This is a genomic window from Polaribacter sargassicola (assembly GCF_021991835.1).
Classification (GTDB): Bacteria; Bacteroidota; Bacteroidia; order Flavobacteriales; family Flavobacteriaceae; genus Polaribacter; species Polaribacter sargassicola.
On sequence record NZ_JAHDAU010000003.1, the window covers coordinates 346,030 to 393,193 of the forward strand.

The window sequence follows — 47,164 nt, forward strand, 5'->3', positions numbered from 1 at the left end:
AACGCCAGAATGCCCAACAAACATAGATGTTTTGCCTAGCATCATTTCTTTTATTTTATCTACGTTTTTATTTTCTGTTGCAGAAACCTCTACACACCTATAACCAATGGCTTCGTATATATCTTTTAGGTATAAAATTTCTGCTCTTTGCTCAATTTCATAAGCATCAATTTTATTAAAAACCAACACAGTATCTATTCTGTAAGCTCTTGTGGTTACTAAAAAACGATCTATAAAAGTGGTAAATGTTGGTGGATTATCTATGGTAATTAATAAGAAAACCAAGTCTAAATTGGCTGCTATAATATGTGTTTGTTTAGATAGGTTTACAGATTTACGAACAATATGGTTTTCTCTATCTAAAATTTTTTTGATAACACCAGTTTCTTCATCTCCCTTTTTTTCGATATCAAAAATCACTTTATCACCAACAGCAATAGGGTTGGTACTTTTTATACCTTTTATTCTGAATTTTCCTTTTATTCTACATTGATAAAAAACACCTTCTTCAGATTTTACTTGATACCAACTTCCGGTAGATTTGTATACGATTCCTGTCATTAATACAAAGATGCAGAATTAATTCTAAAAAGAGATACTCTGTAAACCTATTTTACTCCAATTATTATAGTCTACAAAAAAATCTCACATGTTTTTTAAGCATGTGAGATTTAAATAAATTTAAAATCTAATTATACTTAAAGATTTAAACCAATACGCATATGAAGTTCAAAATGTAATCCTTCATCAAAACTAGAAACGTTATTTCTAGTTTGTAAAAACTCAAAATAACCTAGACCTACACCTAGTTCATAATTAAATTTTGAACCTAAATTTCTTCTAATTCCCCATTTAGGTATAATTGCATAACTAACATCTGCTGTTTTACTTCTAAAATTAGATACTTCAAATAAATTAGACCTATAATTAAGTTTTATAGTAAAAAAATTAGCAGCATTATTATTTATATCACGTTTATTTTTAGCTCTTTTTTCTATATTGTAGTAAAAACGAGGTTCTAAAGATATTTCTGGAGCAATATAATAACCAACCTCTTGAAAAATTTCTGAGAATAAACCTATTTCAGTTCTTAATGCTAACGCTTTATCTATTTTAGTTTCATTATTAACCCAGAGTCCTACGGTACCTATCTGAACGGTATTGACTGATTTTTTTAAGTAACTTGTCTCTTGACAAAAACATTTAAGAGAAACAAATACTAATATTACGATAATTGTTTTTTTCATAGTATAAGCATTAATTATCTAAAATCACTTAATACTTATTTCCTTTATAAAACTATTGAAGAAATCTGTAAATTATATTTTTTCAACTCAATTAACTAAATAGAGTTTATAAATACATTAGTATTTTGACTTTAATACAAAGATAAGAATATATTACGAATTTAAATTAAAAATCCTTCAAGTATTAAAACTTGAAGGATTTGTATTTTAATGAACTTACTTTTGAGGTTAGCTCTACGCGTTAAGGATTGAGTGGTTTGTTTGAGCTCTTTTTGTTTTTTTACAAAAAAGCGAGTAACGAAAGCCTGACCCTTGTGGTAACGCCCAAAAATTATGCGTTGATAATTTTTTCTTGATGATTGATAGATTCTTGGTGAATTGCTTTAAACATTTTTAAAACAAACTCTTCACTTAAACCTCTATTACTACCTTCTAAAACCATGTTTCCTAAAATCTCGTTCCAACGGCGTGATTGTAAAACAGCAACATTTTGATCTTTTTTTAATTGACCAATTTGGTCTGCTACTTTCATACGTTTTCCTAACAAATCTATTAATTGATCATCTACAACGTTAATTTGAGCTCTTAAACTTTCTAAAGGTTCTCTGTAACTTACTGCTGTTTCTGTTTCTTTTTTAATTTTTAAATCTTCCATAATCTGCTTTAAAGTAGTTGGTGTTACTTGTTGTGCAGCATCTGACCAAGCGTTTTCTGGATCAAAATGAGTTTCAATCATTAATCCATCAAAATTTAAATCTAAAGCAGTTTGAGAAACTTCTTGAATCATTTCTCTATTACCTGTAATATGAGAAGGATCGCAAATTAATGGTAAATCTGGAAATTTATTTTGAAACTCAATAGCTAATTGCCATTCTGGAATGTTTCTATATTTAGATTTTTCGTATGTTGAAAACCCTCTATGTATTGCTCCTAAGTTTTTGATTCCTGCAGTATATAATCTTTCTATACCTCCTAACCATAAAGCTAAATCTGGATTTACTGGGTTTTTAACCAATACAATTTTATCTGTACCTTGCAAAGCATCTGCAATTTCTTGCATAATAAATGGTGATACTGTAGAACGTGCACCAATCCACAATAAATCTACATCGTACTCTAAAGCTAATTTTACGTGAGCTGCATTAGCAACTTCTGTACAGGTTTTCATGCCTGTTTCTTCTTTTACTTTTTGTAACCATTTTAAACCTAAAGCTCCTACTCCTTCAAAATTACCTGGTCTTGTTCTTGGTTTCCAGATACCTGCTCTAAAATAATTTACATCAGAATCTTTTAATTCGTGTGCAATTTTTAAAACCTGCTCTTCGGTTTCTGCACTACAAGGCCCTGCTATTACTAGTGGATGTGGCAAATTCATATCATCCAACCATGTTCTTAATTCTTTTGTATTCTTCATTTTTCTACTTATTGTGGCTTTTTATTTTATGCCGTTTAAAATTTTCTTTATATAATTTGTATTCTCCATTTCGTTAAAAATATCAGAGAAATCATCTTTTTGCATCAACTCTTTAAAATGTTGTAAATTGTTAATGTATTCTTCTAAAGATTCTATTACGTTTTCTTTATTTTGTTTAAAAATTGGTGTCCACATTGCTGGCGAACTTTTTGCCAAACGCACTGTAGATGCAAAACCAGAACCTGCCATATCAAAAATATCGCGTTCATTTTTTTCTTTATCTATTACTGTTTTACCCAACATAAATGAACTTATGTGAGATAAGTGCGAAACATACGCAATATGCTTGTCATGCGAAACCGGATCCATATAACGAATACGCATTCCAATAGCTCTAAAAAGGTCTAAAGCTTTCTCTTGAAGCTTAAAAGTTGTTTTTTCTACTTCGCAAATAATATTCGTTTTTCCAACGTATAAGCCGGATATTGCTGCTTTGGGTCCAGAATTTTCTGTACCTGCTATTGGATGAGCTGCTAAAAAGTTTCGTCTATTTTTATGATGTTCAACTGCTTTACAAATTGCACTTTTTGTAGAACCAGTGTCAACTACAAGTGTATTTTCAGAAATTTTATCTAACACAGTAGGTAGTAATTTTTCTGTAGCATCAACAGGTATAGATATAACAACCATGTCTGCATTTTGCACATCATCTAAAACAGCCTTTTCTTCAATTACTCCTAATTTTAACGCTTCGTCTAAATTAGTTTCGTTAGCATCAATTCCGTGAATTATAACCTCTGGATATTTATTTTTTATATCTATAGCAAAACTACCGCCTATTAAACCAACACCAATAAAAAATATATTTTTCATAATTTATAGTCTTGATATTGCTTCTTTAATTACATCTGTTGTTACACATAATGAAAACCTGATGTAGCCTTCTCCTTGAGAACCAAAAATTGTACCTGGTGTTATAAAAATATCGTTATCATACAATACAGCATCTGTAACTTCTTCAGATTTTTTTCCTGCTGGTATTTTGGCCCAAACAAATAATCCTGTGGCATTTTTACTATAAGTTGCATTTAACTTATCTGCTAATTGCCAGATTAATTTTCTACGTTCTTCGTAAATTTTATTTTGATCAGAAAACCAATCATCAGATAATTGTAATGCTTCTATAGCTCCTTTTTGAATTCCGTAAAACATACCAGAATCCATATTAGATTTTACTTTTAAAACTTCGTTTATATAAGTTGCATTACCTAACAGCATACCAACTCGCCAACCTGCCATATTAAAAGTTTTACTCAAAGAGTTTAACTCTAAAGCAATGTCTTTTGCGCCTTCTACTTGTAAAATACTTATAGGATTGTCATTTAAAATAAAACTATAAGGATTATCATTTATAATTAAAATATTGTGCTTTTTTCCAAATTCTACCAACTTTTTAAAAGTTGCTAAAGTTGCATCTGTACCTGTTGGCATGTGCGGATAATTAATCCACATAATTTTTACATTAGATAAATCTTGATTTTCTAATTCTGTAAAATTTGGTTGCCAATTTGTTGCGTCGCTTAAATTATAAAATAACGGTTCTGCACCCACTAATTTTGTAACTGATGTATAAGTTGGATAACCTGGATTTGGAATTAAAACTTTATCGCCTTCGTTTAAAAAAGCCATAGAAATATGCATAATTCCTTCTTTACTTCCCATTAAAGGTAAAATTTCATTTTCTGGATTTGATACAACAGAAAATTTGCTCTTATAAAAAGTAGAAATTGCATTTCTTAATTCTGGTAACCCTTGATATGATTGATATTTATGTGCACTTGCATCTCCCAAACTATTTTGGATTGCTTTTAAAACTTCTGTTGGTGGTTGCAAATCTGGAGAGCCAATTCCCATATTAATAATTGGTTTTCCTGCAGCCGCTAAACCTCTAACTTCTCTTAACTTTTTAGAGAAGTAGTATTCTTGCACTGTGTCTAATCTTTTGGCTGGTTGTATCATATCTTTGTTTAATAAATTCCTAAAATACCTTTAGGATAACTGTTTTATTTTCTACCGTTTTTATAAGTTCCTAAAATTTTAAATTCTTCCGCCATTATTTCCATAATTGCTTTTACTTTCTCATAATCTTTATAAGCCTCAAAAGTAACATCAACAAAAAATGAATATTTCCATGGAGTTTCTATTACTGGTAACGATTGTATTTTGGTTAAATTCATTTTACAATCACTTAATACATTTAAAATAGCAGCTAAACTTCCTCTTTTATGATCTAACTGAAATTTTAAAGAAGCTTTATTTACTTCTTCGTTAATTTTAGGTTTTTCTGTTTGTATAATTACAAATCTGGTAGCATTATCTTTTATGGTTTGCAGCTCATCTTCAATAACTTCTAAATCAAAAATTTCTGCGGCTATTTTTGGTGCAATTGCTGCAATACCTTGTAAATTTTCTTTTGATATTCTTTTAGCTACTTCTGCAGTATCTACATCTTCTACTAATTTAATATGCGGATGTTTTTTAAAAAACTCTTTACATTGTAGCAGTGCCATAGGGTGAGACCAAACTTCTTTTATATCTTCTATTGCTTGCCCTTTTAAAGCCATTAAATGATGATGAATATTTAAATACTCTTCATCTGTAATATGCAAATTATACTTATCAATCAACGCATAATTAGGTATTATAGAACCTGCAATTGTATTCTCTAAAGCCATTACACCTAAATTTGCAGATTTATTTAATAGGCTATCTACTAGCTCATCAAAAGACATGCATTCTTTTAATTGAATTGAGTTTCCATAAAAATTGCGTGCAACTTTATGATGATTTGAGCCTTCTGCTCCTTGTATGGCTATAATTTTTTTCATTTTATATCAAAAAAAAAGCCTCGAAAAAAATTCGAGACTTTATATTTTAGAAATGTTTATTAACAACATGATACAAAGTCTCTCCTCTTACTAAAAAAGTAAAAGTAAAAATAGAAACGAGTAAAATTGTTATTTAACATCTTAATTCTCTTTGTTTGAGTGACAAATCTAAAAATTAAATTAGTATAAAAAAATTATATCTGTTTTTTTCTAAAAAAATTGACAGATTATTAAAAAAATTACAATTTAATCAACCTGAGTTATGAATTCTTCTCACTAAATATAAGATTCAGTATAAAATTCTAAATTTTAAACCACTCTTTAACCAATTCTTTTTCAATTGGATCTACTGTTTTGTGTGTATAATCATTTTTAATTGCCTCATATTTATAATCTTTAGACCATTCTTCTATATTTAAAGAAAGTTCTTTTAAAGAATTACAAATAAAATTCAACTCTTCTGTTGTTACAGTTGGATGTACAGACAATCGTACCCAACCTGGTTTTTGAGTATTACAACCATGTAAAATTTCGTCTTTAATTTTATTTGATGTTTCTTGATCTACATTTAATAAAAAATGCCCGTAAGTTCCGGCACAAGAACAACCTCCTCTTGTTTGTATCCCAAATCTATCATTTAGTAGTTTTACTACTAAATTAAAGTGGTATTTTTCAAAATAGAAAGAAAAAATGCTTAGTCTTTCTTTATGGTTTGGCGCTAAAATTTTTACATCTTGTAATCCTTCTAGAGTTTCAAAAAGCACTTTGTTTATTTCTTCTTCTCTTTCTTTAATATTTTCTGTACTCATTTGCTCTTTCAATTGTATTGAAAGTGCAATTTTAATTGTTTGTAAGAAACCTGGCGTTCCGCCATCTTCTCTTGTTTCTACATCATCAAAATAATCATGTTGTCCCCAAGGATTTGTGTAACTTACAGTTCCTCCTCCTGGATTATCTGGAATAGTATTTTTGTATAATTTTTTATTAAAAATTAAAACTCCAGATGTACCTGGACCTCCTAAAAATTTATGAGGAGAAAAGAAAATTGCATCTAAATATTCTTCTTCAATTTCTGGATGCATATTTATATCTATGTAAGGCGCACTGCAGGCAAAATCTACAAAACACAAGCCATTATAACTATGTATTAATTTTGCAACTTCGTGATAAGGAGTTTTAATACCTGTTACATTAGAGCATGATGTTATAGAAGCTATTTTAATTTTTCTATCTTGATGTTTTTGAATACTTTTTTCGAATTCTTTTAAACATAACAATCCTTCATCATCACAAGGTACAACCTCTACATCTGCAATAGTTTCTAACCAAGAAGTTTGGTTAGAATGATGCTCCATATGTGTTACAAAAACAATTGGTTTTAATTCTTCTGGAACTGTTGTATGGTTTTTTAAATTTTCGGAAATCTTTAAACCTAAAATTCTTTGAAACTTATTTACAGCTCCTGTCATACCAGTACCTGCAGTTATTAATACATCATTATCATTTGCATTAACATGCTTTTTTATAATTTTTCTAGCTTCATGATACGCCAATGTCATTGCTGCACCAGAAGTAGATGTTTCTGTATGTGTATTTGCTACAAAAGGCCCGAACTGATTTAATATCTTATTTTCTATTGGAGCGTATAATCTTCCGCTTGCGGTCCAATCTGTATAGATTAATTTTTGTTCTCCGTAAGGAGATTGAAATGATTGATCTATACCTATAATATTTTCTCTAAATTGATTAAAATATTTTTCTAAATCTGACTTTACTGTACTTTCTTTTAATGAATTCATACCTTTTTAAAGTTTCAAAAATTTACTTTTTATTCTCTTTCTTAAAAACTTCTAAACCACATTCTAAAAAATTGGCATATTCGTTTACATCAGGCGTGTAACCAACTGCTTGGTTTAAAACTTTTGTTGCGTCTGAGTTTAACAACACATAATAGGGTTGCGAGTTTGTTTTAAAAAACTGTGTTTGATAATTTGCCCATTTATGTCCGTAATTCTTCAATTTTCTAGTTCCTCCGTTAATACGATTTACTAAAATCTGCTCTTCTTCTGGCAATGCTTTTTTATCATCTACATAAAGAGATATTAAAACATAATCGTTTCTTAAATAATTATCTATCTTCGGATTTGGCCAAACATGTTCTTCCATTTTTCTACAATTTACACAAGCATAACCTGTAAAATCTAGAATGATTGGTTTGTTAACTTTTTTGGCATATTCTATACCCGATTTTAAATCTTTAAAGCAATCTAAATTATTAGGACAATCGTTTGGATATATAAAACTGTAACCAACTGGTGGCGCTAAACCGCTAAGGATAGTTAATGGTGTAAATGTTTTTGTTTCTTTATTTACCATAAAACCAGACGCTAAATAAATAACAAAAGAAATGACTAAAATACCTCCTGCAATTCTTGCAAATGATAATTTTTTTATTGGTGAATCATGCGGGAATTTAATTTTACCTAATAAATACAACGCTAAACCTGCAAAAATTAAAATCCATAATGATAAGAAAGGTTCTATTTTTAAGATATTCCAATGTGCTACTAAATCTGCATTTGATAAAAACTTAAAAGCCAAAGCTAATTCTAAAAAACCTAAAATTACTTTTGTTGTATTTAACCAACCACCAGATTTTGGCAGAGCATTCATCATATTAGGAAACATTGCAAATAATGCAAAAGGTAATCCTAAAGAAACACCAAAACCTGCCATACCTGCTGTTAATTGCCAAGCACCGCCATCTGCTGTTAATGATCCTGCTAAAAGAGAACCTAAAATTGGTCCGGTACAAGAAAAAGATACAATTGCCAAGGTTAATGCCATAAAAAAGATACCTACAAAACCACCAGAAGTTTCCCCTTGTGTTGTTTTGTTTGTCCAACTAGCCGGTAGCGTTAATTCATAATATCCGAAGAAAGAAAAAGCAAAAAATACAAATACAATAAAAAAGATAATATTTAACCAAATATTGGTTGATATCTCATTTAAAATATCTGGATTTACAGAATCTAATAAGTGAAATGGAAGACTTAAAATAATATAAACAGCAAAAATAAAGAACCCATATAGTAAAGCTTTAGACACTCCTTCACCTTTATTTTGCCCATTTTTTTTGGTAAAAAAACTAACTGTTAAAGGTATCATTGGAAAAACACATGGAGTTAATAGCGCCAATAATCCTCCTAAAAAACCTAATCCAAAAATACTCCATAAAGATTTTTGGCCGTCTTGTATATCGGCTGCGTTACTTACAACTTCATTTTCGCATTTTATATCAGAAAAAGTTAAAGCATCTGTATCCATACCATAAAGAAGGTTATTAACAGACGAATTATCTACACTAGAATTTACTGGTAAATTATTTGTTTGAGCACCTTTATCTACTATAAAAGTAAAAGTTTCATCAATTTGAATACATGCCTCTTTACAAACTTGGCCTGTTAAATTTAAAGTTATTGCTGATAATTTATCAGATAATATTACCTTTTGTTTTAACCTTGCTTTTTTCTCAAAAAAGGTTTCCTCTACATCAAAAATATCACTAAATTTTTTAACTGTGTTACTTTCTTCTGCCTTACCTTCTAGTTGATAATTATCGTTCTCATTAGCTTTTTTAATAACAATTGGTAACGATCCTCCTTCTGCTGTATATTGAGAATATAAATGCCAATCTTGTTCTAATTCTGCATCTATTATTAAATAATATTCGTTATCAGAGATTTTTTCTACCGATGTACTCCAAGTAACAGGACTCAACATCTCATTCTGATTCTTAAAAACAGCATTTGCTTTTTTAGGAAGATTAAAAACTAGATCTATTTCTGTTGGTGGTAAACATTTAGAATCATCACAAACCATAAACTCTACAACACCATTAATAGTATTAACATTTGTAGTTGTTGTAATTTTTTGTTTAAAAATTGCTGAATCTTCAAAAAACTTAATTTCCATCCCAAAAACAGGATCATCTACAGTATGACCTTTTTCTTCTAACGTTTTATCTACTAACGAAAAGTTATTAGAATCATCATAAGTAAAAGTTGTTGGTATCGGCCCATCTTCTGGAACATTTTGAGAATATAAATGCCAACCTCTTTCTATAGTTGCTTTAGAAACTAATAAATATTCTGTTTCAGAAATTTTTTCTACGGATGTAGACCATTCAACCGGGTCTTCAATTTGAGAATAAAATGAGATTGTAAATACTAAAAAAAATAAACAAAAAAAGTGTTTCATCTTAAAAACTTTGAATAATGAGGGGTAGAAATTAGTATCCTTATGACACGTTACGAAAATATTAATTTAAAGTGATTTTAAAGCTTATTTTTTTCATAAATAACAACAAATAGTTTATTTATTAACAAAAAACACATTTTTGTTATAAAAAACGTATTTTTCGTCAAAGCTTTTTTAATATAAAATCTAATTTCTTATTTCTTTAAAAATTTAATCAACGGATTTATAAATGCATTAAATTTTTCTATATGTGGTAAATGGCCAACATTTTCTATTTCTACCAATTCTGCATTAGGTATTTTCTTTTGAGTTTCTTTACCTAATTTACCATACAATCCCATTGTTTTTCTAACTTCATCTGACACTAATGGTTTACCAAGTGCTGTTCTGTCTCTTGTACCAATAATTAATAATGTTGGGGCAGTTATATTTTTAAACTCATATACAACAGGTTGTGTAAAAATCATATCGTAAGTTAAAGCTGCATTCCATGCTATTTTTTTGTAATCAGAATTTAATGTCCAACCTGCTAATAAATTTACCCATTGGTCGTACTCTGGTTTCCATTTATTATCATAATAACTTACTAATTGGTATTTTTTAATACCGTCGTAACTCTTTTTTAGTTCGTTTTTATACCACCAATCTACAGATTGATATGGTACTTTTAATTTCCAATCTTCTAAACCTATCGGATTTTCTAAAATTAATTTTTTAGTCATTTCAGGGTACATTAGTGCAAAACGGGTAGCAATCATACCTCCCATTGAGTGTCCTAAAACAGCTGTTTCTGAAATTTCTAATTTGTCTAAAATTAGTTTTGTGTTTTTTGCTAATTGTTGAAAAGTATAATGAAAGTAATCTGGTTTTGTAGATTTACCAAAACCAATTTGATCTGGCACAATTACCCTAAAACCTTCTTTTGTTAAAGCATCTATTGTTGTTTTCCAGTAAGCACCATTAAAGTTTTTACCATGAATTAAAACAATATTTTCTCCATTATAATTAGCAGGCTTAATATCCATATAAGCCATTTTTAAATCTTGATTTTGTACTTTAAGATCTAGAACATGAACCGGAAATGGATATTGATAATTAGACAAATTAATATCTAACCATTGTAATTGATCATTTTGAGCATTGTTATACTGAAAAGCAAATATTGTTAAAAGCAGTATAATTATATTTTTTTTCATCTTTTATTTTGTTATCAAATTTCTAAAGCATAAAGGTAAGTTTTATATTTTTTTATCACTTTAATTTAAACGGTTTTAATATTCTTTTAACTCATTTTTTGCAATTAAAAGAGAATATAGATTAAAGAAAATACAGATATAAAAACCCATAAGCTTATTGCCAACAATATTGGTTTTATTCCTGTTGATTTTAAATCTTTTAATGAGATTGTAGCACCTACAAGAAATAAAGTTACCACTAATATTTTTTTAGCATAGTGTACAATTTCTAATGTTATTTCTGCTGCAATTATATGACAACTGTTTACTACTACTGCCAATATAAAAAGTAAAATAAAATATGGAACTTTAATTTTTTCTCCTTTTGTCTTAAAAATAAACATAGAAAAAAGAGACAAAGGAATTATCCAAAGTGTTCTAGACAGCTTTACAGTTGTTGCTATTTTTAAAGCTTCATCTCCATAAGTTAAGGCTGCACCAACCACAGAACTTGTATCGTGTATTGCAATTGCACACCACAACCCAAATTGGTTTTGAGACAAGTTTAATAAATGCCCTATTGAAGGAAAAACAAACAAAGCAATTGAGTTTAAAAGAAAAACTATACCTAAAGCAACACTTATCGGTTTTGTTTTTGCTTTTATAACCGGAGAAATTGCTGCAATAGCACTTCCGCCACAAATAGAGGTTCCGGATGTTATTAAATGTCCTAATTTTTTATCAACCTTAAATAATTTAGTTAATAAAAATCCCAAACTAATGGTTAAAAAAATAGAGAAAAAAGTAATACTAAAAGCATTCTTACTAGTTGTTAAGGTTTCTTTTAATTGCATACCAAAACCCAAACCTATTACAGCTATTTTTAAAAAATGATGTATGGCTTTATAACTGTAATTTTTATATGGATTTTTAAAAATTAAAGCAAATATAAAACCAAGAACTAAAGCTACAGAACTACTTACATAACCAAATAAAATAATGATTATAACTGAAAAAAAAGTAATTTTTGCGACTGCATTTTTCATATCGTTATTATTTAACGATACAAAACTAATTAGATAAAATAACTTTTAAGCAAACTAATAAATTGTTTGATATAACTAAAAGTTATAATTATTTAAAGTATATTTTTCAAAAAAACGCATTAAGTTAGATTGATATCCTGTTCTAGATACAAAATAAAACCATCTTTCTATAACTAAATCTTTAACATCTATTATTTTAAGCTTGTTGTTAATTAAATCTTCTGATATAGCATTTATAGAGATAAAAGCATAATTATCAGAATTTAAAAGATAATTCTTAATAGCTTCTGTACTATTTAAAGTTACAACCGTATTTAGTTTATAAATATTTTTATCTTTTAAATGTTGTAAAACAATTTCTTTAGTACCAGAACCAATTTCCCTCATAATTAAAGGTATTTCTTGTAAGATATCTAAAGTTATTAGTCCGTTTTTAAAACTGCTGTTTTTAGCATTTGTTACTAAAACAATTTCATCTTTAATAAACTTACTAAATTGCAATTTTCGGTTGGTGTTTTTACCTTCTATAATTCCGAAATTTAATTTCTGATTTAAAATAAGCTCCTCTATATCATCAGAATTACCTGCTATTATCTCAAACTTTGTTTTAGGAAATTGCATTCTAAATTTTGCAATAATTTTTGGCATTATATAGTTTGCCAAAGTTGTACTAACTCCAAAATTTATTATCTCTGGAAAAGTTTCTTTTTTATGCAAAAATTGATTTTCCATTTCTTGATAAATTTCTAAAATTTTATCAACATAAATCAAAAATGCTTTTCCCTCGCTTGTTAATTCTATCGAATTTCTTTTTCTTAAAAAAAATGTGGTTTTATATTTTTCTTCTAAATTTCTTATTGTTTTAGATATTGCTGGTTGCGAGACAAACAATTGTTCTGCTGCTTTTGTAAAACTTAGGTAGTTGGCAACTGTTTTAAATATAAGTAGCTTTGTATTCATCTGTTTATCTTTTTATAGCTAAATCAATCTAAAATTATTAATCCATAAAAAAATAAGATTGATTATTATCTAATCAATCTTATTTTAAACTTAAATGTTATTCTGATTTACTATTATCTACATCATTATTAAAATCGGAAACTACTTTTGTAATTACAGCATCAATTCTTTCTTGCTCTGTATTATACTTTGGCTCTAACCCTGTCTTTTCTGGAAATTGCTCTATAGTAACCGTTGTAGATGGAAATGCGAAATCTACACCTAATTCTTTTGCTAATTTTACAATTGCTATATGTAATCTATGTTTAGAAGATTGCTCTACACCCCAAGCTAAACTTTTAAAATAAACGTTAACCATTATTAAAAGTGCAGAATCACCAAAACCTGTAAACTCTACATTATAAGAATCTGATCTGGTTTCTGGATGCGCAATAATAATTTCTCTAACTCCTTTTACAAAAGCTTCTATTAACTCTGGCGGAGTATCGTAACGCAATCCTAAGTTGGTATTATAACGTCTAAATAAACGTAAACCTTTGTTATTTATAACCAACTCAGATAATCTACTATTTGGTATTTGATAAACAGAAGTATCTGCTGCTCTAACTTGTGTAGATCTAAATCCTACTTTTTCTACTGTACCAACAACTTCTCCTGCTTCAATCCAATCTTCTATATGAAAAGGTTTATCAAGAAAAATCATAATGGTACCAATCAAGTTTTTAACCGTGTCTTGAGATGCTAATGCAAAAGCCAAACCACCAATAGTTGCACCCGCAAGCATAGTTGTTGTATCTACACCAAAAAGCACCAATAATCTAAAAAAACCAACAATTAGTACTAAACCTGTAAAAAAACTATTTAAAATAGGTACTAATTGGTCATCTAATCTACCATGCGTTTTTTCTGTAAACTCAGCATAAATATGCATTATAACTTTTATGAATTTTAAAAAGACGTAAATCCAAAAAATTGTTTCTGCAATATTTAAAGCTAAAAATACCCACGTATTAATTTCTAAACCAAAATGTAAAGACGGAAATATTTTATCTACAAAAGATACTGCCACCAATAAACTGATTGGATGCGCTAATTTTTTTAAAACTGTATTAACTGCTAAATTGGTGTTTTTTGTAATTTGCTGTTGTATTTTACGTAAAAAATAAAAGGCAATTCTTTTAATTATTAAGAAAATAATATAAGCTAAAATTAGTATTATTAATAACCCAACAAATTGCCATAATTGCACACCTAAAACCTCTTTATGACCATACTGAGGAATAAATTTTTGTATTTTTTGAACATACCAAGGAAAAACCTCTTTATACAAATCGTCTATTTTAGCAACTGTTTCTGCAGAATAATACCAGTTATTACCTACCTTTTCTACATAAATTTGTGGCATTCTTTGCGGAAATAGCACATATTTATAAAAGCTAGAATAACCTATAGAATCTTTATAAGAAGGGTTTGTAGGTATTTTATTAACATCTACATACAAGCCTTTACCATCTAATACTTGTTTTATTTTAATTGCTTTATCTATTGCTTTATTTTCTGATAAACCTAAAATTGTTTTTGCTGCTTTTTTAGCATCATAAGAATCTGATTGTAAAAAATATAAATGAGTATATATTGTTCCATGCGGATTACTTAAATCTACTTTAACACTATCTATCTCTTGTGCTACAGCAAAAAATTGAACAAAAAATAATAACCATATAATTTTTTTCATTTCTAATAATTTAAAAATTCATGTACAAATTTAAACCTTTTAAAAACTTTAATGTCTTAGTACAGTAATTAAATAATTTTAAAAATGAAGAAAACAATATCAATTTTAGTTTTAGTATTTGCTTTTACTTTAACTACTCAGGCTCAAAAAAGAGAAGGAAAGAGAGATGGTGATAACATTGAGAACATGTTAAAAAAATGGACAAAAGATTTAAGCTTAACAGAAGAACAACAAAATAAAATTAAGCCTCTTTTAGTAGAACAAATTGAAGAAAGAAAAAACATGCAGAATCTTAGAAAAGAACAACAAGATTCTGGTGAAAGACCTACTAGAGAAGATCGCGAAAAAATGAGAGCAGATAGAGAAGCTAAAGCAGCTGCTTTTACAGATAAATTAGCAGAATTTTTAGATAAAGAGCAATTAGAAAAGTATACAGAAATTGCAGAAAAACAAAAAAACAACCAAAGAGGTGGCAGACAAAGAAGAGATAATTAATCTTAATTATTAATTTTTTAAAAAGCTTAATTTCTTAATTGAAATTAAGCTTTTTTTAATTACATCTATTGTTAAATGCCTGTTAAACAAAAAAAACAGATTAAACCTTTTTAAATTATAATTGTCAAAGTAGTATAAACAATAACATAAAAATATAAAACATGAAAAAAATAGTAAGCATTTTAGTTTTAGTAATGGCAGTTACTTTTACTACACAAGCACAGAGAAAAGGAGGACAAAAAGGTCCTAAATTTACACCTGAACAACAAGCTACATTAGCGGTTAAAAAAATGGCTTTAGCTTTAGATTTAACAGATAAACAGCAAAACCAAATTAAGCCTATTTTAACGGCTCAAATAGAGGAAAGAAAAGCTGAAATGGAAAAAAGAAAGGCTAATAAAGATGAGCCTAGACAAAAACCAACAGCAGATGAGTTGTTTGCAATGCAAAACAAAAGATTAGACAATCAAATTATGATGAAAAACAAGATGAAAAACATCTTAAATGAAGAGCAATTTGAAAAGTTTGAAAAAATGCAAAAGGGAAGAAAGATGATGGCGATGAAAGGTAAAAAAGGCGATAAAGATAACTTTAGAAGAGGTAATAGAACACAAAGAGGCAAATAATTAGTTTTGGTTGATTAATTAATTTGAAAAACCCAATTTCTTAATTGAAATTGGGTTTTAACTTTTTAAATAAAAAGGAATATTTAAGAATAGTTGTCTCTTAAAATTACACTCTTTTAGTTTTTTACAAAAATTAAAGCAGTTTCATAATCTGCTTTATCACCACTAGAAAACACCATTCTATCTTCTGTTAGCTCTATTAATTTTAATGAAAAAGATGTACTACTAACAATATCATCTGATATTTCTCCTCGTATCATGGTCAACCAAATTGTACCTTCTTCTTCATAAAAAGTATATTTTGCTTCAGCAATTTCAGAATCTCCATAATAACAATTTACACCTCCACTAATTACCTCTACTTCATTATCAATTTTAAAAATATAACTGTCATCAACTAAACAATCATTTTGTTCACTAATCCAATTATCATAATTTACATAGTATCCTTCTAATTGCCATTCTTTAAAGCTACCGTTGTGTAATAAACTTAAATCATCAACAGAATATATTTCGCTTAAATCATCATCATCACTACTACATCCTGTAAAAACTAATAGTAGAAAAATAAGCGCTAAGGGTAATTTTAATTTATTCATAAAATTTTTTTTTGATTTTACTTTCTAAATCAATTACAATGCCAACTTTCTAGGTTTTAAACAATTATTATTCTTCTGTATACCAGCTAGAATATTTTACGTAGTTATTAGCTATTCTATCTATTTCTCCAGAAATTAATTCTGCTGAAACATCTTTAACTTTTTTAGCAGGAACTCCTGCATAAATACTTCCGCTTTTAACATGCGTGTTTTTAGTTACAACAGCACCTGCAGCAATAATTGAATTAGATTCTATAATACAATCATCCATAATAATACTTCCCATACCAACCAAAACATTATCATGAATTGTACAACCATGCACCAATGCATTATGACCAATAGAAACATTATTACCAATATTTGTTGGCGATTTTTGATACGTAGCATGTATTACTGCTCCGTCTTGTATATTTACTTTATTACCTATTTTTATATAATGTACATCACCACGTATTACAGCATTAAACCAAATACTACATTCTTTACCTAAAGAAACGTCACCAATAACAGTTGCATTTTCTGCCATATAACAATCTTCTGGTATTTGTGGATGTTTCCCTTTTATCGATTTAATTATTTTCATATTATTTTATTATTAAACGCTGATTGATAGAAATTGTATTGTTAGTTAATTGGTTTACTTCTTTAATTCTTTTTACAGTAGTCTCTAACTTTTTTGCTATAGAATACAAAGTATCTCCTTTTTTAACTATGTAATAATTATTGGTGTATGTTGGTTCTTTATCTTTATTTTTTTTAGAAGTTGGTTTATCAAACTCATAAAGTTTGTACATTTCTATAATTCTAATTAATTTATTAGGGTATTGTTTATCTGTAGCATAACCAGCTTTTTTTAAACCTTTTGCCCATCTTTTATAATCTTGTGTACTATAATTAAACAAGAAAGCATATCTTTTTCTTTTTGATAAAAATTCTGAATGATCTTTGTAAGAAGTAGCTACATATTGATACTTTCTAAAACATTCTCCTTTTTCATCATCATCATGATAAACACGTTCTCCTAACCAACCTGTATGGCATTTAATACCAAAATGATTATTAGATTTAGATGCCAACTCTCCCATACCATTACCAGATTCTAAAATACCTTGTGCTAAAGTTATACTTGCTGGTATTTTATAATCATACATTTCTTTTACTGCTATAGGAGCATATTTTTTAATATAAGCAATTGTTTTACTATTTAAATTAGGATTACTTTTTGTTAAATCTCTTGTAATTTCATTTTCATTTACAGAAGGTAAATTTGTTGGTTTTGGTTCATTTAAAACAACACCAGAACTTCTTTTTTTAGAAGATACTTTTTTTCTAGATCCGCAACTTGCTAAAAACAACAAACAAACACAATACAATACAACTCTTAACTTCATAAACCTTTAATAATTTGTTGATTTTTCTTTTTCAATTTTTGATTAAAACCTGTTATTCCTTGAATACCGCCTGTGTGTATTGCTACAATTTTAGCTCCTTTTTTAAAAGTATTTTTTTTGATTAAATCTAAGATACCAAATACCATTTTACCAGTGTAAATAGGAGCTAATAAAACACCTGTATCTTCTTTAAAGTTATTTATAAAACCAATTAAATCTTCATTATATTTTGCGTAACCACCAAAATGATAATTAGTTTCTAAACACCAATTTTTATTTTTTTTTACAAATTGTTTAATTTCTTTTTGTAAAAAATCTCCTTTTAAAGCAGGAAAACCAATTACTTTTTGATTTTCTTTTGATGCATTTATCAAACCAGAAATTGTTCCTCCAGTTCCAACAGCACAACAAATATAATCGAAATTAAAATCTTCTTCATTTAAAATTTCTTCACAGCCTTTTACTGCAAAATCATTAGTTCCTCCTTCTGGCACTAAATAAAAATCATCAAACTTTTCTTTAAGTTGATTGATAAATATTTCTGATGTTTTATTTCTATATGTTTCTCTAGAAACAAACTCGAAAATCATTCCGTTTTTTTGTGCTTCTCTTAAAGTGGCATTATTTGCTAAAGTTTTACTTAAATCTACACCTAATTCATCGCCTCTAATAACACCTACAGATTTAAAACCATTTAAATTTGCTGCGACAGCAGTAGCTACAATATGATTAGAAAAAGCACCGCCAAAAGTTAGCAGTGTTTTTTTATGTTGCTTTTTAGCTTCTGTGATGTTGTACTTAAGTTTTCTAAACTTATTACCAGAAACAAAAGGATGAATTAAATCTTCTCTTTTTATATACAACTCAACTTCTTTTTCTTTAAGTATAGGAAGATGAATTTGTTGATTTTTTGATATGATTTTAGTACTAAAATCCATTCTTTTTTTAAGTTTAAAAACTTTTTTAATTAAAAAATAAGATTACAAATTTAACACTAGTTTATCTATCAATAAAAATTTATATGCACTTATAAAATAATAAAACTAACAATTAATTTTACTTCTATTTAATTTATTAAATTAAACTTTTACCTTAGCTAAACACAACTTTAATAATCTAACAGACAAATTATATAATGAAAAAATTCTTTTTATTATCCTTTACGCTTTTAATCTTTTCATCCTCAATTTTTGCTCAAACTTATATTAAAAATGTAACTATTGTAGATGTAGAAAAGCAAAAACTAGTTAAAAATCAAACTATAGAAATTACAGGTAATTTAATTTCTAACATCAAAAAAAACAGTAAAATTTCAATTAAAGAAAACTCAACTATTATTGATGGAACTGATAAATTTATTGCGCCTGGTTTGGTAGATGCACATATTCATTTTTTTCAAAATGGAGGATTGTACACAAGACCCGATGCTATAGATTTAAGAAAATATGTTAGCTACCAAGGAGAAATTGCTTTGGCAAAAGCTGATATGGAAAACAAATTAAAAAGGTATTTAAAAAACGGAATAACAACTTTAATTGATGTTGGTGCAACTTATAATTTTCTTGAGCAACGCAACACTTTTACTGATAAAGATTTTGCTCCAGAAATTTTTATTACAGGTCCGCTTTTAACAACTTACGAACCTGAAGTTTATAAAAACTTAAAAGATGATGAACCTTTTATTTTAACTGAAAATATTAATGATGGTATTAATGGAGTAAAAGAACAATTAAAATACAAACCAGACTTTATTAAAATTTGGTATATAGCTGGTAGAGATGGTTTAAGTATTGAAGAAAGTGCTCGTAAAAATTTACCTATTGTAAAAGCTGTTATAAATGAAGCTCATAAAAACAATTTAAAAGTTGCAGTACATGCTACACAAGAAATTACTGCAAAATTAGCTGTACAAAATGGTGCTGATTTTTTAGTACACAGTGTAAAGGATAAAATTTTATCGAAAGAATTTATACAATTATTAAAGAAAAACAACACCGTTCTTTCTCCTACTTTACAAGTAAGCGGAGGTTATGGCAAAACATTTGGACAAAGATTGCAATTTAGTAACCAAGAGTTATTAACAGCAGATCCTTATCAACTAGGTTCTTTATTAGATTTAAAACACATTTCTGATACTTTGTTGGTTAACTCTTACAAAACACGTTTAAACAAACCTAATAGAATTGCCAACTTAAAAAAAGCAGATTCTATTTGTATGGTAAATCTTAAAACACTTTCTAATGCAGGTGTATTAATTGCAACAGGTACAGATGCTGGTAATATTGGTACTTTACATGTTTCTTCTTACATAAAAGAATTAGAGTTAATGCAAAAAAGCGGTATGAGTAATTGGCAAATTATAGAAGCTTCTACTATAAACGGTGCTAAAATTTTTGATAAAGAAAAAGAGTTGGGAAGTGTTGCTATTGGTAAAAAAGCAAACCTAATTCTTTTAAATAAAAATCCTATAGAAAATATAAACAACCTAACAGATATACATACTGTTATTAATAAAGGTATTGCTTTTAACCCTAATGATATATTAAAAGATACACCCAGAGATTTAGCTCAGCGTCAATTAAACGCTTATAATCTTAGAAATATAGAAGCTTTTTTAGAACCTTATGCAGATGATGTAGAAGTTTATACTTTTCCGAATACTTTAAATTACAAAGGAAAAGAAAAAATGAGAAAAATATATGGAAACATGTTTAAAAACATAACCAACCTACATTGCGAATTGAAAAATAGAATTGTACACGGAAATATTGTTATAGACAAAGAACGTGTTCAATTTAAAAATGTAATTAGAGAAGCTACAGCAATTTACCATATTGAAAACAATAAAATTCAAAAAGTTTACTTTGTAAGAAATTAATTCTATCAATAAAAAAAGCTCCTTTATATTATAAATAATAAAGGAGTTTTTTTTTATTGTGATTTTAAAATTATGAAAAATTAGAAACCTCTGCTTCTACTTTTTCCCAATCTTCCATTAAAGTATCTAATTTTGCTTTTTTAGCTTTATATTTTTCAAAAAAGTTAGGTCTTGCAGAAACTTCATCATAATTTTCTGCCAATTCTAAATCACTTTTTTCAATTTCAGATTCTAATTTTGAAATTTCTGTTTCTATATTAGACAACTTATTTTTTAGCTTTTTTAATTGTTTTTCTTGCTCTTTAGATAATTGATAAGCTTCTTTTTTATCTGATGTTTTTTCTTCTTTTACAACCGTTCTTTTTTCTGCATCACGCAAACTCTCCATTTTATGTTGTTCTAAGAAATAATCAATATCACCTAAATATTCTTTTATTTCTTTGTCTTTAAAACCATAAACAGTTGTTGTTAACCCTTGTAAAAAATCTCTATCGTGAGAAACCACAATCAACGTTCCGTTAAAATTATTTAATGCTTCTTTTAAAACAGTTTTAGAAGCAATATCTAAGTGATTGGTTGGCTCATCCATTATTAAAACATTAAATGGTTGTAATAATAATTTACAAAGTGCTAACCTATTTCTTTCTCCTCCAGAAAGTACTTTTGCCTTTTTATCCACAGCATCGCCACCAAATAAGAAAGACCCCAACATATCTCTAACACGCATTCTGTTAGTGTCTGTTGCAGCATCTTCCATGATTTCTAAAACCGTTTTTTCTGGCGGTAATTCTTCTGATTGATTTTGTGCAAAATATCCTAGTTGTACATTATGGCCTAATTTTAAGCTTCCTTCAAACGGAATTTCACCAACCATCATTTTTGCCAACGTAGATTTTCCTTGTCCGTTTTGCCCAACAAAAGCAATTTTACTATTTCTTTCAATCAATAAATCTATACCTTCTAAAACATGTTTATCACCATAGCTTTTGCACAAGTTTTCTGCTTCAACAATAATTTTACCTGGTTCTTTAGAAATAGCAAAACGCACATTCATGGCAGCATTATCATCTTGATCTACTTCAATTCTTTCAACTTTATCTAGTTGTTTCATTAAAGATTGTGCCATAGATGCTTTACTAGCTTTAGCCTTAAATTTATCTATTAATTGCTGTTTTTGTTTTATTTCTTTTTCTTGATTTTTCTGAGCCTGTAACTGTTTTTCTTTAATTTCTCCTCTTAAAAGTAAAAATTGAGAATATGGTTTTTTATAATCATAAATCTGACCTAAAGAAATTTCGATAGTTCTATTTGTTACATTATCTAAAAACATTTTATCATGCGATACCAATACAATTGCACCTGCATAACCTTTTAAAAAGTTTTCTAACCAAATAATCGATTCTATATCTAAGTGGTTTGTTGGCTCATCTAATAAAAGAATATCATTATTTTGTAGTAATAATTTAGCCAACTCAATACGCATTCTCCATCCACCAGAAAAAGTATCTGTTAGTTTATCAAAATCTTCTCTTTGAAAACCTAAACCTTGTAATATTTTTTCTGTATCACCTTGGTAATTATAACCTCCAAGAAGCTCGTAACGTTCTGTATTGTCTGTTAAATCATGAATTAATTGTGTGTATGCTTCACTTTCATAATCTGTTCTTGTGGCAAGTTGCTCATTAATTTCATCGAGTTTTAATTCAATTTCTTTAATTTCTTCAAATGCTTGGTATGCTTCTTCTAAAATGGTTCTTCCTTCAACAAAATCTATATCTTGTCTTAAAAACCCCATTTTAACATCTTTATCAAAAGCCATTGTACCTCCACTACTTTCTATATCTTTAGAAAGCACTTTTAAAAGTGTAGATTTTCCTGCTCCGTTTTTACCAATAAGACCAATTCTATCTCCTTTGTTTAATTTAAAAGTAATTCCTGAAAATAAATCAGTTCCCATAAAAGAAACTGTTAAGTTATGTACGTTTAACATGTAATGTAATAATTGTTACTTAAAAAAAAGTTTAAAACTCTATCTTTGCAAAAGTATATAAATTTATAGGTTATTATGTTTAAAAAAGGGACCAAGTTATATAGTATTTTTAACAATAAATGCCCAAAATGTCACGAAGGTGAATTCTTTGAGCATAAATTAACCTACAACCCAGGTAAAGTTACCAAACTACACGAAAATTGCCCTAAGTGTAATTTAAAATACATGATGGAACCTTCTTTTTTCTATGGTGCTATGTATGTAAATTATGGTATTACTGTAGCCGTTTCTGTTGCTACTTTTGTAATTGCTGCTATATTTTTTAGCTTAACACTTTTACAGAGCTTTGCTGCAATTGTAATTGTATTACTTATTTTGGCACCAATTAATATGCGTTTAGCTAGAATTATTTGGATAAATATGTTTGTTTCTTATAAAACAGAAGTTACTAGTAACAAAAAATAAACTTAACTAGAAAGAACATAGGTAAATAAATTTCAACAAACCTTTATTTAGGGTATTAACCCCCATTCTTTTAACGTTTTTTTTGCGATTTTTGTGTTTAGTCAAAAATCCCTCTATGAAACAAATAAAAAAATTTTTTTTATTATTTTTTTTATCCTCTTATATATTCTCTATTAACAAAAGTAACCTCATAATAGAAACTAACTACACAAAAAACTCAGAAGAAACCAGAAAATTACAGCTTAAACAACTAGATAGTTTAATTAATAAAACAAAAGATATAGAATATTTTTCTAATCTTACAGAAAGATATTTAGCAATTGTTTTAGAATTAAAAAAATATAACACAGCTGCTTCTAAAGTGCTAACCTGGTGTTCTTTTATTGAAATAGAGTTTAATGAGCCAGACCTGGCATTACTTTTATTAAATAAAATAGAAAAACATAAAAATAAGATTACAGAAGCTTATCTATTAGCTAATCTTTTTCAAAAAAAAGCAAGAGCATATTACAATAAAGACGATTATGTAAAAGCTTTAAAAAATTGTAATACTTCTATAAATACTTATAGTAACAAAAAAAAAGATTCACTTTTTAAAGCTGATGCAATATTTTTAAAAGGTCAAATTTTTGTTAAAACAAATAATTTTATAGAAGCTATTAAAAATTATGAATTAGCGGCTAGATTCTACGAAAAATTAAACGACATTGAATATACTTTTTTTATTAAAACAGCTATTATTTCTATCTATAGTAAAATTGGGCTAAATAGAATTGCAATTGATAAACTAATAAAAATTATTAATGAAAAAGAATCTACTAATTACAATACAGGTTTAACCTCTAATTATTACAATTTAGCAATTAATTATAAAGAAGTAGGTAATATTAAAAAGTATAAATATTATTTATTTAAAGCTTTAAAAAATAAAAGAGAAAGTAAAGATAATGATGGTTTTATTCCTTATTATCAAACAGCAATTGCTAAATACTATATTGAAAACGAAACTTTAGACAAAGCAAAAAAATATCTAAACAAAGCTTCTTTTGAAATTAATAAGAAGAAAAATCATTTGAGTATAGATTTTTTTAACAAAATAAAAAGTTTTTTTCTGTTTAAAAACAATCAACATTCTGAAGCTCTTAGTCTAGCAAAAAAAACATTATTAGAGATTAAAAATCATGGAGATTTAGAATCAAAAAAGGAGTTAAATAAATTAATTTATAGCATATACATTAAAAATAATGATTTTAAAAATGCTTTACATTACTATCAATCATATTCTAAAATTAGAGACTCTATAACCAATTTAAATAAAATAAGTTTAATAAATTATTATCAAACTTTAGCAAAAAAAGAAAAAGAAGAACAACAAAAAAATGAAAGAATAAGGCTTTTAGAAAAAACAAATAAGTCAAAAAAACAGTTTATCATTTTTATTATTATTTTTTTTATCCTTTTATTTATCATCATATACCTGTATTGGAATCGACTTATTTTTATAAAAAAGAGAAAAATGCAAATTGATTTTTCTCAAAAATTATTACTTGCACAAGAAGAACAAAGAAAAAGAATATCAAAAGATTTACATGATGGTGTTGGCCATAGTCTATTATTAATAAAAAATAAAATTGCTCCTTTTAATGATGATTCTGCAGAAGAGTTAATTAATGATGCTTTAGAAGAAATGCGAAATATAGCAAGAGCATTATATCCTTTTCAATTAAAAGGTATTGGTATAACTAGTGCTTTAGAAAACCTTATGTGTAAACTTGATGCTAACAGTCAGATATTTATTTTTGGTAATTTAGATAATATAGACAATACTCTAAACATAGACCAAGAAGTAAATATTTTTAGAATTGTACAAGAATGCCTTTCTAATGTTATTAAACACTCTAAAGCAGATTCTGCAAAGGTAAGCTTACACATAATAAAAAAGAATATTAAAATTATCATCCAAGACAACGGAATTGGTTTTAATTATGTTGAAAAAAGCAATGATAAAAAAAGTCTTGGTTTAAAAACAATTATAGAACGTGTAAAATTTTTAAAAGGACAATTAAAAATAATCTCTGATAAAAATTCCGGAACAACAATTAACATCTTATTTCCTATAAAATGACCCCCACAATATTTATAGCCGATGACCACCCTATTTTAATAAAAGGGTTAAAAGATATCTTAGTAGAAAAAAAAATGAATGTAATTGGCACCGCAAATGATGGACAATCTGCATTAAATTTTATTATTAAAGAAAAACCTAATATAGCAATTTTAGACGTTGAAATGCCTAATTTAACAGGAATTGAAATTGCAGATGAATGCAAAAAAAATAATATTTCAACCAAAATCATTCTTATTACTCTTCATAAAGAAATAGATTTATATCTAAAATCTAAAAAATTAAATATTTATGGTTACCTTTTAAAAGAATTTGCCTTACAAGAAATTGAAATTTGTATAGACTCTGTAAAAAATGGATCTCCATACTTTAGCAAACAAGTAAAAAATCACATTGGTTTTACAGAAGAAAATGATAATATTTTAAAAGAGTTAACTTTAACAGAAAGACGCATACTTAAGCTCATAGCTAAGCATAAAACAAAGAAATAGGTCATATACTATTTACTTCTCCTAGAACAATAGAAAAACACCGTAGTAGAGTTATTACTAAACTTAATTTAGATCAAAGAACAGGATCTTTAACTACTTGGGTACAAAAAAACAAACATCTTTTTTATTAATTGTTTCTTTTTGGGTATTGATACCCAGTACTTTTTTAAATAAAAATTGTTTCTTTGAAGTACTTAAAAAAGCAATATTTTAAGTAGACTCACTTATTAAAGTGACTTGCATTTCCCCCAAAAAAGCAGTCTTTTTCTTACGAAATCGACTGTTTTTTATTTTTAAACCTATTTATATCTATTTCTCTATCTAAAGCCTCTTCTTTTTCTAAGTGATTAAAAAGGTTTTTAGCAACCGTTGGCCCAATCATAACTCCTCTTGTACCTAAACCGTTTAAAACAACTAATTGAGTATTATTTGGATGCACACCTACTAAAGGTCTTCTATCTATAACAGTAGGTCTTATACCTGCCGTTTGATTTACAATTGTATAAGGAACATCAATAACTTTCTTTAATTTTTCTATCAATTCTTCTTTTCCTTCTTCAGAAGGATTTGGTGTTTTATCTTTCCAATTAAAGGTTGCACCAATTTTGTATAAATTATCACCTAAAGGAAGTATAAAAAGTGTTGATTTTAATAAAAAATCGATATTTAATTTAGGTGCATGAATAGTAAGTAACTCTCCTTTTGCTTCGTTTAATGGTAGATAATTGAAATATGGATTTTGTTTGATTCCATAACCCTCACAAAAAACAATTTTAGAAGCTGTAATATCTTTATAGCTTACAGATTTTTCCTTTAAAACTATTTCTTTGTATTCAAATTTTTCAAAATGAATTAAATTTTCTGATTCTAAATATAATCTGTATGCTTTTATTAATTTATTGGTGTTAATTCTACCAGTACCTTTTACGTTACCAAAATTAAAATCAGCTAAAACACCACTGTAAGAATTAGTATCTAATTTTTGATCTAAATAAGGCATCAACCTTGGTTTATCTAATGCTGCAAACCAATTATTTTGATCTTCTATAGATTTAAAAGCTTTTTTGATAACAAATTTTTCATCTACAGTTATATTAAGTTTTTTTTCTATTTTTTCATAAAAAGGTAACGCAATTTCCAATTGTTTTTCAGCATTCCAAACAGGTGTAAATCTCTTTAATATAACAGGATTATAAACTCCACCAGCCACTAAAGAAGACGTTTGAGAATCATCTTCAAAAACAATAAAAGTTTTATTTGCATTAAATAATTCTTCTGCAAAAGCCAAACCAGCTAAACCTAAACCTACTATAATATAATCTACATTCACAAAGTAAAAATACGTATTAAAAAAGAAAAAGCGTTCTAAAATTTAGAACGCTTTATAATAATATTTTATTAGAAAAGAATCATCTAGTAATTCCACATATCAATTTCTCTATTTCTAATACCTTCTTTAATTTTATCTGCTTCTAATAATTGAAAAAGAGAATTACCTCTCACATAATCTGTAATAGCTCTATTACCATAAATATTTTCTTCTCTTACAATTGTACTGCTAAACCTTCTAGCATTTAACAAATGATCAAAAGAAATTGGTTGAGATGCATTCTGTGGATTAAAAACTTTAGCATCGTGTAAAACGCCTCTTGCCTCTGGAAAGAAAATCCAAAATAATTCATATAAATTATCATCTTCTATATCCTGTACACCAATAGTTTGCACATCTTTACCCATTGGCGCTAAAGCTAAAAGTCTATATTTTAATTCACCTTGTCGTTTATCAAAATACCACATTCCTTTAATCATATAACCAGCAACATCTTGTGTTTGAAGTCTAATTGTATCTCTATATCCACCTTCTTCTCTAACACTTATTAACCTAGAGTCTATTTCATCTTTAGTTATTTTAGAAGTAAAATAAGAATCTGTATAAGCTTCTTTTATTTTTCCTTGTTTAATTCCTCTCATTAAAGTATCAAACAATGATCTTCTATCAGAAGAAATATTTGTAGTATCTATAGGGAAATAATATGGTAAATTTATTTTTTGATTTAAATCTACAAATTCCCAAACTACTTTAGACCACAAAACATCTCTATCATCTACATAACCATAAGGGATAGGCCCTTCTTTATCTGCAGCTGCTTGTTCTTCATTTTTCATTCCTATTTCACTAACACTTTTAGCATTCAAAATGCCTTGTTGGGCATTTACTGAACCACCAATAATTAAAGCGAAAAATAATATTAAACAATTTTTAAACATATTCTATTTTTTAACTTCTAGTTTGTTAATTCTATATTAACAGGTAATACTTTTTTTAAGTTATACCCATTAGCTGTTGCTTTAATATCAAAGATATTAATTATATCTCCTCTTTTAGCTTTTGCTAGTTTTTGCTTTGCTGCTGCACTTAATTTAGACCCGTTAACAATAATAGCTAATTGACCCGGAACTTTAATTTTAAATCCAGTAACATTAATCTTTAAATCGAATTCAAAATCTGGTAATCCTGCTGCAATTGGTGCATTTGATAAACCTGATTTTGGCATTCTAACAGTACCATATTGTTCTCTTACAGAACCCATTGCTGCAGGTATATCTTTAATTCTAAAAGTTGCTTTAGAATTAACAGTTTTTCCACTACTTAAGGTTGCACTAACATTAATAACTGCTGTATTACCACTACTTGGTTTTAATATATATTTACCTTTACTACCTGTTAAAGTACCACCTGTTGCAGAAACTCTTAAATTATTATCACTAACACCTGGTAACGAAACCGAAATAGGGTTGTTTAAACCTCTATATACTACATTCATTTTATCTGCAGAAACAACCGCTGTGCTTGGTTCTGGAATAACAGAGTATGAATTTTCGAAAGGCACTTCTACTACTTCTCCATTTTGTGTAAAAGATATAGTTCCTTTAATATCATGGTTACCAACATTACCAGCTGGCATATCTATAATTACTTGACCAGACTGAATGTTATCATAATCTTTACCATTTAATGTTACATTATCTGGCACCATTGTAGCATCATAACGTCCTAAAACAATTTTACCCGTAACTTTTTCTCCAGCAAAATATGCATTCTTTTCTAAAGCAACAATACCTTTGTAGTTATTTAAAGATAAAGCTTCTTCCATTTTACCACCTAATAAATCTGACACAATATCACTTTCTGTGTTTTTGATGTCTGCCTGTATTTGTGTTAAATTAGTTAACGATGCAACTAAAGGAAAACCTTTATATCTATAATCTAACCATTTTATGGTTTGCCCATCATTGTTGGTTACGTCTTTTGTAGAAAATCTTTTAGTTAAAATTGGTTGGAATTTGCTATTTTCTCCTAAAACGTTAATTACATTAGTTCTATAAGAATTTATTTTATCTAAAAACTCTTTACCTTCTTCTGTATATTTATCACCTTTAAAAAAATATTCATCTAAAAAAGTTGTTTTATCCATCGTTTCATAATCACTTTTATCTTCGATATCAGCGGTCATTTTAGATTTTAACTCTTCTAAGTAAGAATAAAAATCTGCAGAATATTGCTTAATTTTTATTGCATCAGCATTTAATTCTCCAAATTTTTCTGTCTGCTCACTTGCTTTGGTTGCTAAGTTTGCATAAGCTGCATTATTTTTAGTTGTTGTTGACGCATTATTTTCGGTCAACTTTTCATTCATAAAACCAAAAGCAGATAAAACTTCTTTACTCATGTTTAATGCTAACATTGCAATAAACACTAAGTACATTAAGTTTATCATTTTCTGTCTTGCGGACATTTTTCCTCCTGCCATTCTAATTAGTTTTTAAGTTATAATATTATCGATTAACTAATTATTATTATTTAGACATTGCAGAAAGCATTCCTCCATAAACGCTGTTTAGAGAAGATAAATTCTTTTCTAAAGCAGCCATTTGCTTTTGTAATTTTTCTGTATTTTCTACAACTGCTGTATTTAATGCTGTATGTTTTCCTGTATTTTCTACTTGTATTTTATACAAGTTATTTAAAGATTCTAACTGAGCAGCAGCTAAAGTAACTTGCTCATTATATTTGTTTGTAGATGCTACAGATGTAGAAGTAGAAGATAATCCTTCTGCTGCATTCTGAAAATTTTTCATGCTACTTCCTAATTTCTTCATTAAATCTGCATCTATTTTAGCATCATTTAATAAATCATCTATTTTTTGAGAAAGCAAGCCTTGCGCACCTAACTTTTCTTCTGGTTTAGAAGATGCTAAACTTTCTCCGCCTTCTAGCTCTGGATATACTTTTGTCCAATCAAAGTCTTCTTCTGGTGTATCAAAAGCTGAAACAGCAAAAACAAAAGCTTCTACTAAAAGACCAACTGTTAACATCATACCTCCTGATATTCCAAGGAATTCAATATGTTGAATTTTAAATAATGCTCCGATAATAACAACTGCAGCTCCCATTCCGTAAACGAAATTCATTATTTTTTTGTATGATCTTGATTGTGCCATAATTTTTTTATTTATTTTTTTATTAATTTGTTGTGCCTATATAATTTTGTACTGTTCTAAACCCGATATAGCTTCTAGCTGTATCTGCATATTCATAATCTCTAGAACTTACTTCTAAGAAATATGCTACATCTTTCCAAGAACCTCCTCTTATTATTTTTCTTTTATTACTTCTATCTTCTACATTAGGATTCATTGTTGAAGCCATATAATAAGAAGACAAATTATATGCTGTACTTGTCCACTCAGAAACATTACCAGCCATATTGTAAAGTCCGTAATCGTTAGCATTATATGACCTTGCTTCAACTGTATACAAAGCTCCATCTGCAGCATAATTACCTCTTACTGGTTTAAAGTTTGCTAAAAAACAACCTCTATCTGTTGTTGTACTTCCTGTTCCCCATGGATAAGTTGCAAATTCTAAACCACCTCTAGCAGCGTACTCCCACTCTGCTTCTGTAGGTAATCTAAAGTTTGGTACAGAAGTTGAATTCTTTTTATTTTTAAGGAAATCATTTTTCTTTTTTGTTCTCCAATTACAAAAAGCATTTGCTTGATCCCAATTTACACCAACAACAGGATAATCTCCATAAGATTGATGATGAAAATAATCTTGATGCATAGGATCATTATAAGAATAATTAAAATCTTTTACCCATACAGTTGTATCAGGATAAATATTTAATACTTCTGTTTTTATAAAATCTTTTCTACTACCTCCTTTTCTTGCTGCATTATCTCTATCAAACCAAGAATATCTATAATTTAAATATTTTGTATCAAAAATTCTAACTCCATCAACAGCTTCTCCTCTCTTAATAAATAAGCTATCCATTACTTCTACATAATCTGCATCTGGGTAGTTTTCTGTTTCCCAAATAATGTCTGGATCCCAATTTAATGGCTTTATAGAGTCAACACCAACACCTAAACTATAGTAGTTATCATACATATATTTTTGGTATGGAGTTGAGTTTGCAACAGTATCTTTAAATCTAAAATCTTGTATCCCTCCTTTAGGAGCGTTATTAGTAGATATTGTCATATAACTTGCAAACTCTGCTTGGTTTGCTAACTTTGTTCTTACAATAGAATCTCTTACCCAAAAAACAAACTCTTTGTATTCATTATTTGTTACTTCGGTTTCATCCATATAATATGGTCTAACTGTAACTGTTTTTGTTGGCGTACTTAAAGTACCTATAAGATCTTGATCCTGTTTACCCATTGTAAATGACCCTCCAGGAATTAAAGCCATACCAAAAGGTTTTTCAGAAAACCATTTCTTTTTAGATTTTACCCCTACTAATTCTCCTCTGTCATTAGAGCCACAACTAAAGAAAATAGTTATTAAAAGTGCAAACACTGCTGCTTTTTTCATATTATATTTTTGTATTTACTAAAAGTTCGTAAACCTATTATTTTTTTTGCTAAAATACAATCTTGAAACTGTTTTTTAACGTATTGTTTTTGATTATATTCTTAATTTATAGCATTTTTTTCATTGCCTTGTACCATCTTTCTGGAATATTTTGGTTTGTTGCATCTATATAATCTTTGTATGTACATGGTATTAACGCATGTCTTTTGTATTTATTATCCGAAAGAATTTTTATCTCCATCCACCATCTACCAGATTTATTACTTTTATAAAAAACTAAAGAATCATCATTTTCCATTAAAACTGTAAACTTTTGATAATTTTCTTTTCCGGAAAAAGGATAATCTTTTACTCTAAAATTAACTCCTTCTATAAAATACCAAATCATTTGAGAAATTAAACTTGCTGTTTGGTAATTTTTATCATACTTAGAATTATACTCATAAATACCAAAAGAAGAAACTTTATCACTAATACCTGCATACCTAGTAATTGCACAAATCTCCTCTCCATAAAAACCATTTGCAGATGCATTGTTATTTGCAGGAGCTTCACTCTGTCTAATAGCACCAATATCTATAGAAACAATATCTGCATTTCTAAAAGCAGGTTCTATACTTTCTAATTCTTTTGCATTTCCTAGTCTGTAAGCATCGAAAAACAAATTTTCCAGTAGTTGAATTTCTTCTTGAGAGTTAAAATAAGTTTGATACCCAACATTACTGTAGTTAAATAAATTATTAGGTTCTTGCATAATAATTTTACTTAAGTAAGATTGAGATGTTAATGCATCTTCTATATCTCCTATATCAAAACGACTATCTACAGCTGTAATGTTTACAGTTTGCTCTAATTTATCATAAGATCTATAATTTACATAAGTAATATCTTGACCGCCACCAATAATGATTGGTATGATATTATTTTTTAATAAATATGTAATAATTTCTGATACCGCAAAATATGTATCTGATACTGCATTTCCTTTTAATACATTTCCTAAATCTGCAATTTCTGTTTGCCAATTACCAGGGAATAATTCGTATAATTTTTTTCTGATAAAATGTAATCCTTCTCCACAACCAAAATTATTTGCAGAATTTCTATCTTCTTGAACACCAAGAATTGCTAATTGCACATTTTCTAAATCAGGAAAATTATCTTCATCAGAATAAATTCTTATTTTGTTACCTAAACAATGGTTTGGTTGTTGCTCTAAATGTTCTAAAACTGTTTCTTTTACAGGAGATAAAAAATATTGAATCATCAATTTTATTTAACAAATAATTAAAATAAGTTTCTACTTCTTTTTAGCAACTCTTTTAGTTGTTGTTTTTTTAGCAGTAGTCTTCTTTTTTGCTGGCGTTTTCCTTTTTGTTGCTTTTTTCTTGGGTGCTTTGGCTTCTATCATTTTTTCTGCTTCGGCCTTGGTAAGCTTCTCTATTTCTGTTGTTTTAGGTAATTCTATTTTAATTTTACCTTTTAAAACATTAAAACGCCCCCATCTAGCTTTTTCTACACGAATACCAACATCTTCCCAATTATGGATAACTTTATCTATTTCTTTCTGTTTTTTAACTTCTATTAACTCTATAATATCATCATCAGAAAGATTATCAAAATCATATTTTTTATTTACGTTGATAAACATATTGTTCCATTTTATAAATGGCCCAAAACGTCCAACTCCTTTTTGTACAGGTAAATCTTCGTAATGATAAATTGGCGCATCTGCTTTTTGTTTTGCAACAATTAATTCTTCTGCTCTAGGCAAATCAACCTCCATTGGGTTTTCTCCTTTTGCTAAAGAAACAAATATTTTACCAAAGCGAATGTAAGGTCCAAAACGACCATTAGAAACAATTACTTCTTCTCCCTGAAAAGTACCTAAGGTTTTTGGAAGCAAGAATAATTCTAATGCTTCTTCTAAAGTAATTGTACCTAAATGCTGATCTTTATTTAAGCTTGCAAATTGTTTTTCTTCGTCTTCTGGCGCTCCTATCTGTGCAATTGGTCCGAATTTACCTAAACGAACTAAAACTGTTTTACCAGATTCTGGATGCTTACCTAAAATACGCTCACCACTTTCTCTTTCTGCATTTTCTTTAACATCTTCTACATTGTCATGAAACTTATTATAGAAACCTTTTATCATTTCTATCCAATCTTCATCTCCTTCAGAAATATCATCAAAAGAAGATTCTACTCTTGCTGTAAAACCAAAATCTAAAATATTAGAAAAGTTTGCAACTAAAAAGTCATTTACAATATTACCAATATCAGTAGGTATTAATTTATTTTTATCCGATCCTGTTTTTTCCGTTAAAGTGTTACTTTTTAAAACACCTTCAGATAAAACCATTTGTTCATAATCTCTTTCTACACCCTCGTTTTGCCCTTTTTCTATATAACCTCTTCTTTGAACTGTAGAAATTGTTGGTGCATAAGTAGACGGACGACCAATACCTAATTCTTCTAATTGCTTTACCAAAGATGCTTCTGTAAAACGATAAGGCGGACTTGTAAATCTTTGTGTTGCATTAATAAACACATAATTTAAAGCTTCTCCCTTCTTTAAATTTGGCAACATCCCTGTTTGCTCTTCATCTTCATTATCATTACCCTCTAAATACACTTTTAAGAAACCATCAAACTTAATCATTTCACCATTTGCTGTAAAAATTTTAGCGTTTTTAGAGTTGGCTATTTTAAAATTAGTTCTTTCTAATTGAGCATCGCTCATTTGAGATGCTAATGTTCTTTTCCAAATTAGATCGTATAATCTATTTTGATCATATTCTGTATCTATAGAATGAGCTTTCATGTTTGTTGGTCTAATAGCTTCGTGGGCCTCTTGAGCTCCTTTTGCTTTAGATTTAAAAACACGTTGTTTACTATATTCTTTTCCGTAATAGTTTGTAATTTCTTCTTCGGCAGCATTTCTTGCATCTACAGATAAGTTTACACTATCTGTTCTCATGTAAGTAATTAAACCGGCTTCATACAAACGTTGTGCAACTTGCATTGTTTTTGCAACCGGAAACCCTAGTTTTCTTGAGGCTTCTTGTTGTAATGTTGATGTTGTAAATGGTGCTGCTGGCGATTTTTTTGCTGGTTTTTTTGTTAAATCTGCAATAGAAAAATCGGCATCTGTACAAGATTTTAAAAATGTTTCGGCAGATTTTTTAGAATCGAAATTTTTAGGAATTGTTGCTTTAAATGTTTTTCCATCTACATTAGAAAACTCTGCAGTTACTTTATAGTGTGTTTCTGCTTTAAATTCTTGAATACTTCTTTCTCTTTCTACAATTAAACGCACAGCTACAGATTGTACTCTACCTGCAGATAAACCCCCTTTTACTTTACGCCATAAAACAGGTGATAATTCGTACCCAACAAGCCTATCTAAAACTCTACGTGCTTGTTGTGCATTAACCATATTATAGTCTATATCTCTAGGATTTTCAACTGCTTTTAAAATTGCATTTTTAGTAATTTCATGAAAAACAATACGTTTTGTGTTTTCATCAGCTAAACTTAATTGTTCTTTTAAGTGCCATGCAATAGCTTCTCCCTCTCGATCCTCATCACTTGCTAACCAAACAGTTTCTGCTTTTTTAGCTAAAGTTTTTAATTTTTTTACAACGGGTTTTTTATCGTCTGAAACTATATATTTCGGACTAAAATCCCCGTCTACATCAATCCCTAATTCTTTGGATGGTAAGTCTGCTATGTGACCATAACTAGATTCTACCTGAAACTCTTTTCCAAGAAATTTCTCGATGGTTTTTGCTTTTGCTGGTGACTCTACTATTACTAAATTTTTTGCCATTTATCTTTCTTTTATAGCTAAAACGCCTTAAAAACGTACATTTTTAGATTGCAAAAGTAGTCAGTTTTTTGTTAAAAAAAATTTTTTCGTCAATTTTCAGTCAATAATTTATTGAAATACCATATTATTTTTCTGCCAATTTGTCACAAAAAATCAAATTTGGTTGTATCTTTGCACACCTTCAAATGATAAATTGAGAGATGGAACAAGTAGAAAAAATCATAAACGAAAAAATACAAGGTAAAGCTCTTGTAACCGAAAATAAAAAAGAAAATTCTAAAAAATTATTCATAGAAAGCTATGGTTGTCAAATGAATATGAATGACAGCGAAATTGTTGCTGCTATTTTAGATAAACAAGGTTATAATACAACTCAAGTTTTAGAAGAAGCAGATTTAGTTCTTGTAAATACTTGTTCTATTAGAGAAAAAGCCGAAACAACTGTTCGTAAAAGATTACAAAAATACAATAGAGTAAAACAGCAATCTAATAAGAAGATGAAAGTTGGTGTTTTAGGTTGTATGGCAGAACGTTTAAAAGAAAAATTTTTAGAGGAAGAAAAAATTGTTGATTTAGTTGTTGGTCCAGATGCCTATAAAGATCTACCAAATTTACTAGAAGAAGTAAATGATGGTAGAGACGCTGTTAATGTAATTTTATCTAAAGAAGAAACTTATGGAGATATTGCTCCAGTTCGTTTAAACTCTAATGGTGTATCTGCTTTTGTTTCTATAACAAGAGGATGTGATAATATGTGTACCTTTTGTGTGGTACCTTTTACACGTGGACGCGAAAGAAGTAGAGATCCTAAAAGTATTTTAGAAGAAATACAATCTATGGTAGATAAAAACTATAAAGAAATTACTTTATTAGGTCAAAATGTAGATAGCTTTCTTTGGTATGGTGGCGGATTAAAAAAAGACTTTAATAAGGCTTCTGAAATGGCACAAGCTACTGCTGTTAATTTTGCACAATTATTAGATATGTGCGCTACTAAATTTCCAAAAACTAGGTTCCGTTTTTCTACATCTAATCCGCAAGACATGAGCTTAGATGTAATTTACACTATGGCAAAACACAAAAACATTTGTAAATACATTCACTTACCAGTACAAAGTGGAAGTAATGCCATGTTAAAAGCTATGAATAGACAACATACAAGAGAAGAATATATGGAATTGGTAGATAATATCTATAAAATTATTCCAGAAATGGCTTTATCTCAAGATATGATTGTTGGTTTTTGTAACGAAACAGAACAAGATCATCAAGATACTTTAGAGTTAATGAAATATGTAAAATACGATTTTGGTTTTATGTTTGCTTACTCAGAAAGACCAGGAACTTTGGCTGGTAAAAAAATGGATGACAACATACCAAATGAAGTTAAGAAACGTAGATTACAAGAAGTTATCAATTTACAACAAGAACACTCTTTATACAGAACACAACAACATTTAGGAAAAATAGAAGAATTTTTAATTGAAGGTACTTCTAAGAAAAATCCTAATGAATGGAAAGGAAGAAACTCACAAAACACAGTTGCCGTTTTTGCTAAAGGTGAATATAAATTAGGTGATTTTGTAATGGTAAAAATAGATGATTGTACATCTGCTACATTAAAAGGTACTGTTATTGGGTATTCTGATAATAATTAAAAACATGCCATTCTTAATTTTATAAAAGAGGATAAAATTATTGTGGGTAAAAAAATTCAAAATTAAAAAGAGACAAGATGTGTTGTTTCGTTTAATTTAAAAAGTAAAAGAAATGAGTATTTCCCCTTCGGGGGAATTAAATGGGCTATATGGAAAACTTACAAGCAATAAAACAACGTTTCGGAATTATTGGTAACGATATTCAACTAAACAGAGCTTTAGAAAAAGCTGTGAGAGTTGCACCTACAGATATTTCCGTTTTAGTTACCGGAGAAAGTGGTGTTGGTAAAGAAAGTATTCCTAAAATTATACATTCTTTATCTCATAGAAAACATGCAAAATACATAGCAGTAAACTGTGGTGCAATACCAGAAGGTACAATAGATAGTGAACTTTTTGGGCATGAAAAAGGGTCTTTTACAGGTGCAACACAAGACAGAAAAGGTTATTTTGAAGTTGCAGATGGAGGAACTATTTTTTTAGATGAAGTAGGAGAACTTCCTTTAACTACACAAGTACGTTTGTTACGTGTTTTAGAAAACGGAGAATTTATTAAAGTTGGTTCTTCTAAAGTATTAAAAACAAATGTTAGAATTGTAGCTGCAACTAACGTAAACATGCAAGCTGCTATCCAAAAAGATAAATTTAGAGAAGATTTATATTACAGGTTAAGTACTATAGAAATTAATTTACCTGCATTAAGAGATCGTAACGAAGATATTCATTTATTATTTAGAAAATTTGCTTCAGATTTTGCTCAAAAATATAGAATGCCATCTATCCGTTTAGATGAAAATGCTGTAAATCTATTATTAAACTATCATTTTCCAGGTAATATTCGTCAACTTAAAAATTTAGCAGAACAAATTTCTGTTATAGAAGAAGATAGAATTATTTCTGCAATTAAACTACAACAGTATTTACCTAATAACAAAGGTAATTTACCAGCTGTTGTTGGCGCTAAAAAAGAAAATGATTTTTCTACAGAGCGAGATATCATGTATAAGATTTTATTTGATATGCGTAACGATATTAACGATTTAAAGAAGTTAACTTTAGATTTAATGAAGAATGGAAATGTAGAAGAAGTTCAGCAAGAAAATCATCACTTGTTAGAAAAAATTTACAGCGACAAAGAATTAAGGGAAAGTGATATAGAAGTTTTAAACATTCCTAAAAACCATTCTACAGAAAAAGATTATGATTTTATTGAGACTATTGAAGAAGACGAATCTCTATCTTTACAAGACAAAGAGATAGAAATGATAAAAAAATCTCTAGAAAAAAATAGTAATAAACGTAAATTAGCTGCCAAAGAACTCGGTATTTCAGAAAGAACTCTATATCGAAAAATTAAGCAATACGATTTATAAAAAACCTTATAATTATAAAGTAAGTTTGTTTTTTATAAACTTATCTAAAAAAGTAATTTTTTATGAAAAAAATATTTTACATCGCATCCTTTTTTATAAGTCTTTTGTTTTTTATAGCTTGCGGTGCCTACTCTTTTACTGGAGGAAGTACAGGAGACGCTAAAACATTACAAATAGATTTTTTTCCTAATCAAGCTGCATTAGTAGAGCCAAGTTTAAGTCAAACTTTCACACAAGAATTAATAGACTTATTTACTCGTCAAACAAACTTAACAACTGTAAAATCTAATGGAGATTTATACTTTAGCGGAGAAATAACAAACTATAGAGTAACACCAATGAGTGCTACATCAGACCAAACAGCCGCACAAAACAGATTAACAATAACTGTTAATGTTAGGTTTGAAAATAAATTAGTAGAAAAAGATAATTTTGAAAAACAATTTTCTTTTTACTCAGATTTTGCAGCAGATGCACAACTTACTGGTAGTGTTTTAGACGCTGCTTTAGAAGAAATTATAGAAAGACTAACACAAGATATTTTTAATGCTTCGGTTGCTAAATGGTAGTATCAAAATTTATAGAAATCTTAGAAAACAATCAAAACATTCATCAATTAGAAACTGCTGAATTAAAATCTATTATTAATAAATTCCCTTATTTTCAAGCGGCTAGAGCTCTTTATTTAAAAGGATTAAAAAATCAAGATAGCTTTAAATATAATAATGAACTAAAAACTACAGCTTCTTACACTGCAGACAGAACTGTTTTGTTTAATTATATTACTGCCAGTAATTTTAATAACGAAGAAAAAAATATTCATCAACTTGTTTCAGATAAAATAACAAAAGTAACAGTTACAGAAAAACAAACTGAAACGACTAAAGTTACTGAACCTTCTTCTGAAAAAACGACAAATGAAATTACAAAAGTTGATGAAATAAAAGAAGAGTTAGAAATAGGAAAACCAATTTCTTTTTCATCATCAGAAAATTACTCGTTTAGTGAATGGTTACAACTTTCTACCAAAAAACCTATTGTTAGAGAAACTAAAGAAAAAATAGAAAAACCAACTATAAAAGAAATACTTATAGATAAATTTATAGAAAATAACCCAAAAATAAAACCTTTAGCAAAAGACAAAACCATAGTTGCTACAGTAGAAAAAAACAAACCAGATTCTTTGTTAATGACAGAAACATTGGCTAAAGTGTACTTAGAGCAAAAGAAGTATGATAATGCAATACAAGCTAATAGAATTTTAAGTTTGAAATATCCGGAAAAAAGTGGTTACTTTGCAGACCAAATAAAAAGAATACAAATTTTACAAAAAAATAAATCATGAGTTATACAGCTTTTCTAATACTAATTCTAATTGTAGCTTTAGCTTTAATATTAATGGTAATGGTACAAAACCCTAAAGGAGGAGGTTTATCTTCTTCATTTGGCGGTGGTGGAGCACAATCTTTAGGAGGTGTACAAAACACTAATAACTTTTTAGACAAATCTACTTGGACTTTAGCTATTGCTATGTTTGCCTTAATTTTATTAGCAAATTTTGCAATTCCTAGAAGTGGAGACGGAATTCAATTAGACAACACTTTAGAAGGTATAGAAACTACAACACCTGTAGAGCAACCTGTAACAAATACAAACGATAGCTTATAATAACTATCCGTTTTTATCTATTATAAAAAATGCCAACGAAAATGACACGTTGGCATTTTTTTATGTCCAAAAATTAACAATAAAATCAATCAAAGAAAAATTGTCAGTTATAATTTAATGGCACAATTTCTGACAAATTATAAAACGTAAAAAATAATTTAATTAATCAAAATTTATAAAAAATGGGATTAAACATTAAACCTTTAGCAGACAGAGTTCTTGTAGAACCTGCTCCAGCAGAAACAAAAACAGCGTCTGGATTAATTATACCAGATAATGCAAAAGAAAAACCACAAAAAGGAACCGTTGTTGCCGTTGGAAACGGAAAGAAAGACGAACCTTTAACTGTTAAAGTTGGTGACACCGTTTTATATGGTAAATACGGTGGTACAGATCTAAAATTAGATGGCGTAGATTATTTAATGATGCGTGAATCTGATATTTTAGCAATCGTTTAAAAACTATTTACTGTTGGTTTTTTAATCACCTGTAAAAATTAAAAATAAGTTTAGAATAATATTTTTTAACTAAAATCATATTAATTTCTAATTAAAAACATATTAATTTCTAATTAAAAACAAAATTAAAAAATGGCAAAAGATATAAAATTTGATATTGAAGCAAGAGACGGGTTAAAACGTGGAGTTGATGCTTTAGCAAATGCAGTAAAAGTAACATTAGGGCCAAAGGGTAGAAACGTAATTATTTCTAAATCTTTTGGTGCACCAACTGTAACTAAAGATGGTGTTTCTGTTGCAAAAGAAGTAGAATTAGAAAACGAGCTAGAAAACATGGGAGCTCAAATGGTAAAAGAGGTTGCTTCTAAAACCAACGATTTAGCTGGTGACGGAACAACAACTGCAACCGTTTTAGCACAAGCAATAGTTAAAGAAGGTTTAAAAAATGTTGCTGCTGGTGCTAACCCAATGGATTTAAAAAGAGGGATAGACAAAGCTGTTACGGCAATTGTTTCTGATTTAGAAAAACAAACTGAAAAAGTTGGTAATTCATCAGAAAAAATACAACAAGTAGCCTCTATTTCTGCTAATAATGATGCTATTATTGGAGACTTAATTGCTACTGCTTTTAGTAAAGTGGGTAAAGAAGGGGTTATTACTGTAGAAGAAGCTAAAGGTACAGATACTTATGTAGATGTTGTAGAAGGTATGCAGTTTGATAGAGGATATTTATCTCCTTATTTTGTTACCGATGCAGATAAAATGATTGCAGATTTAGAAAATCCGTATGTTTTATTATTCGACAAAAAGATTTCTAATTTACAAGAAATTTTACCAATATTAGAACCAGTTTCTCAATCTGGTAGACCTTTATTAATTATTGCTGAAGATGTAGATGGACAAGCATTAGCTACTTTAGTTGTAAATAAATTAAGAGGTGGTTTAAAAATTGCTGCTGTTAAAGCTCCTGGTTTTGGAGACAGAAGAAAAGCTATGTTAGAAGACATCGCTATTTTAACAGGCGGAACAGTAATCTCTGAAGAAAGAGGTTTTTCTTTAGAAAACGCAACTTTAGATTTATTAGGTACTGCAGAAAGCATTACAATAGATAAAGATAACACAACAATTGTTAATGGTTCTGGTGATGCAGATACTATTAAAGCAAGAGTTAGTCAAATTAAATCTCAAATAGAATCTACAACATCAGATTACGATAAAGAAAAGCTACAAGAGCGTTTAGCTAAATTAGCTGGTGGTGTTGCTGTTTTATATGTTGGTGCTGCTTCTGAAGTAGAAATGAAAGAGAAAAAAGATAGAGTTGATGATGCTTTACACGCTACAAGAGCTGCTGTAGAAGAAGGTATTGTTGCCGGTGGAGGTGTTGCTTTAGTGCGTGCTAAAAAAGTTTTAGAAAAATTAACTACAGAAAATTTAGATGAAACTACTGGTATACAAATTGTAAACAAAGCTATTGAGGCTCCTTTAAGAACTATTGTAGAAAATGCTGGTGGAGAAGGTTCTGTTGTAATAAACAAAGTTTTAGAAGGTAAAAAAGACTTTGGTTACGATGCTAAATCAGATCAATATGTAAACATGTTAGATGCGGGAATTATAGATCCTAAAAAAGTAACTCGTGTTGCTTTAGAAAATGCTGCTTCTGTAGCTGGTATGATTCTTACTACAGAATGTGCTTTAATTGATATTAAAGAAGATAATCCTGCTGCAGGAATGCCTCCAATGGGTGGTGGAATGCCAGGAATGATGTAATATCTTGTATTACATTATTATTTTTTAAATCTCAGGCTAAATATTTAGTCTGAGATTTTTTTATTTTATTACTTCTGTCATGATTCTAAATATTGCTTTAAAAGTTAATATCGATTTTAAAGTATAATGACGCAGTTTAAAAAACATTTTTAGAAAGTCTTATTACAAATAAATCATCATCAAAAACACTTATAATCATTTATTTTAAAAAAGTAAAAAGAACTTATATGTAATGTTATATTTCTAAAAAAGAATCCCTCTAAACCGTTTTAAATATTTAATATAAAAAGAAAGGCCATCAAATATTTGATGACCTTTTTATAACCTTTAAACTTATAAATATTACTAATCTACTAAAACTTTCTTATTATAAGATCCTTTACTACTACTAACTTTTACGATATACACTCCTGTTGGTAAATATTCTTTAACATCAAATTCATGATAATTTTTTTGCTCATCATCTATTTCCCAAATACCTACCTGTTTTCCTAAAACATTATACAATTGAACAGTGTTTACAATTAAATTATCTTGTTTAGTTAAAACTAATTTATTGTTGGTGTTATCTGCATAAATATTTAAAGTAGTGTTACTTATAAGATCATCATCTAAACCTAATACAGAATCTTCTTTAAACCCTAGTACAAATCTATCTGAATAAACACCAGTATCTAATGTTAATGTAATTATATTATTTACTACTTGATAAGATACTCCTGTTAACTTATCTTTAATGTATACATTTTCTGGCACATTTTGCATTTCATCAATTGTCAGAGTTATATCCCCTGAATAATCCATTACTATTTCTAATGGAATCTCTAGGTCTTCTGATATTTCTTGTACTCCTAAAATGGCATATTTCATTTCATCATTAGGTAATTTCCAGTAAATATCTGTTTTCCCTGTATCAAATACTTCTGCATCGAATCCTTTATTAAACTCAAATGAGTTACCTTCTTTAAAAGAAATTCCTAACTGACGGTGTAACATTAACTCTTCTTCATTTTTATAACTAAATCCTAATTTAATAATTGGCAATAACGTAGATTCATCTTTTGCTGCTGTTTTACCTATTGTCTCTTCTGTTTTAAAGAATACTGATTCTGTTCCCTCTGTAATATATTCTCTTTGACTATTGTTAAATTCTACATCTCCACCATTACTATCCCCAACAACCATAAAGCCTTGTGCTACAGCAACGTAAGGGCCTGGAGTTGTATATGTACCACCACCAATACCAGAAGTGCCATTATTGTCATTACTTGTATTGTCTGGGCTATTAGCTGCTAATCCCATAGCTCTATTTCTAACTCCATAACCTCCAATATAGCCTGCAAAAATATGTCCATCAATTCCTTCTCCTTCTCCAATAGCACTTTGATGATGCTCCCAGAAATATAGAGAACCTGTTATTGAATTAATATTATCTTCTATAAATTTATTTACATTTAAAGCAGATACATATGGATTTCCTATTAAATATTCTTGATCTCCTGTAAGAGCTAATGGAGTATTGAATTCACCATCATTTGGAGACCCCATAAGCGTATAGTTTTGTGGTCTACCAGGTCCTTTAAATATAAAACCTTCTCCACTTCCTATAACTCCAGATTTTCTAGCCTGAAACCAATTAGAATACCCCGCAGTACTAGGTGCAAATGTATAAATCCAATAATCTGCCAAACTAATAGGAGTTGTTGTATCTCCATCATAACCTCCAACCCAAGTAATATCTCTTGCAACACCTGTTTCTGTGTTGTTAATTTCTCCACCATATGTTAATCGGTTTGTACCATCTTTAAAAATAGCTTCTACAGTATATTCTGGAGAGGAAGCGTCTGGTACAACAGGAGAACTCATATAGTTGTATCTATATAAACTTGGTACTTCTGAATTTTGATCTATCAATAACTTTCCTGAACCTGTAACTTGGTTTAAAGAGCTATGTGTTTGTACTAATTGTGCTTTATTAGTGTCATCTGTACTTACTAATCTTATTTCTCCATCTAACACAATATTGTTTGTTACAACTAATAAACTATCTGTAATTGCTAATTTTTTATCTGTATTTACAGTTAATTTTCTTGCACTAAACCTACTTCCTATATGATTATAATCATTATCAATCACCACAAAACGAGATCTATCTGGAAATCCATTAGACCAAACATCACCACTTTCTCTTGTTGTTATGTCTATTCTATGTAACCCTAATTGTGAATTTGCTTCTGAATTAGAACTTACTATTTCTGAAATTAATGGATCGTGTGGATGTCTTTCTGGACTTCCATTCTCTAAAGTTCTATAAGGATCTAAAGCATCATCTATAAAAACTACCCACTCACTAGGTGTATAATTTTCATTTGGTGCTAATGTTTCGTCTATTCTTACATAAGAAGTTTTGTTTGAAAAAGATTCTATAACATCATACCTATTTTCATAAGAAGTCGCATCTGTTGTTCTAGATAACGTAATTATATCATCCGCTCCTTCTATATTGGTTAAATTTACATTAGTTACAACAACAGCATTATTATTAATATTGGTTATACTATTTGTACCGTTTCCTATTATTACTGACTGACCTACTGCTAATTCTGATGAAACTGTGTATGTTACATCTGGTAAAATACCTGTTTGATCTCCTGTTTTAGAATTGTACAGTTGAATATTAATTAAATTGGCAGCAATACTATTTGTTGTACTAATATTTGTTACCTCTATCCATCGCTCATTTTCAAATTGGTATACCTGTGTAATCATAGCAACTCCATCTACTGTAGTATCTCTATAATCTAAATTCCCCATTGTTGTTACATCATTATCTAAATCTCCAAATGAATTTACTAAAGAATTGATATCTGTAATAATACTAGGATCTAAACCGTCATTAACTGTATGTCCATTTGCTGTAGAATCATCATTATCATCAAAAACATCTAATAAACCATCACCATCTGAATCACCTGCAGAAGCTACGTTTGTATCTCCGTTTTCTCTAATATCTGGAATACTATCTCCATCTGAATCTGAATCTAAATAATCTGGAATTTCATCTGAATCTGTGTCCTCAACATCTAAACCAATAATAGTTCCGTTTTCATAATTATCATCAACTCCATTATTATTAGCATCTGTAATATTTATACCAGAACCAGAAGGCGCAATATAACCAACTGTTGGTTGCCCCTCTATATTATCTGGTATACCATCATTATCAGCATCGATATCTAAGAAATTTAAATAACCATCTAAATCTGAATCTCCATTTGGATATGAATTAGGGGCTCCATTATTATCAGTATCTGCTCCTGTTGTAATCAATACATTATTTGTATTTTCTGAGGTTCCGTCATTTCCTACATCACCATCAACTAGATCATTAAATCCGTCATTATCGCTATCCGCATAATTGTCGGCCACCCCATCTCTATCATCATCAGTTCCTCCAGCTTCTACAACATCTAATATTCCATCATTGTCTGAATCTAAATCTAATTGATTTAAGATACCGTCTCCATCAAAATCTCCATTTGGATATGTATCTGGGGTTCCATCTCCATTACCATCTGCGCCTGTTAAAATTAATGCATCAGCTGTATTTGCTCCTGCTGTATCAACACCTGTATCTAATACATTTCCTACATCTCCATCTACTACATCATTAAATCCATCGCCATCGGTATCTGCATAATTGTCGGCTCTACCATCTCCATTTGCATCAGTTCCGCCTGCTTCTACAACATCTGCAATTCCATCATTATCCGCATCTAAATCTAAATGATCTAAAACACCATCGCCATCGGTATCGCCGTTTGGATATGCATCTGGGATTCCATCTCCATTACCATCTGCGCCTGTTAAAATTAATGCATCAGTTGTATTTGCTCCTGCTGTATCAACACCTGTATCTAATACATTTGTTGGATCTCCATCTACTACATCATTAAATCCATCGCCATCGGTATCTGCATAATTGTCTGCTCTACCATCTCCATTTGAATCAGTTCCGCCTGCTTCTACAACATCTGCAATTCCATCATTATCCGCATCTAAATCTAAATGATCTAAAACACCATCGCCATCAGTATCGCCGTTTGAATATGCATCTGGGGTTCCATCTCCATTGTCATCTGTTCCTGTTAAAATTAATGCATCAGCTGTATTTGCTCCTGCTGTATCTACACCTGCATCTAATGTATTTGTTGGATCTCCATCTACTACATCATTAAATCCATCGCCATCGGTATCTGCATAATTGTCGGCTCTACCATCTCCATTTGCATCAGTTCCGCCTGCTTCTACAACATCTGCAATTCCATCATTATCCGCATCTAAATCTAAATGATCTAAAACACCATCGCCATCAGTATCGCCGTTTGAATATGCTTCTGGGGTTCCATCTCCATTGTCATCTGCGCCTGTTAAAATTAAAGCATTGTTAGTATTAAATCCAGAACCGTCATAACCAGTATCTAATACATTTGTTGGATCTCCATCTACTACATCATTAAATCCATCGCCATCGGTATCTGCATAATTGTCGGCTCTACCATCTCCATTTGCATCAGTTCCGCCTACTTCTACAACATCTGCAATTCCATCATTATCGGCATCTAAATCTAAATAATCTAAAACACCATCACCATCGGTATCGCCGTTTAGATATGCATCTGGGGTTCCATCTCCATTACCATCTGTTCCTGTTAAAATTAATGCATCAGCTG

At 28.9% G+C, this 47,164-nt stretch carries 39 protein-coding genes (1 of these 39 cut by a window edge); 14 read left to right on the plus strand and 25 right to left on the minus strand.

Annotated elements, in window-relative coordinates; translation table 11 throughout:
- The 12 genes from rsgA to KI686_RS07450 all read right to left on the minus strand — a co-directional run.
- Positions 1-561, minus strand: the 5' portion of a protein-coding gene (rsgA, locus tag KI686_RS07395) for a ribosome small subunit-dependent GTPase A (protein WP_237588634.1). It extends 405 nt beyond the left edge of the window; 561 of the gene's 966 nt are visible here — the first part of the coding sequence; its start codon is at positions 559-561; the stop codon falls past the left edge of the window.
- Positions 562-698: 137 nt separating this feature from the next.
- A complete protein-coding gene (locus tag KI686_RS07400; RefSeq protein ID WP_237588635.1) occupies positions 699-1,247 on the minus strand; it encodes a hypothetical protein in 549 nt (182 codons plus the stop codon).
- Positions 1,248-1,578: 331 nt separating this feature from the next.
- Entirely contained in the window at positions 1,579-2,661 is a 1,083-nt protein-coding gene (locus tag KI686_RS07405; protein ID WP_237588636.1) for a bifunctional 3-deoxy-7-phosphoheptulonate synthase/chorismate mutase type II, read from the minus strand.
- A 21-nt stretch (positions 2,662-2,682) separates the two neighbouring features.
- Positions 2,683-3,534 carry a prephenate dehydrogenase gene (locus KI686_RS07410; RefSeq protein WP_237588637.1) on the minus strand — a complete coding sequence of 284 codons (852 nt, stop codon included), beginning with the start codon at positions 3,532-3,534 and terminating at the stop codon, positions 2,683-2,685.
- Between the two features lie 3 nt (positions 3,535-3,537).
- Positions 3,538-4,680, minus strand: coding sequence for a pyridoxal phosphate-dependent aminotransferase (locus KI686_RS07415; RefSeq protein ID WP_237588638.1), 1,143 nt, complete (start codon positions 4,678-4,680; stop codon positions 3,538-3,540).
- Between the two features lie 44 nt (positions 4,681-4,724).
- A complete protein-coding gene (locus KI686_RS07420; protein ID WP_237588639.1) occupies positions 4,725-5,549 on the minus strand; it encodes a prephenate dehydratase in 825 nt (274 codons plus the stop codon).
- Between the two features lie 302 nt (positions 5,550-5,851).
- Positions 5,852-7,348, minus strand: a complete 1,497-nt coding sequence (locus KI686_RS07425) for an aminotransferase class V-fold PLP-dependent enzyme (protein WP_237588640.1) — start codon at positions 7,346-7,348, stop codon at positions 5,852-5,854.
- A 22-nt stretch (positions 7,349-7,370) separates the two neighbouring features.
- On the minus strand, positions 7,371-9,809 hold the full coding sequence (locus KI686_RS07430) for a protein-disulfide reductase DsbD family protein (protein ID WP_237588641.1): 2,439 nt from the start codon (positions 9,807-9,809) through the stop codon (positions 7,371-7,373).
- 194 nt (positions 9,810-10,003) lie between these two features.
- Positions 10,004-11,005 carry an alpha/beta fold hydrolase gene (locus KI686_RS07435; RefSeq protein WP_237588642.1) on the minus strand — a complete coding sequence of 334 codons (1,002 nt, stop codon included), beginning with the start codon at positions 11,003-11,005 and terminating at the stop codon, positions 10,004-10,006.
- A gap of 104 nt (positions 11,006-11,109) precedes the next feature.
- Positions 11,110-12,030, minus strand: coding sequence for a YeiH family protein (locus tag KI686_RS07440; protein ID WP_237588643.1), 921 nt, complete (start codon positions 12,028-12,030; stop codon positions 11,110-11,112).
- 75 nt (positions 12,031-12,105) lie between these two features.
- Positions 12,106-12,990: a LysR substrate-binding domain-containing protein gene (locus tag KI686_RS07445; protein WP_237588644.1), complete on the minus strand. Its 885-nt coding sequence runs from the start codon at positions 12,988-12,990 to the stop codon at positions 12,106-12,108.
- A gap of 97 nt (positions 12,991-13,087) precedes the next feature.
- Entirely contained in the window at positions 13,088-14,725 is a 1,638-nt protein-coding gene (locus KI686_RS07450) for a mechanosensitive ion channel family protein (RefSeq protein ID WP_237588645.1), read from the minus strand.
- Positions 14,726-14,809: 84 nt separating this feature from the next.
- Between KI686_RS07450 and KI686_RS07455 the strand changes: the two genes are divergently transcribed.
- Positions 14,810-15,220 carry a DUF4890 domain-containing protein gene (locus KI686_RS07455; RefSeq protein WP_237588646.1) on the plus strand — a complete coding sequence of 137 codons (411 nt, stop codon included), beginning with the start codon at positions 14,810-14,812 and terminating at the stop codon, positions 15,218-15,220.
- Between the two features lie 161 nt (positions 15,221-15,381).
- Positions 15,382-15,846, plus strand: coding sequence for a DUF4890 domain-containing protein (locus tag KI686_RS07460; RefSeq protein ID WP_237588647.1), 465 nt, complete (start codon positions 15,382-15,384; stop codon positions 15,844-15,846).
- A gap of 116 nt (positions 15,847-15,962) precedes the next feature.
- Here the strand turns inward: KI686_RS07460 and KI686_RS07465 are convergent, their stop codons facing one another.
- From KI686_RS07465 to KI686_RS07480, 4 genes are all read right to left on the minus strand, one after another.
- Positions 15,963-16,445, minus strand: coding sequence for a hypothetical protein (locus tag KI686_RS07465; RefSeq protein ID WP_237588648.1), 483 nt, complete (start codon positions 16,443-16,445; stop codon positions 15,963-15,965).
- A gap of 67 nt (positions 16,446-16,512) precedes the next feature.
- The gene (locus KI686_RS07470; protein WP_237588649.1) at positions 16,513-17,031 is read right to left on the minus strand and encodes a gamma carbonic anhydrase family protein; all 519 of its coding nucleotides are present in this window, start codon (positions 17,029-17,031) and stop codon (positions 16,513-16,515) included.
- Between the two features lies 1 nt (position 17,032).
- Complete coding sequence (locus KI686_RS07475) at positions 17,033-17,839, minus strand: glucosaminidase domain-containing protein (protein WP_237588650.1); 807 nt, start codon at positions 17,837-17,839, stop codon at positions 17,033-17,035.
- The gene (locus KI686_RS07480) at positions 17,836-18,777 is read right to left on the minus strand and encodes a 1-aminocyclopropane-1-carboxylate deaminase/D-cysteine desulfhydrase (RefSeq protein WP_237588651.1); all 942 of its coding nucleotides are present in this window, start codon (positions 18,775-18,777) and stop codon (positions 17,836-17,838) included. Before KI686_RS07480 ends, KI686_RS07475 begins: the two co-directional genes overlap by 4 nt.
- 197 nt (positions 18,778-18,974) lie before the next feature.
- Between KI686_RS07480 and KI686_RS07485 the strand changes: the two genes are divergently transcribed.
- Positions 18,975-20,717, plus strand: coding sequence for an amidohydrolase family protein (locus KI686_RS07485; protein ID WP_237588652.1), 1,743 nt, complete (start codon positions 18,975-18,977; stop codon positions 20,715-20,717).
- Positions 20,718-20,787: 70 nt separating this feature from the next.
- Here KI686_RS07485 and KI686_RS07490 read toward each other — a convergent pair whose 3' ends face one another.
- Positions 20,788-22,707, minus strand: a complete 1,920-nt coding sequence (locus KI686_RS07490; protein ID WP_237588653.1) for an ABC-F family ATP-binding cassette domain-containing protein — start codon at positions 22,705-22,707, stop codon at positions 20,788-20,790.
- A 75-nt stretch (positions 22,708-22,782) separates the two neighbouring features.
- Between KI686_RS07490 and KI686_RS07495 the strand changes: the two genes are divergently transcribed.
- From KI686_RS07495 to KI686_RS07510, 4 genes are all read left to right on the plus strand, one after another.
- Positions 22,783-23,172, plus strand: coding sequence for a DUF983 domain-containing protein (locus KI686_RS07495; protein WP_237588654.1), 390 nt, complete (start codon positions 22,783-22,785; stop codon positions 23,170-23,172).
- 115 nt (positions 23,173-23,287) lie between these two features.
- On the plus strand, positions 23,288-25,297 hold the full coding sequence (locus tag KI686_RS07500) for a tetratricopeptide repeat-containing sensor histidine kinase (protein WP_237588655.1): 2,010 nt from the start codon (positions 23,288-23,290) through the stop codon (positions 25,295-25,297).
- Positions 25,294-25,788, plus strand: coding sequence for a response regulator (locus tag KI686_RS07505; protein ID WP_237588656.1), 495 nt, complete (start codon positions 25,294-25,296; stop codon positions 25,786-25,788). The genes KI686_RS07500 and KI686_RS07505 overlap by 4 nt, the downstream gene beginning before the upstream one ends.
- Positions 25,789-25,817: 29 nt before the next feature.
- On the plus strand, positions 25,818-25,919 hold the full coding sequence (locus KI686_RS07510) for a hypothetical protein (protein ID WP_237588679.1): 102 nt from the start codon (positions 25,818-25,820) through the stop codon (positions 25,917-25,919).
- A 137-nt stretch (positions 25,920-26,056) separates the two neighbouring features.
- Here the strand turns inward: KI686_RS07510 and KI686_RS07515 are convergent, their stop codons facing one another.
- From KI686_RS07515 to topA, 7 genes are all read right to left on the minus strand, one after another.
- Positions 26,057-27,118, minus strand: a complete 1,062-nt coding sequence (locus KI686_RS07515) for an NAD(P)/FAD-dependent oxidoreductase (RefSeq protein ID WP_237588657.1) — start codon at positions 27,116-27,118, stop codon at positions 26,057-26,059.
- Between the two features lie 83 nt (positions 27,119-27,201).
- Positions 27,202-28,056 carry a type IX secretion system ring subunit PorN/GldN gene (gene porN / locus KI686_RS07520; protein ID WP_237588658.1) on the minus strand — a complete coding sequence of 285 codons (855 nt, stop codon included), beginning with the start codon at positions 28,054-28,056 and terminating at the stop codon, positions 27,202-27,204.
- Positions 28,057-28,073: 17 nt separating this feature from the next.
- Entirely contained in the window at positions 28,074-29,600 is a 1,527-nt protein-coding gene (gene porM, locus KI686_RS07525) for a type IX secretion system motor protein PorM/GldM (RefSeq protein WP_237588659.1), read from the minus strand.
- 46 nt (positions 29,601-29,646) lie between these two features.
- Complete coding sequence (gene porL / locus KI686_RS07530) at positions 29,647-30,291, minus strand: type IX secretion system motor protein PorL/GldL (protein WP_237588660.1); 645 nt, start codon at positions 30,289-30,291, stop codon at positions 29,647-29,649.
- 22 nt (positions 30,292-30,313) lie between these two features.
- A complete protein-coding gene (gene porK / locus KI686_RS07535) occupies positions 30,314-31,675 on the minus strand; it encodes a T9SS ring complex lipoprotein PorK/GldK (protein WP_237588661.1) in 1,362 nt (453 codons plus the stop codon).
- Between the two features lie 106 nt (positions 31,676-31,781).
- The gene (locus tag KI686_RS07540; RefSeq protein WP_237588662.1) at positions 31,782-32,942 is read right to left on the minus strand and encodes a formimidoylglutamase; all 1,161 of its coding nucleotides are present in this window, start codon (positions 32,940-32,942) and stop codon (positions 31,782-31,784) included.
- Positions 32,943-32,975: 33 nt separating this feature from the next.
- Entirely contained in the window at positions 32,976-35,507 is a 2,532-nt protein-coding gene (gene topA / locus KI686_RS07545) for a type I DNA topoisomerase (RefSeq protein ID WP_237588663.1), read from the minus strand.
- A 200-nt stretch (positions 35,508-35,707) separates the two neighbouring features.
- Between topA and miaB the strand changes: the two genes are divergently transcribed.
- The 7 genes from miaB to groL all read left to right on the plus strand — a co-directional run bounded on the left by miaB (position 35,708) and on the right by groL (position 42,431).
- Positions 35,708-37,165 (plus strand): tRNA (N6-isopentenyl adenosine(37)-C2)-methylthiotransferase MiaB, encoded by a 1,458-nt coding sequence (gene miaB, locus KI686_RS07550; protein ID WP_237588664.1) that lies wholly within the window; start codon positions 35,708-35,710, stop codon positions 37,163-37,165.
- Positions 37,166-37,314: 149 nt separating this feature from the next.
- Positions 37,315-38,538: a sigma 54-interacting transcriptional regulator gene (locus KI686_RS07555; protein ID WP_237588665.1), complete on the plus strand. Its 1,224-nt coding sequence runs from the start codon at positions 37,315-37,317 to the stop codon at positions 38,536-38,538.
- A 62-nt stretch (positions 38,539-38,600) separates the two neighbouring features.
- Positions 38,601-39,107 (plus strand): LptE family protein, encoded by a 507-nt coding sequence (locus tag KI686_RS07560; protein WP_237588666.1) that lies wholly within the window; start codon positions 38,601-38,603, stop codon positions 39,105-39,107.
- On the plus strand, positions 39,101-39,883 hold the full coding sequence (locus KI686_RS07565; protein WP_237588667.1) for a DUF8458 domain-containing protein: 783 nt from the start codon (positions 39,101-39,103) through the stop codon (positions 39,881-39,883). Before KI686_RS07560 ends, KI686_RS07565 begins: the two co-directional genes overlap by 7 nt.
- Positions 39,880-40,206, plus strand: a complete 327-nt coding sequence (gene secG, locus KI686_RS07570; protein ID WP_237588668.1) for a preprotein translocase subunit SecG — start codon at positions 39,880-39,882, stop codon at positions 40,204-40,206. Before KI686_RS07565 ends, secG begins: the two co-directional genes overlap by 4 nt.
- Positions 40,207-40,388: 182 nt before the next feature.
- Positions 40,389-40,664, plus strand: coding sequence for a co-chaperone GroES (locus KI686_RS07575; RefSeq protein WP_237588669.1), 276 nt, complete (start codon positions 40,389-40,391; stop codon positions 40,662-40,664).
- A gap of 132 nt (positions 40,665-40,796) precedes the next feature.
- Entirely contained in the window at positions 40,797-42,431 is a 1,635-nt protein-coding gene (gene groL / locus KI686_RS07580) for a chaperonin GroEL (RefSeq protein ID WP_237588670.1), read from the plus strand.
- Between the two features lie 345 nt (positions 42,432-42,776).
- Here groL and KI686_RS07585 read toward each other — a convergent pair.
- A partial coding sequence (locus tag KI686_RS07585) for a DUF8693 domain-containing protein (RefSeq protein ID WP_237588671.1) occupies positions 42,777-47,164 on the minus strand: 4,388 nt, incomplete at its 5' end.

Excerpts from the sequence above, each read along its gene's own strand:
- KI686_RS07400 (WP_237588635.1), bottom strand. The coding sequence starts at position 1,247 with ATGAAAAAAACAATTATCGTAATATTAGTATTTGTTTCTCTTAAATGT.
- KI686_RS07405 (WP_237588636.1), bottom strand. The coding sequence starts at position 2,661 with ATGAAGAATACAAAAGAATTAAGAACATGGTTGGATGATATGAATTTG.
- KI686_RS07410 (WP_237588637.1), bottom strand. The coding sequence starts at position 3,534 with ATGAAAAATATATTTTTTATTGGTGTTGGTTTAATAGGCGGTAGTTTT.
- KI686_RS07415 (WP_237588638.1), bottom strand. The coding sequence starts at position 4,680 with ATGATACAACCAGCCAAAAGATTAGACACAGTGCAAGAATACTACTTC.
- KI686_RS07420 (WP_237588639.1), bottom strand. The coding sequence starts at position 5,549 with ATGAAAAAAATTATAGCCATACAAGGAGCAGAAGGCTCAAATCATCAT.
- KI686_RS07425 (WP_237588640.1), bottom strand. The coding sequence starts at position 7,348 with ATGAATTCATTAAAAGAAAGTACAGTAAAGTCAGATTTAGAAAAATAT.
- KI686_RS07430 (WP_237588641.1), bottom strand. The coding sequence starts at position 9,809 with ATGAAACACTTTTTTTGTTTATTTTTTTTAGTATTTACAATCTCATTT.
- KI686_RS07435 (WP_237588642.1), bottom strand. The coding sequence starts at position 11,005 with ATGAAAAAAAATATAATTATACTGCTTTTAACAATATTTGCTTTTCAG.
- KI686_RS07440 (WP_237588643.1), bottom strand. The coding sequence starts at position 12,030 with ATGAAAAATGCAGTCGCAAAAATTACTTTTTTTTCAGTTATAATCATT.
- KI686_RS07445 (WP_237588644.1), bottom strand. The coding sequence starts at position 12,990 with ATGAATACAAAGCTACTTATATTTAAAACAGTTGCCAACTACCTAAGT.
- KI686_RS07450 (WP_237588645.1), bottom strand. The coding sequence starts at position 14,725 with ATGAAAAAAATTATATGGTTATTATTTTTTGTTCAATTTTTTGCTGTA.
- KI686_RS07455 (WP_237588646.1), top strand. The coding sequence starts at position 14,810 with ATGAAGAAAACAATATCAATTTTAGTTTTAGTATTTGCTTTTACTTTA.
- KI686_RS07460 (WP_237588647.1), top strand. The coding sequence starts at position 15,382 with ATGAAAAAAATAGTAAGCATTTTAGTTTTAGTAATGGCAGTTACTTTT.
- KI686_RS07465 (WP_237588648.1), bottom strand. The coding sequence starts at position 16,445 with ATGAATAAATTAAAATTACCCTTAGCGCTTATTTTTCTACTATTAGTT.
- KI686_RS07470 (WP_237588649.1), bottom strand. The coding sequence starts at position 17,031 with ATGAAAATAATTAAATCGATAAAAGGGAAACATCCACAAATACCAGAA.
- KI686_RS07475 (WP_237588650.1), bottom strand. The coding sequence starts at position 17,839 with ATGAAGTTAAGAGTTGTATTGTATTGTGTTTGTTTGTTGTTTTTAGCA.
- KI686_RS07480 (WP_237588651.1), bottom strand. The coding sequence starts at position 18,777 with ATGGATTTTAGTACTAAAATCATATCAAAAAATCAACAAATTCATCTT.
- KI686_RS07485 (WP_237588652.1), top strand. The coding sequence starts at position 18,975 with ATGAAAAAATTCTTTTTATTATCCTTTACGCTTTTAATCTTTTCATCC.
- KI686_RS07490 (WP_237588653.1), bottom strand. The coding sequence starts at position 22,707 with ATGTTAAACGTACATAACTTAACAGTTTCTTTTATGGGAACTGATTTA.
- KI686_RS07495 (WP_237588654.1), top strand. The coding sequence starts at position 22,783 with ATGTTTAAAAAAGGGACCAAGTTATATAGTATTTTTAACAATAAATGC.
- KI686_RS07500 (WP_237588655.1), top strand. The coding sequence starts at position 23,288 with ATGAAACAAATAAAAAAATTTTTTTTATTATTTTTTTTATCCTCTTAT.
- KI686_RS07505 (WP_237588656.1), top strand. The coding sequence starts at position 25,294 with ATGACCCCCACAATATTTATAGCCGATGACCACCCTATTTTAATAAAA.
- porN (WP_237588658.1), bottom strand. The coding sequence starts at position 28,056 with ATGTTTAAAAATTGTTTAATATTATTTTTCGCTTTAATTATTGGTGGT.
- porM (WP_237588659.1), bottom strand. The coding sequence starts at position 29,600 with ATGGCAGGAGGAAAAATGTCCGCAAGACAGAAAATGATAAACTTAATG.
- porL (WP_237588660.1), bottom strand. The coding sequence starts at position 30,291 with ATGGCACAATCAAGATCATACAAAAAAATAATGAATTTCGTTTACGGA.
- porK (WP_237588661.1), bottom strand. The coding sequence starts at position 31,675 with ATGAAAAAAGCAGCAGTGTTTGCACTTTTAATAACTATTTTCTTTAGT.
- KI686_RS07540 (WP_237588662.1), bottom strand. The coding sequence starts at position 32,942 with ATGATTCAATATTTTTTATCTCCTGTAAAAGAAACAGTTTTAGAACAT.
- topA (WP_237588663.1), bottom strand. The coding sequence starts at position 35,507 with ATGGCAAAAAATTTAGTAATAGTAGAGTCACCAGCAAAAGCAAAAACC.
- miaB (WP_237588664.1), top strand. The coding sequence starts at position 35,708 with ATGGAACAAGTAGAAAAAATCATAAACGAAAAAATACAAGGTAAAGCT.
- KI686_RS07555 (WP_237588665.1), top strand. The coding sequence starts at position 37,315 with ATGGAAAACTTACAAGCAATAAAACAACGTTTCGGAATTATTGGTAAC.
- KI686_RS07560 (WP_237588666.1), top strand. The coding sequence starts at position 38,601 with ATGAAAAAAATATTTTACATCGCATCCTTTTTTATAAGTCTTTTGTTT.
- KI686_RS07565 (WP_237588667.1), top strand. The coding sequence starts at position 39,101 with ATGGTAGTATCAAAATTTATAGAAATCTTAGAAAACAATCAAAACATT.
- secG (WP_237588668.1), top strand. The coding sequence starts at position 39,880 with ATGAGTTATACAGCTTTTCTAATACTAATTCTAATTGTAGCTTTAGCT.
- KI686_RS07575 (WP_237588669.1), top strand. The coding sequence starts at position 40,389 with ATGGGATTAAACATTAAACCTTTAGCAGACAGAGTTCTTGTAGAACCT.
- groL (WP_237588670.1), top strand. The coding sequence starts at position 40,797 with ATGGCAAAAGATATAAAATTTGATATTGAAGCAAGAGACGGGTTAAAA.